This window comes from Butyrivibrio fibrisolvens, assembly GCF_037113525.1.
Lineage (GTDB): Bacteria > Bacillota > Clostridia > Lachnospirales > Lachnospiraceae > Butyrivibrio > Butyrivibrio fibrisolvens.
The window spans coordinates 3,402,618-3,460,288 of record NZ_CP146963.1 but is presented as its reverse complement, the minus strand read 5'-3'; the positions used below and the strand labels follow the sequence as shown (position 1 = coordinate 3,460,288).

The 57,671-nt window shown below is 40.5% G+C and carries 54 protein-coding genes and 2 tRNA genes (2 of these 56 cut by a window edge); all 56 read left to right on the top strand.

All coding sequences use genetic code 11. The annotated features are described in order from the left end of the window. Window positions 1–34: the 3' portion of a PolC-type DNA polymerase III gene (locus WAA20_RS14465; RefSeq protein WP_073389397.1), read on the top strand. The gene continues 4,694 nt to the left of window position 1, outside the view; only the last 34 of its 4,728 coding nucleotides appear in the window; the start codon falls outside the window, past its left edge; the stop codon is at window positions 32–34. Between the two features lie 236 nt (window positions 35–270). Then, complete coding sequence (locus WAA20_RS14460) at window positions 271–1,080, top strand: putative ABC transporter permease (protein WP_073389398.1); 810 nt, start codon at window positions 271–273, stop codon at window positions 1,078–1,080. An 8-nt stretch (window positions 1,081–1,088) separates the two neighbouring features. After that, the gene (locus WAA20_RS14455; protein ID WP_073389406.1) at window positions 1,089–1,598 is read left to right on the top strand and encodes an HD domain-containing protein; all 510 of its coding nucleotides are present in this window, start codon (window positions 1,089–1,091) and stop codon (window positions 1,596–1,598) included. Between the two features lie 96 nt (window positions 1,599–1,694). Further along, window positions 1,695–1,766 (top strand) — tRNA-Glu (locus tag WAA20_RS14450). Between the two features lie 28 nt (window positions 1,767–1,794). Next, a tRNA-Glu gene (locus WAA20_RS14445) sits at window positions 1,795–1,866 on the top strand. Window positions 1,867–2,151: 285 nt separating this feature from the next. Further along, window positions 2,152–2,616, top strand: coding sequence for a ribosome maturation factor RimP (gene rimP, locus WAA20_RS14440; RefSeq protein ID WP_073389408.1), 465 nt, complete (start codon window positions 2,152–2,154; stop codon window positions 2,614–2,616). Between the two features lie 42 nt (window positions 2,617–2,658). After that, window positions 2,659–3,852: a transcription termination factor NusA gene (gene nusA, locus WAA20_RS14435; protein ID WP_073389409.1), complete on the top strand. Its 1,194-nt coding sequence runs from the start codon at window positions 2,659–2,661 to the stop codon at window positions 3,850–3,852. A 105-nt stretch (window positions 3,853–3,957) separates the two neighbouring features. After that, window positions 3,958–4,221: a YlxR family protein gene (locus tag WAA20_RS14430; protein ID WP_073389411.1), complete on the top strand. Its 264-nt coding sequence runs from the start codon at window positions 3,958–3,960 to the stop codon at window positions 4,219–4,221. Next, window positions 4,218–4,565, top strand: a complete 348-nt coding sequence (locus WAA20_RS14425; protein WP_073389412.1) for a ribosomal L7Ae/L30e/S12e/Gadd45 family protein — start codon at window positions 4,218–4,220, stop codon at window positions 4,563–4,565. The genes WAA20_RS14430 and WAA20_RS14425 overlap by 4 nt, the downstream gene beginning before the upstream one ends. After that, on the top strand, window positions 4,552–7,584 hold the full coding sequence (infB, locus tag WAA20_RS14420; protein ID WP_073389414.1) for a translation initiation factor IF-2: 3,033 nt from the start codon (window positions 4,552–4,554) through the stop codon (window positions 7,582–7,584). The genes WAA20_RS14425 and infB overlap by 14 nt, the downstream gene beginning before the upstream one ends. 4 nt (window positions 7,585–7,588) lie before the next feature. Continuing rightward, entirely contained in the window at window positions 7,589–7,996 is a 408-nt protein-coding gene (rbfA, locus tag WAA20_RS14415; protein ID WP_073389415.1) for a 30S ribosome-binding factor RbfA, read from the top strand. Continuing rightward, window positions 7,983–8,939, top strand: a complete 957-nt coding sequence (locus WAA20_RS14410; RefSeq protein ID WP_073389417.1) for a bifunctional oligoribonuclease/PAP phosphatase NrnA — start codon at window positions 7,983–7,985, stop codon at window positions 8,937–8,939. The genes rbfA and WAA20_RS14410 overlap by 14 nt, the downstream gene beginning before the upstream one ends. A 70-nt stretch (window positions 8,940–9,009) precedes the next feature. Further along, window positions 9,010–9,978, top strand: a complete 969-nt coding sequence (gene truB / locus WAA20_RS14405) for a tRNA pseudouridine(55) synthase TruB (protein WP_073389419.1) — start codon at window positions 9,010–9,012, stop codon at window positions 9,976–9,978. A gap of 20 nt (window positions 9,979–9,998) precedes the next feature. Continuing rightward, entirely contained in the window at window positions 9,999–10,949 is a 951-nt protein-coding gene (gene ribF / locus WAA20_RS14400) for a riboflavin biosynthesis protein RibF (RefSeq protein WP_073389420.1), read from the top strand. A 269-nt stretch (window positions 10,950–11,218) separates the two neighbouring features. Next, window positions 11,219–11,485: a 30S ribosomal protein S15 gene (gene rpsO, locus WAA20_RS14395; RefSeq protein ID WP_022755061.1), complete on the top strand. Its 267-nt coding sequence runs from the start codon at window positions 11,219–11,221 to the stop codon at window positions 11,483–11,485. Between the two features lie 167 nt (window positions 11,486–11,652). Next, the gene (locus WAA20_RS14390) at window positions 11,653–13,749 is read left to right on the top strand and encodes a polyribonucleotide nucleotidyltransferase (RefSeq protein ID WP_073389422.1); all 2,097 of its coding nucleotides are present in this window, start codon (window positions 11,653–11,655) and stop codon (window positions 13,747–13,749) included. Between the two features lie 190 nt (window positions 13,750–13,939). Then, window positions 13,940–15,535, top strand: coding sequence for a peptide chain release factor 3 (locus tag WAA20_RS14385; RefSeq protein WP_027207693.1), 1,596 nt, complete (start codon window positions 13,940–13,942; stop codon window positions 15,533–15,535). A gap of 1 nt (window position 15,536) precedes the next feature. After that, on the top strand, window positions 15,537–16,967 hold the full coding sequence (locus WAA20_RS14380; protein WP_073389423.1) for a transglutaminase domain-containing protein: 1,431 nt from the start codon (window positions 15,537–15,539) through the stop codon (window positions 16,965–16,967). 73 nt (window positions 16,968–17,040) lie between these two features. Then, window positions 17,041–17,424 carry an Asp23/Gls24 family envelope stress response protein gene (locus WAA20_RS14375; RefSeq protein WP_073389425.1) on the top strand — a complete coding sequence of 128 codons (384 nt, stop codon included), beginning with the start codon at window positions 17,041–17,043 and terminating at the stop codon, window positions 17,422–17,424. A 35-nt stretch (window positions 17,425–17,459) separates the two neighbouring features. Next, a complete protein-coding gene (nusB, locus tag WAA20_RS14370; RefSeq protein WP_073389426.1) occupies window positions 17,460–17,891 on the top strand; it encodes a transcription antitermination factor NusB in 432 nt (143 codons plus the stop codon). Continuing rightward, window positions 17,884–19,107 carry an exodeoxyribonuclease VII large subunit gene (xseA, locus tag WAA20_RS14365; protein ID WP_073389428.1) on the top strand — a complete coding sequence of 408 codons (1,224 nt, stop codon included), beginning with the start codon at window positions 17,884–17,886 and terminating at the stop codon, window positions 19,105–19,107. The genes nusB and xseA overlap by 8 nt, the downstream gene beginning before the upstream one ends. A gap of 2 nt (window positions 19,108–19,109) precedes the next feature. Then, on the top strand, window positions 19,110–19,382 hold the full coding sequence (gene xseB / locus WAA20_RS14360; RefSeq protein ID WP_081373927.1) for an exodeoxyribonuclease VII small subunit: 273 nt from the start codon (window positions 19,110–19,112) through the stop codon (window positions 19,380–19,382). A 49-nt stretch (window positions 19,383–19,431) separates the two neighbouring features. Beyond that, window positions 19,432–20,376 (top strand): polyprenyl synthetase family protein, encoded by a 945-nt coding sequence (locus tag WAA20_RS14355; protein ID WP_073389429.1) that lies wholly within the window; start codon window positions 19,432–19,434, stop codon window positions 20,374–20,376. 28 nt (window positions 20,377–20,404) lie between these two features. Then, window positions 20,405–22,270, top strand: coding sequence for a 1-deoxy-D-xylulose-5-phosphate synthase (gene dxs, locus WAA20_RS14350; protein WP_073389457.1), 1,866 nt, complete (start codon window positions 20,405–20,407; stop codon window positions 22,268–22,270). Next, window positions 22,270–23,166 carry a TlyA family RNA methyltransferase gene (locus WAA20_RS14345; protein WP_073389431.1) on the top strand — a complete coding sequence of 299 codons (897 nt, stop codon included), beginning with the start codon at window positions 22,270–22,272 and terminating at the stop codon, window positions 23,164–23,166. Before dxs ends, WAA20_RS14345 begins: the two co-directional genes overlap by 1 nt. Further along, window positions 23,166–24,023, top strand: a complete 858-nt coding sequence (locus tag WAA20_RS14340) for an NAD(+)/NADH kinase (RefSeq protein ID WP_073389432.1) — start codon at window positions 23,166–23,168, stop codon at window positions 24,021–24,023. The genes WAA20_RS14345 and WAA20_RS14340 overlap by 1 nt, the downstream gene beginning before the upstream one ends. A gap of 98 nt (window positions 24,024–24,121) precedes the next feature. Beyond that, window positions 24,122–24,568 (top strand): arginine repressor, encoded by a 447-nt coding sequence (locus WAA20_RS14335; RefSeq protein ID WP_022755049.1) that lies wholly within the window; start codon window positions 24,122–24,124, stop codon window positions 24,566–24,568. Between the two features lie 19 nt (window positions 24,569–24,587). Further along, the gene (gene recN / locus WAA20_RS14330) at window positions 24,588–26,273 is read left to right on the top strand and encodes a DNA repair protein RecN (protein ID WP_073389434.1); all 1,686 of its coding nucleotides are present in this window, start codon (window positions 24,588–24,590) and stop codon (window positions 26,271–26,273) included. Window positions 26,274–26,283: 10 nt separating this feature from the next. Further along, the gene (locus WAA20_RS14325) at window positions 26,284–26,982 is read left to right on the top strand and encodes a DUF1836 domain-containing protein (RefSeq protein ID WP_073389436.1); all 699 of its coding nucleotides are present in this window, start codon (window positions 26,284–26,286) and stop codon (window positions 26,980–26,982) included. 13 nt (window positions 26,983–26,995) lie between these two features. Next, on the top strand, window positions 26,996–29,581 hold the full coding sequence (locus WAA20_RS14320; RefSeq protein WP_073389437.1) for an ATP-dependent helicase: 2,586 nt from the start codon (window positions 26,996–26,998) through the stop codon (window positions 29,579–29,581). An 87-nt stretch (window positions 29,582–29,668) separates the two neighbouring features. Beyond that, complete coding sequence (locus WAA20_RS14315; RefSeq protein WP_073389438.1) at window positions 29,669–29,956, top strand: hypothetical protein; 288 nt, start codon at window positions 29,669–29,671, stop codon at window positions 29,954–29,956. Between the two features lie 307 nt (window positions 29,957–30,263). Next, complete coding sequence (gene rlmD, locus WAA20_RS14310) at window positions 30,264–31,778, top strand: 23S rRNA (uracil(1939)-C(5))-methyltransferase RlmD (RefSeq protein WP_073389440.1); 1,515 nt, start codon at window positions 30,264–30,266, stop codon at window positions 31,776–31,778. Window positions 31,779–32,190: 412 nt separating this feature from the next. Beyond that, window positions 32,191–34,185 carry a hypothetical protein gene (locus WAA20_RS14305; protein ID WP_073389441.1) on the top strand — a complete coding sequence of 665 codons (1,995 nt, stop codon included), beginning with the start codon at window positions 32,191–32,193 and terminating at the stop codon, window positions 34,183–34,185. Continuing rightward, entirely contained in the window at window positions 34,182–35,858 is a 1,677-nt protein-coding gene (locus WAA20_RS14300; RefSeq protein ID WP_073389443.1) for a hypothetical protein, read from the top strand. Before WAA20_RS14305 ends, WAA20_RS14300 begins: the two co-directional genes overlap by 4 nt. Then, on the top strand, window positions 35,842–36,294 hold the full coding sequence (locus WAA20_RS14295; protein WP_073389445.1) for a hypothetical protein: 453 nt from the start codon (window positions 35,842–35,844) through the stop codon (window positions 36,292–36,294). The genes WAA20_RS14300 and WAA20_RS14295 overlap by 17 nt, the downstream gene beginning before the upstream one ends. Continuing rightward, window positions 36,287–37,780, top strand: coding sequence for an AAA domain-containing protein (locus tag WAA20_RS14290; protein ID WP_073389446.1), 1,494 nt, complete (start codon window positions 36,287–36,289; stop codon window positions 37,778–37,780). The genes WAA20_RS14295 and WAA20_RS14290 overlap by 8 nt, the downstream gene beginning before the upstream one ends. Before the next feature lie 187 nt (window positions 37,781–37,967). Continuing rightward, the gene (locus WAA20_RS14285; protein WP_139263826.1) at window positions 37,968–38,426 is read left to right on the top strand and encodes an RNA polymerase subunit sigma-70; all 459 of its coding nucleotides are present in this window, start codon (window positions 37,968–37,970) and stop codon (window positions 38,424–38,426) included. 167 nt (window positions 38,427–38,593) lie between these two features. Next, a complete protein-coding gene (locus tag WAA20_RS14280) occupies window positions 38,594–39,211 on the top strand; it encodes a hypothetical protein (RefSeq protein WP_073389449.1) in 618 nt (205 codons plus the stop codon). Next, window positions 39,198–40,106, top strand: coding sequence for a nucleotidyl transferase AbiEii/AbiGii toxin family protein (locus tag WAA20_RS14275; protein WP_073389451.1), 909 nt, complete (start codon window positions 39,198–39,200; stop codon window positions 40,104–40,106). Before WAA20_RS14280 ends, WAA20_RS14275 begins: the two co-directional genes overlap by 14 nt. 262 nt (window positions 40,107–40,368) lie before the next feature. Beyond that, window positions 40,369–40,797 carry an IS200/IS605 family transposase gene (tnpA, locus tag WAA20_RS14270; protein WP_338801314.1) on the top strand — a complete coding sequence of 143 codons (429 nt, stop codon included), beginning with the start codon at window positions 40,369–40,371 and terminating at the stop codon, window positions 40,795–40,797. Window positions 40,798–40,815: 18 nt separating this feature from the next. After that, window positions 40,816–42,156 carry an IS200/IS605 family accessory protein TnpB-related protein gene (locus WAA20_RS14265; protein WP_338801313.1) on the top strand — a complete coding sequence of 447 codons (1,341 nt, stop codon included), beginning with the start codon at window positions 40,816–40,818 and terminating at the stop codon, window positions 42,154–42,156. A 337-nt stretch (window positions 42,157–42,493) separates the two neighbouring features. Next, a complete protein-coding gene (locus WAA20_RS14260) occupies window positions 42,494–42,850 on the top strand; it encodes a helix-turn-helix transcriptional regulator (protein WP_073385604.1) in 357 nt (118 codons plus the stop codon). A 131-nt stretch (window positions 42,851–42,981) separates the two neighbouring features. After that, the gene (locus tag WAA20_RS14255; RefSeq protein WP_073385602.1) at window positions 42,982–43,926 is read left to right on the top strand and encodes a hypothetical protein; all 945 of its coding nucleotides are present in this window, start codon (window positions 42,982–42,984) and stop codon (window positions 43,924–43,926) included. A gap of 168 nt (window positions 43,927–44,094) precedes the next feature. Next, window positions 44,095–44,433, top strand: a complete 339-nt coding sequence (locus tag WAA20_RS14250) for a hypothetical protein (protein ID WP_242951143.1) — start codon at window positions 44,095–44,097, stop codon at window positions 44,431–44,433. 143 nt (window positions 44,434–44,576) lie between these two features. Continuing rightward, window positions 44,577–45,347 (top strand): metallophosphoesterase, encoded by a 771-nt coding sequence (locus tag WAA20_RS14245; RefSeq protein ID WP_073385601.1) that lies wholly within the window; start codon window positions 44,577–44,579, stop codon window positions 45,345–45,347. Then, window positions 45,344–46,381 carry a S66 peptidase family protein gene (locus WAA20_RS14240; protein WP_242951142.1) on the top strand — a complete coding sequence of 346 codons (1,038 nt, stop codon included), beginning with the start codon at window positions 45,344–45,346 and terminating at the stop codon, window positions 46,379–46,381. The genes WAA20_RS14245 and WAA20_RS14240 overlap by 4 nt, the downstream gene beginning before the upstream one ends. 140 nt (window positions 46,382–46,521) lie before the next feature. After that, window positions 46,522–47,361: an AraC family transcriptional regulator gene (locus WAA20_RS14235; protein ID WP_073385599.1), complete on the top strand. Its 840-nt coding sequence runs from the start codon at window positions 46,522–46,524 to the stop codon at window positions 47,359–47,361. 21 nt (window positions 47,362–47,382) lie between these two features. Continuing rightward, entirely contained in the window at window positions 47,383–48,438 is a 1,056-nt protein-coding gene (locus WAA20_RS14230) for a DUF3795 domain-containing protein (RefSeq protein ID WP_073385598.1), read from the top strand. Between the two features lie 21 nt (window positions 48,439–48,459). Beyond that, window positions 48,460–49,206, top strand: coding sequence for an aminoglycoside adenylyltransferase domain-containing protein (locus WAA20_RS14225; RefSeq protein WP_073385596.1), 747 nt, complete (start codon window positions 48,460–48,462; stop codon window positions 49,204–49,206). 133 nt (window positions 49,207–49,339) lie between these two features. Continuing rightward, window positions 49,340–50,065, top strand: a complete 726-nt coding sequence (locus WAA20_RS14220) for a class I SAM-dependent methyltransferase (RefSeq protein ID WP_073385595.1) — start codon at window positions 49,340–49,342, stop codon at window positions 50,063–50,065. Window positions 50,066–50,341: 276 nt separating this feature from the next. Beyond that, window positions 50,342–53,149 carry a glycoside hydrolase family 3 C-terminal domain-containing protein gene (locus WAA20_RS14210; protein WP_073385594.1) on the top strand — a complete coding sequence of 936 codons (2,808 nt, stop codon included), beginning with the start codon at window positions 50,342–50,344 and terminating at the stop codon, window positions 53,147–53,149. A gap of 102 nt (window positions 53,150–53,251) precedes the next feature. Next, a complete protein-coding gene (locus WAA20_RS14205; protein ID WP_073385592.1) occupies window positions 53,252–54,340 on the top strand; it encodes a GGDEF domain-containing protein in 1,089 nt (362 codons plus the stop codon). A gap of 488 nt (window positions 54,341–54,828) precedes the next feature. Beyond that, window positions 54,829–55,833: a GNAT family N-acetyltransferase gene (locus WAA20_RS14200; RefSeq protein ID WP_081373670.1), complete on the top strand. Its 1,005-nt coding sequence runs from the start codon at window positions 54,829–54,831 to the stop codon at window positions 55,831–55,833. 189 nt (window positions 55,834–56,022) lie between these two features. Beyond that, window positions 56,023–56,583, top strand: coding sequence for a hypothetical protein (locus WAA20_RS14195; RefSeq protein WP_073385591.1), 561 nt, complete (start codon window positions 56,023–56,025; stop codon window positions 56,581–56,583). 140 nt (window positions 56,584–56,723) lie between these two features. Further along, a complete protein-coding gene (locus WAA20_RS14190; protein ID WP_167562658.1) occupies window positions 56,724–57,266 on the top strand; it encodes a hypothetical protein in 543 nt (180 codons plus the stop codon). 91 nt (window positions 57,267–57,357) lie between these two features. After that, window positions 57,358–57,671, top strand: partial view of an alpha/beta hydrolase-fold protein gene (locus WAA20_RS14185; protein ID WP_073385587.1) — the 5' end (the start) only. The gene runs 769 nt beyond the window's last position; only the first 314 of its 1,083 coding nucleotides appear in the window; its start codon is at window positions 57,358–57,360; its stop codon lies off the right edge, out of view.

Below are 57,671 nucleotides of genomic sequence, written 5' to 3'. Positions count from 1 at the left end.
TAATCAGATATCATTGTTTGATTTTATGAAATGATCACAGGGTAATCGGCTATTAAAAATATGTCGATATATAAGTTTGAAAATAAAATTTTCAAACTCTGCGAAGTGGTGGAGAGGGCTCCACCACTTCAACCATTAGCCGCTCATTTCATTCGCGGCATGAGGTTATGAGTTTGAAAATAAAAATTTTCAAACTCTGCGAAGTGGCGGAGAAAGCTCCACCACTTCAACCATTAGCCGCTCATTTCATTCGCGGCATGAGGTTTGGGTATGATAATTGCAAAATATTTTGTTGAATTTGTAGTCTATAGCTTTTTTGGCTGGATATACGAATGCACATACTGCAGCATAAAGTCAAAGCACTGGAGTAACAGAGGCTTTTTGTATGGTCCGGTATGCCCTATTTACGGTGTTGGAGCTGTCAGCTGTTCCATTGTATTTGGAAATTTCAGTCTGACAGTAGACGGCGTGACTCCTGTGTGGGAGATATTTGTAATATGTGCCTTTGGAAGCGCTATACTTGAATATGTGACAAGCTATATGCTTGAAAAAAGGTTTAATGCAAGATGGTGGGATTATTCAAATGCCCCTTTTAACATCCATGGAAGGATATGCCTTCCCGCGACCATTGCTTTTGGACTTGCTGGAACAGCTATAGTAAAATTCGTACTCCCTGTTTCGGAAACTGTAAAGGGACAGATGCAACCGCTTTTTGCAGAGATAATGGCACTGTTTCTGATGGGGCTTATTGCAGCAGATACGGCTCTTACAGCCCAGTCTCTTATAGACCTGACACAGAAACTTGACAATTTTGAAGCAGGTTTTAATAATAAGATAGAAGAAAATATAAGAGTATTATCTGAAAAACCCGGCGAATTACGTGAAAAGTATGCAGCCTTTACTTCGAAGCTGACAGAACGTCAGAAATATGCACTGTTTTCAATACAGAAATATACTTCTCAGACAAGATCTTTTTCAGCGTCAAGCGTTAAGCAGTATTTGGAGAGTATAGGTTCTAAGATTAAGAAAAGTCTCCCTGAACGCACAGACAGGCAATCAGAAGACTCGGATAAGGAATAAGCACTTTTATGACAAGAGTTGAAAGAGAAAAACATTTCAGATTGCTTGTGGACGAAATCGCAGAAGATGTAAGAACGCAGCAAATGAAGAACTATATACAGCATGGAAAGATCACGACCTTTGATCATTGTATGAGAGTAGCAAAGCTGTCTTATGCACTGAACAATGCGCTTAAGGTTAAGTCTAATGAGAAAGAGCTTATAAGAGGAGCTTTTCTTCATGACTATTTCCTTTATGACTGGCATACAGATTTTGAGATTAAGAAAGCGCCGGAGAACTGGTTTTTGCCCTTTAAGCTTGTTCATAAGTTCTTCCACCTGCACGGATTTACACATCCCCAGTCTGCTATGGAGAATGCAAAGCGCGATTTCAACCTTACAGATAAGGAGGCACAGATCATTCGTAGTCACATGTGGCCACTGACACTTCTTCATCCTCCAAAATCAAGAGAAGCAGTACTTGTATGCTGTGCAGATAAGCTTGCATCTCTTCAGGAAACAGTAACAATGCGCCGCTGAAAAAATATTTTTTTAAAAAATTCAAAATAATGCTTGCATTATTAAAAATATCATGGTATCTTATTCAAGTCGGTCAGGTGCACCGACACAAGATATGGCTCGTTGGTCAAGAGGCTAAGACGCTGCCCTCTCACGGCAGAATCACCGGTTCGATTCCGATACGAGCTACTGATAGTTTTTAAAACTATTTAAATATGGCTCGTTGGTCAAGAGGCTAAGACGCTGCCCTCTCACGGCAGAATCACCGGTTCGATTCCGATACGAGCTACTGACTGTTTGAAGCCGCTGAAGCGGTACATGAACAGCCCAACCCGAAAGTTACCGCAGATTGAAATTTGCGGTATATTTTTTTCCTCAAAGATCATTTCTTGATCTAATCTTTAAAGAGGTACGGGTCTGCCCCATGGAAACTTGACGTTTTCGCTTAATGGTGGTATGGTTTTAATGTAATTATGTGGTTTGTTGAAGTGGACTTTCGCGAGTCCACTTTTTTGTGTAATTCTATTAGTACTTATAAACATGATTGCAATACGTAATACGTGAAAGGTGGCATATGTCGAGAAAAGAAGATATTGAACGCAGGGCGGAAGAACTTCTGACGCCGATAGCCGAAAAGCATGGCACGACAGTTTATGATGTTGAGTATGTCAAGGAAGCAGGTGACTGGTATCTTAGAGCCTACATTGACAAGGAAGGCGGAGTAAACATTGGCGACTGCGTTGATGTAAGCCATGATCTGTCAGATGCACTTGATGCGGATGACTTCATTGAAGATGCTTATACACTTGAGGTTTCAAGTCCAGGACTTGGAAGACAGCTCAAAAAGGACAGACATTTTGAGAACAGTCTCGGCCTTGAAGTGGATATCAAGACCTACAAGCCTATCGATGGCTGCAAGGAATTTACAGGTATCCTTAAAGCATTTGATGCTGAAACAGTAACTATAACCATTCAGGATACAGATAAGATTTTTACTAGAAAAGATATTTCAGTCATTAGACTGTCACTTGATTTTTAATGGTGATGCGTGAAAACGCAGAAAGGAAGAAGAGGAAAAGACATGAGCAAAGAACTTATGGAAGCACTTGATGCATTGGAGAAAGAGAAGAATATCAGTAAGGAAAGCCTTTTTGATGCAATTGAGAATTCTCTCATGACCGCATGCAAGAACAACTTTGGCAAGGCGGACAATGTAAAAGTCGAGGTCGACAGAAAGACCTGTGAATTCCATTTATATGCCGAGAAGACAGTAGTGGAGACAGCAGATGATGTAATGGATCCATCAGAGGATATCTCCCCTGAAGATGCTGCCAAGATCGATAAGAAAGCAAAGGTCGGCGATATAGTAAGAGTTCCGCTCGACTCCAAGAACTTCGGTCGTATTGCGACACAGAATGCCAAGAACGTCATTCTTCAGAAGATTCGCGAAGAAGAACGCGGCGCTATCTATAATGAGTACTTTGAGAAAGAACACGATATTGTAACAGGTGTTGTACAGCGTTTCATCGGTCGCAACATCTCTATCAACCTTGGACATGCTGATGCAATTCTCACAGAGAATGAGCAGGTTAAGGGTGAGAGCTATCGTCCTACAGACAGAATCAAAGTTTATATCCTTGAGGTTAGAAATGGTAACAAGGGACCTCGTATCCTTGTTTCCCGTACACATCCTGATCTTGTTAAGCGCCTGTTCGAGCAGGAAGTTACTGAGATCAAGGACGGTACAGTAGAAGTTAAGGCTATCGCAAGAGAAGCTGGAAGCCGTACTAAGATCGCTGTATATTCCAAGAATCCTAACGTTGATCCTGTAGGAGCTTGCGTAGGTGTTAACGGAAGCAGAGTAAATCTTATCGTTGAAGAGCTTCGCGGCGAGAAGATCGACGTTATTGGATGGGATGAGAACCCTGGTAACCTTATCCAGAACGCTCTTTCACCTGCTAAGATCGTTGCAGTATTTGCTGATCCTGATGAGAAGACAGCTAAGGTTGTTGTTCCTGATTATCAGCTCTCACTTGCAATTGGTAAGGAAGGACAGAATGCCCGCCTTGCTGCAAGACTTACAGGCTATAAGATCGATATCAAGTCTGAGACTCAGGCTAAGGATGCTCCTGGATTCCGTTATGAAGACTATCTTGATGACGAAGAAGAGTACGAAGATGAAGAGTATTCTGAAGAGTACGATGAAGAAGTACTTGAGGCAGATGAGGAGATTTCCGAAGAAGCTGCTGATGAAGAGTCATCTGACGAAGAATAATAATTATAATAAGTTATTTTTACTCAGTTTTTTAGAATTAAATCATAGATTTTGATCCGGCCTGATTTATAGGCCTGGATCATATATCCATACAAAGGAGTCTGAATGGCAAAAAAGATACCGATGCGCCAATGCATCGGATGCGGCGAGATGAAAAGTAAAAAAGAACTTATAAGGATCATAAGGACACCGGAAGGTGAGATCGTTCTTGATAAGACGGGCAGACAGAACGGCAGAGGAGCATATATATGTGATGATGCCGAGTGCTTCAAGAAAGCCCGCAAGAACAAAGGCCTTGAGCGTTCTTTTAAACAAAGTATCAACGCTGAAATTTATGATGCGCTGGAGAAGGAGTTCACACAGACATGACAAAACAAGAACAAGGGATTTATTCTTTCCTTGGTCTGTGCATGAAGGCCGGCAAGGTGACTTCGGGTGAAACCGGAACACTTCAGAATATCCAGTCGGGCAAGGCGAAACTTGTAATAGTAAGCCTTGACGCTTCAGACAATACAAGGAAAGAGATGCTTAATAAATGTAAGTCCTATAATGTAAAGGTCAAAGTCTTCGGACAGAAAGATCTTTTAGGACTTTCGATTGGCAAATCTGAGCGAAGCAGTCTTGCGATCACAGATCAGGGACTTGCCAAAGCTCTAATAGAGAAACTGCAGACCATAGAACAGAACGGAGGGGAAACGAATGTCAAAGATTAAAATATCCGAACTTGCTAAGGAGCTTGGAGTAGAAGGTAAGGAAGTTGTAAGCTTCTTGCAGGAAAAAGGCGTTGAATCGGCAAAACGTTCCACAAGTTCTGTTGAAGATGAAGACGCAGAATTAGCCAGAAAACATTTTGGCAAAAAAGGCGGCGCAGCTGTCAAAGAAGATAAGCCTGTAAAGGCTGAAAAGGAATCAAAGGCAGAAGTTAAGGCTTCTGAAGATAAGAAAAGCGAAACTGAAGCAAAGGAAGATAAGAACACGATAACAGCAGAAAAAACACCAAAGGCTGGTCAGGCAAGTGCTGACAATCAGCCAAAGAAGAAAAAGAAAATCATTATTGTAAGTAATCAGGGTAATGCCAGAGGAAATTCTTTTGGATCATCCCACTCATCAGCAGGACAGAATCAGACTCAGAAGAGTCAGCGTCCTGACAATCAGAGAAACGGACAGGGCAAGAATGGTCAGAATGGAAGAAACGGATCATTCGCTTCAAGTCAGAATGTATATCATCCTATCAAGCCAAAGACAGCACCTTCTCAGCTTGAATATGAATCAAACATTCGTAAGACAGAAGATAAGCCTGTTGTAGAAACAGTTAAGCCACAGGCACCTAAGGCTGCTCAGCCTGCTAAGCCTGTAGCAGAGACAGCTCCTAAGGCACAGGAAGCTCCTGCTCCAAAGGCAGAAGAAGTTAAGAAGCCTGTAAACGTTGAAGCTAAAGCTTCTGACAATAACCAGGCTCGTGATAATAAGAACGGTGCTAACCAGAATAGAAATTTCGATGATCGTAGACAGGGTCAGAATAGAAATGACAGAAATTCCGGTGCTCCAAGAAACGGTCAGGGCAGAAATGATAGAAACGACCGTGGCGACAGAAATGGCCAGGGTGGTGCAAGAAACTTTGACAGAAACGGCCAGGGCGGCGGAAGAAGCTTTGACAGAAATGGTCAGGGCGGAAGGAACGGCCAGGGCGGCATGAATGGAAGACCATCATTTGACAGAAACGGTCAGGGCGGCGGAAGAAGCTTTGACAGAAACGGTCAGGGTGGAAGACCAGGTCAGGGAAGAGGAAATCAGGGAGCAGCATTTAGCGCAGCTTCTGATGCTCCTACAGAGAAGACTAATCGTCATAATGATCGTAGATTCGACAAGGATAAGAAGACTAAGAAGGACTATGAAGAAGAGGAAATGCCACGCAGCAAGCGCGTAGGCCGCTTCATCAAGCCTGAGGTTAAGAAGGAAGAAGAGCCTGTTGAGCAGATCAAGACAATAACAATTCCTGAAAGTCTTACAATCAAGGAACTTGCTGAGAAGATGAAGATGCAGCCATCTGTTATCATCAAGAAGCTCTTCCTTGCAGGACAGATTGTTACAGTTAATACAGCTCTTTCATATGAAGAAGCTGAGAATATTGCAATTGAGTATGAGATCATCTGCGAGAAGGAAGTTCAGGTCGATGTTATCGAAGAACTCCTTAAAGAGGATGAAGAAGATGAGAAGGATCTTGTTTCAAGAGCACCTGTTGTCTGCGTAATGGGTCACGTTGACCATGGTAAGACATCACTTCTTGATAAGATCCGTGATAGCGCAGTTACTGAAAAAGAGGCTGGTGGTATCACACAGAAGATCGGTGCTTATATGGTATCTGTTAAGGACAGAAAGGTTACATTCCTTGATACTCCTGGTCACGAAGCATTCACAGCAATGCGTATGCGTGGTGCTAACTCAACAGATATCGCTGTACTTGTTGTAGCAGCTGACGACGGTGTAATGCCTCAGACTGTAGAAGCTATCAACCATGCTAAGGCAGCTAACATCGAGATCATCGTTGCAGTTAACAAGATCGATAAGCCAAGTGCTAATATCGACCGCGTTAAGCAGGAGCTTACAGAATATGGTCTTATCGCTACAGATTGGGGCGGATCAACAGAATTCGTACCTGTATCTGCTAAGACCGGCGAAGGAATCGATACTCTCCTTGAGACTATCATCCTTACAGCTGATATCCTTGAGCTCAAGGCTAATCCTAACCGTACAGCAAGAGGTCTCGTTCTTGAGGCTAAGCTTGATAAGGGTAGAGGTCCTGTTGCTAACGTACTCGTACAGAAGGGTACACTCCACGTTGGAGATTTCATCTCTGCTGGTGCAAGCTCAGGTCGTGTACGTGCTATGGCTGATGATAAGGGCAGACGTGTTAAGGAAGCAACTCCTTCACAGCCTGTAGAGATCCTTGGTCTTTCAGACGTACCTAACGCTGGTGAAGTATTTATCGCTCACAACTCCGATAAGGAAGCTAAGCAGTATGCTAACATCTACATGCAGCAGCACAAGAAAGACCTTATCGAAGAGACTAAGGCTAAGATGTCACTTGATGATCTGTACTCCAAGATTGAAGAAGGTAAGCTCAAAGAGCTTGATATCATCATCAAGGCTGACGTACAGGGTTCAGTTGAAGCTCTTAAGGCAAGTCTTATGAAGCTATCCAACGAAGAAGTTATGGTTAAGGTTATCCATGGCGGCGTTGGTGCTATCACAGAGTCTGATGTATCACTTGCATCTGCATCTAACGCTATCATCATCGGCTTCGATGTAAGACCTGATGCAACTGCTAAGTCAATGGCTGAGCACGAAGGCGTAGAGATCAAGCTTTACAAGGTTATCTACCAGGCTATCGATGATGTAGAAGCTGCTCTTAAGGGTATGCTTGCTCCTGTATATGAAGAGAAGATCACCGGACATGCTGAGGTTCGTCAGATATTCAAGGCATCTTCTATCGGTAATATCGCAGGTTCATTCGTACTTGACGGTAACATCCAGAAGGGCTGCAAGGTTCGCGTAAGAAGAGGCGATGAGATGATCTTCGAAGGTGACCTTAAGTCACTCAAGCGTTTCAAGGACGATGTCAAGGAAGTTAAGGAAGGCTATGAATGTGGTCTTGTATTTGACGGATTTGACGGCATGAATGTTGGCGATAACATTGAAGCTTATATCATGGTAGAAGTTCCGAGGGACTAAGCTTATGAGAAAAAACAGTATAAAGAACAGCCGAATTAACGGCGAAGTTATGAAGGTCGTAGCTGAAGCTATCAGATTTTCCAAGGATCCCCGTATCAGCCCTATGACATCCGTTATGGATGTCGAGGTTGCTCCGGATCTTAAGACCTGTAAGATATGGGTCAGCGTTCTTGGTAACGATGAAGATCGTCAGCAGACCATGGAAGGACTTCAGAGTGCTTCCGGATATATTCGTTCTACACTTGCACGTACTATCAACCTTCGTAATACACCTCAGCTGAGATTCATCATGGACGATTCAATAGAGTATGCTATTGATATGACCAAGAAGATCGATGAAGTTAAGGCAAGAGATGATGAAGCAAGAGCAGCTCGTGGAGAAGAGGAAGAACAGGATTATGATGAGAATTGAAAAAGAAATCGGAAGCGCTGAGACTATAGGTATCGCAGGCCACGTAAGACCTGACGGAGACTGTGTAGGCTCATGTATGGGAATGTATCTGTACCTCAAAAAGGTATACCCGTCTGCAAGAATAGATGTGTTCCTTCAGGAGATACCGGAAGTGTATTCTTTCATTCCGGGCACTGAAGATGTCAACACACAGTATCAGACTGATGTTGAACATTATGATGCATTTATTATTCTGGACACTGGCAAGGGCCGTACAGATGGTGCTGAAGTCTTTTTCGATAATGCTAAGATCAGAATCAATATAGATCATCATATTTCCAACAAAGAAGGTACCGGAGATATAAATTATATATATCCTGAAGCAAGCAGCGTATGCGAGCTTTGCTACGGCGTGATGGATCCTGAGATAGTTGATAAGAATATCGCTATGGCACTTTATACAGGAATGGTCACTGACACAGGAGTATTCAAATACTCAAGCACTTCCAAAAAAACAATGGAAGTTGCTGGTAAGCTTATTACTTACGGATTTGAGTTTGACAAGCTTATAGATCACGTCTTTTATGAAAAGACCTATAAGCAGATGCAGCTTCTTGCAAGAGCAATACTTGACAGTAAACTCATCCTTGATGGCAAGGTTATAGTATCTGTTACAGATTCTAAAACAATGGAAGAGTATGATGCCAAGGGAAGCGATCTTGAAGGAATTGTAAGCCAGCTTAAACTTACATCGGGAGTTGGATGTGCACTTTATGCTCATCAGCTTTCTGATAATGAGTATAAATTATCACTTCGAAGCGATGGATCAGTTAACGTGGCAAAAGTAGCTGAGACATTCGGAGGTGGCGGCCATGACAGAGCTGCCGGAATTACAATGCAGGGTGATATCGATGATATCCTTGCCAAAGTAATTGCCAAGATCGAAGAGTCAATTAGTAAATAACGTCAGAAGAAGCGACAGGGGAACGATGAATAGTCGTTCCCCTGTCTTAATATGACGAACAGGTTTGATCATGAAAAATAATTACAATGGACTTATAAACATATACAAAGAGCCGGGCTTTACATCTAATGATGTTGTTGCCAAAATGCGAGGCATCCTCAAGATGAAGAAGATTGGCCATACAGGAACACTTGATCCTGAAGCTGTGGGCGTACTTGTGTGCTGTGTAGGAACAGGTACAAGACTTGTCGAAGAGCTCACAGACCATACCAAGGAATATATTGCTGTATGCAGACTGGGCGTAGAAACAGACACTCAGGACATGACAGGAACTATACTTACAGAGCATGGCGATGACACTATTCCTGATGTTACAGAATTAAATGATGCGGTTCAGGCATTTGTAGGTGACTACGACCAGATCCCACCTATGTATTCTGCTATTAAAGTTGGTGGCAAGAAGCTTTATGAGCTTGCCAGAGAAGGCAAAGAGATAGAGAGAAAGCCAAGAAAAATCCATATTGATTCAATATCTATCCTTGATACAAGTCATCTGTCAGACAGACATGAATTTACAATGGAAGTCAGATGCAGTAAAGGTACTTACATCCGCACCCTTTGTAATGATATAGGTCAAAGACTTGGCTGCGGCGGAGCAATGGCACATCTTACAAGGACAGCTGTTGGAAGCTTCCACCTTGACACTGCCATAACACTGGGACAGCTTGAAAAGCTCAGGGATGAAGACAGAGTTGACGATGTTGTAGTACCTGTAGAAGACTTCTTCAAAGACCTCGACAGCGTCCATATCCTTAAGAATAGCCGCAAGCTCATAGAGAACGGTAATCCTTTTACACTTAAGGATATTGCAGATACAGAGCCTACAAAAGCACAGGATTCTCAGAAAAAAGAAGCTATGTACTCTGACGGAACAAGAATAAGAGTATATGACGAAGACGGAGTATTCTTCGGTGTATATAAATACAACGATAAATTAAGAAACTTCAGAGTAGATAAGAATTTCTACACACCACAATAACGATTTTGCTAAGGACAAAGATGGAACTGATCAAAGACACAACAGATTTTCATATAGAAGGACCTACAGCCGTTGCCATAGGTAAGTTTGATGGAATTCACAAAGGCCACAGAAAACTTATTTCTGACCTTATAGAAGAGAAGAATAACGGAAGAAAGGTAGTCATATTCACATTTGACCCTTCACCTGCATCTTTTTTTGCAGGTCACATTGTTCCGGGACTTTCTACAAGGCAGGAAAAGAGGGCCTGGTTTTCAGAAAACGGAATAGATGTTCTGATAGAATTCCCAATGAATGCAGAAACTGCAGCAACTCCCCCGGAAGAATTTGTAAAGCGCTTTCTTGTAGAACAGATGGGAGCTGCTTACGTAGCAGCAGGCCTCGATGTATCTTTTGGCGATAAAGGAAAAGGCGACTGGAAGCTTCTTTCACAGATGGGACAGGAACTTGGATTCGAGACTCACCTTATAGATAAGGTTGAGATTGAAGATCAGGAAGTCAGCTCAACTCTTATAAGAAAAGAAGTTGCTAAAGGTAACATGGAAAGAGTATCAAGACTTCTAGGAAGTCCTTACACCCTCCACGGAACTGTAAGCCATGGACGCGCACTTGGAAGGACAATAGGAATTCCTACTGTTAATGTTATTCCTTCTGAAGAAAAACTCCTTCCTCCTAACGGAGTATATTATTCTATCGTTCGTGTTGGAGATAAGATTCTTCGCGGAATGACCAATATTGGCACGAAGCCCACTATTACAGAAGAGAAGATCATAGTATCGGAAACTTATCTGTATGACTTTTCAGGAGACCTTTATGACAAGGATATCTCAGTATCACTGCTTTCGTTCAAAAGACCTGAAATGAAATTCAGCGGCGTAGACGAACTTAAAGCCCAGATGAGTGCTGATGTTGAAAACGGAAGACTATATCACCACAGCCTTGAGACTTCAAAGTATAACTGGAATGAGTGATAGATTGTATCTTTACAGCATTGAAACATCAAAGTACAACTGGAATGACTGATGGATCAAATCTTCTAAAACTAAAACATTTTTATATGACTGTTACAGGCTGGAATAGTAGTAAAATTAGAAAGTACTTTACTTTTTTTCCTACATGTGATAAGTTTAAATAGCTGTCCTTAAATTTTTTATGGACAAAATTAGAAATGACCTTTACCTGGTTTATGGATCTCCGACCCGGACCCGGTAACAGGCGACTTGAAAAAAGGAGAAAAGAAATGATTTCAAAGGAAAAGAAAACAGAGATTATCAACAAGTACGCTGTAAAGCCTGGTGATACAGGTTCACCAGAAGTACAGGTAGCAGTTCTCACAGAGAGAATCGCTGAGCTCAATGCTCACCTTGACAAGAACCCTAAGGATCACCACTCAAGACGTGGTCTTCTTAAGATGGTTGGTCAGAGACGTAATCTTCTTGGATACCTCAAGGCAAAGGATATTGAGAGATATCGTAAGCTGATCCAGGAACTTGGTCTTAGAAAGTAATTCTGTTCACAAGGGCGGGGAGACTGTATCTTCAGTTGTCCCTGCCTTTTTGCTTATAAGAAAAACTTATAAGCCGTAAATAATAGTAGAAGAAAGAGAAGAAGAGTACTGCACACGCGCCTCTGAAAAACGGGGATTGCGGATGAGCAGCACAAAAAGGAGAAAAAATGGTAAAAACTTACACAATGGATCTTGCCGGACGTACACTCAAGGTTGAGATAGGCAAGGTTGGTAAACAGGCAAACGGATGCGCTTTCGTTCAGTATGGCGATACAACACTTCTTTGCACAGCTACAGAAGCTAAGGCACCACGTGATGGTGTTGATTTCTTCCCGCTCAATATTGAGTACAGCGAGAAGTTCTATTCAATCGGTAAATTCCCGGGTGGATTTAATAAGAGAGAGGCTAAGCCATCAGAGAACGCGATCCTTACAGACCGTATGATCGACCGTCCTATGAGACCTCTTTTCCCAAAGGATATGAGAAATGACGTAACTGTTGAGAACATGGTTATGGCAGTAGATCCCGCTTGCAGACCTGAGCTGGTTGCAATGATCGGATCATCCATTGCTGTAGCTATATCAGATATTCCGTGGGATGGCCCTTGCGCATCTACACAGATCGGTCTTGTTGATGGACAGATGATCATCAACCCTTCACAGGAGCAGTGGGACAACGGTGATATGAAGCTCACAGTTGCTTCTACAGCTGAGAAGGTTATCATGATCGAGGCTGGTGCTAAGGAAATCCCTGAGCAGGATATGATCAGATACATCTATGAAGCAGATGCTATCAACAAGCAGGTTGTTAACTTCATCAACTCTATCGTAGCTGAGATTGGTAAAGAGAAGCAGCCTTATGTTTCTGCAGCTGTTCCTCAGGAGATCTTTGATGCTATCAAGACAATCGTAACTCCTGAAGAGATGGAGAACCTTGTATTTACTGATGATAAGATGGTCAGAGACAAGAACATGGATGATGTTACTGAGAAGATCCTTGCTGATCCTCGTTTTGCAGAGAACGAAGAGTGGGCTGCATTCGTAGGCGATGCTGTATATCAGTATGAGAAGAAGACTGTTCGTAAGATGATCCTCAAAGATCACAAGAGACCTGATGGACGTGAGATCACACAGATCAGACCTCTTTCTGCTGAGATTGATCTTATTCCTAGAGTACACGGCAGCGCTATGTTCACTCGTGGACAGACACAGATCTGCGATATCGTAACTCTTGCTCCTCTTTCAGAAGCACAGAGAGTAGAAGGTCTTGATCAGTTCGTAACTGAGAAGAGATATATCCACCAGTACAATTTCCCTGCTTATTCAGTAGGTGAGACTAAGGTTTCAAGAGGACCTGGACGTCGTGAGATTGGTCACGGTGCTCTTGCTGAGCGTGCACTTCTTGCAGTACTTCCTTCAGTTGAGGAGTTCCCATATGCAATCCGTGCCGTATCAGAGACATTTGAGTCCAATGGATCTACATCCATGGCTTCAACATGTGCAAGCTGTATGGCTCTTATGGCTGCAGGTGTTCCTCTTAAGGCTCCTGTTGCTGGTATCAGCTGCGGTCTTGTTACAGGCGATACAGATGATGATTTCGTACTTCTTACAGATATCCAGGGTCTCGAAGATTTCTTCGGCGATATGGACTTCAAGGTAACAGGTACACACAAGGGTATCACAGCTATCCAGATGGATATCAAGATCCATGGTCTTACACGTGCCATCGTTGAGGGCGCTATCGGAAGATGTAAGGATGCTCGTGAGTTCATAATGAACGGCGTAATGCACGATGCTATCGCTGAGCCTCGTAAGGAAGTATCCAAGTACGCTCCTAAGATCATCTCTATGGAAGTACCTGTTGATAAGATCGGTGATGTAGTTGGTCAGCGCGGTAAGACTATCAACGAGATCATCGCTCGTACAGGCGTTAAGATCGATATCACAGATGATGGTAAGGTTTCAATCTGCGGCGAAGATCAGGCTAAGCTTGACGAAGCTAAAGAGATGATCAGAATCATCATCACAGATTTCGAAAAAGGCCAGATCTTCAAGGGTAAAGTTGTAAGCATCAAAGAATTCGGTGCATTCATCGAGTTCGCACCTGGTAAGGAAGGAATGGTTCACATTTCAAAGATCTCTAAGGAGAGACTTGATCATGTAGAAGATATCCTTACACTTGGCGATGAAGTTACAGTAGTATGCCTTGGTAAGGACCGTATGGGCAGAATCAGCTTCTCTATGAAGGATGTTGCTCAGAACTGACATTAAAAATAAGAGATTGCCTGATAAGCTTGCTGCTTTGAAGACAGTCTCTTTATGTTGTGTAAATTGGCCGGTGTGAAAAAACATACCGGCTTTTATTAGGCCTTGTGCCTATATGCTAGATTTCATCTGATATTAAAGATGAAGGATGTATTTATCGACTTAGATTTAATTAGAGGTTTATTTAACAATGAGTGATAAGAAAACAGCAGCAGAGATTGCAAAGCGCAGAACCTTTGCTATCATATCCCACCCTGATGCAGGTAAGACAACTCTTACTGAGAAGTTCCTCCTCTACGGTGGCGTTATCAATCAGGCAGGTTCTGTAAAAGGTAAGGCAACAGCCAAGCACGCAGTTTCTGACTGGATGGAAATAGAAAAACAAAGAGGTATTTCAGTTACCTCATCAGCACTGCAGTTTAACTTTGAAGACCACTGCATCAATATCCTTGATACACCTGGACACCAGGATTTCTCTGAGGATACATATCGTACACTTATGGCTGCAGACTCTGCTGTCATGGTTATAGATGCAAGTAAGGGTGTTGAGGCACAGACCAAGAAGCTCTTTAAGGTTTGTACCATGAGACACATTCCGATATTCACATTCATCAACAAGCTTGACCGTGATGCCAAGGACACATTTGATCTGATGCAGGATATCGAAGATAACCTTGGAATAGAGACTTGCCCAGTTAACTGGCCTATCGGTTCAGGTAAGAACTTTAAGGGTATCTATGAAAGAAAAGAAAACAGGATAGTTACTTTCTCAGGTACAGAGAAGGGAACTAAAGAAGGCGAAGAGAACTTCATAGATTTTGATAATGAATCTGCTGTTCTTGATCAGATTGGTGAAGATGCTTATGAGAAGCTTCAGGAAGAAATGGAACTTCTCGATGGCGCAGGAGCTCAGTTTGACCTTGATGCAGTTCGTGCAGGACAGCTTACACCTGTATTTTTTGGTTCAGCTCTTCAGAACTTTGGTGTGGAGATATTCCTTCACAACTTCCTGCAGATGGCTACACTTCCTACAGGCCGTGTGTCAGGTGATGAAGTTATCGATCCTGTAGAGCATGAATTTTCTGCATTTGTATTCAAGATTCAGGCCAACATGGATGCAAGACACCGTGACCGTATCGCATTCATGAGAATCTGTTCAGGAAGATATGATGCTGATAAGGAAATTAAGCATATTCAGTCAGGACGTACCTTCCGTCTGTCTCAGCCACAGCAGCTTATGGCAGATGAAAGAAAGATCCTTTCAGAAGCATATGCAGGAGATATCATCGGTGTATTCGACCCGGGTATCTTCTCTATAGGTGATACAGTATGTATGCCTAAGGATAACGTAAAGTACGAAGGAATTCCTACTTTCGCACCTGAGCACTTCGCAAGAGTTCGCCAGGTTGATACCATGAAGCGTAAGCAGTTCGTTAAGGGTATCCAGCAGATCGCTCAGGAAGGTGCTATTCAGATCTTCCAGGAGTTTAATACAGGTCTTGAAGAGATCATCGTAGGCGTAGTTGGTATCCTCCAGTTCGACGTACTTAAATTCCGTCTCAAGAATGAGTATAATGTTGATATCATTCTTGAGAACCTGCCTTACGAATACATCAGATGGGTAGACTCAGATACAGATATGTCTTCTCTTGTTGGAACATCTGACATGAAGAAGATCAAGGATATGAACGATCGTCCGCTCCTTCTTTTCATTAACGAGTGGAGCGTTGACATGACAGTTAAACGTAACGAAGGACTTGTACTCTCTGAATTCAGAAAGAACTGATTTGAGAAAAGTTAATTCAAACAAAAACAATAATACTAATTCAATAAGAAGTATATCCGGAATAATATCCGGGAGGATCAAAGCCATTGCACTTACAGCTGCATGCCTTGTCATGACAAGTACTGTTTTGACAGCATGCAGTATGGAAGATGTGAATGAGTTTGCCAAAGACGTATATGAAGGCGCTGATGAACTCAAAAAGGAAGCTGAAGAGATCATCAGCGATGTGGCAGGAGATGGGCAGACTGGTCAGGATACTACTACGCATACGGGTAGTGATGATACATCGGATTATTCTGAATTAGAAGAGCAGATCTTTGAGACTATAGCTCACGGTGATTATCCAACGCAGGAAATGCAGGATGCCTGGGATGAGATAGGGCTCTCAGATACTATGATAGCGGCTATTCAAAAGGATCAGACCGGATTATATTACTATGATCAGCTGACTGCTGATGAGCAAAGTCTCTACGCCCAGATTTACCATATTTTATCCAATCAGGGTGAAGAAATATATGTAACGACTACTGATATGGATGAGATAGAGAAGGTTCAGCAATGTGTTCAGAATGACCACCCGGAGATATTCTATGTTGAAGGATATCTTATGAACAGGTATATGACTTCTGATAGCGATGAGATCAAGGCAATTACTTACGGAGGCAAGTATTCTCTTTCAAAAGAGAAGATCGCTGACAGAAGAGTAAAGCTTTCAGAAGCCGCAGATGCAATTATAGCGGGAATGCCGGATACGACAGATGAATACGAGATAGTTAAGTACTTTTATGATTATATAGTGCTTAATACACAGTATCAGATTGATTGTGAAGACAATCAGAATATCTGCTCCGTTCTTCTTAATAAAGTCAGTGTATGTCAGGGCTATGCCAAGACACTTCAATACCTGCTTCAAAAGGTCGGTATGACCTGTGAGATGGTATCAGGCACTGCAGATACCGGAAACGGAAGTACAGCCCATGCCTGGGACTTTGTAAAAGTCAACGGCAACTGGTATTATGTTGATCCAACATGGGGAGATGCTTCATTTACAGGTTCGGTTCCGGGAGATACAGAGGTTGTAAATTATGCATATTTATGCGTTACAACGGCTGATCTTTCTGCAACCCATACAACCAATGAAGTGGTTAAGCTTCCGGAGTGCACTGCTACTTCTGACAACTACTTTGTCAGAGAGAATGCGCTTTTTGACTCAGTTGATGATACAAAGCTCAGAAACGTTTTTGATAGAGCCATTAGCGAAGGAAAATCCTGCGTCACATTTAAGTGTACGGACAGTGCGGTATTTAATGAGATGAAGACCTATCTTTTTTCTGATGAGAGCGGTGCTATCTTTGAATATCTGCCTATAAGTGCAACAAAGGCTGCCTATCTTAGTCATGAAACCACACTCACGTTCATGATATGGCTCTGATGCGCCTTCTTTGCAAAATGCATAAAAACAGTTATAATCATTATAAATTATTCTTTATGAAAGGGAGATTGTTATGGAAAATAAAGCTGATAACAGCTCTTTTAACTTAAGAGACAATTCAGACATCGGTAGTGTAAAGATCGCAAATGACGTTATTGGAATGATAGCAGCACTTGCTGCCATGGAAATAGAAGGAGTTTCCGGAATGCCGGGTAATGTTACATCTGAGACTCTTCAGAAGAGTGGAAATCGTAAGATCTCCAAGGGAGTAAGAGTTCAGCTTAGTGGCAAGAACGTTGCTGTAGATCTGGCCCTTCTTATGGGATATGGATTCAACATCCCTGCTACAAGTCAGAAGGTTCAGACTCGTGTTAAGAGCACTGTTGAAAACATGACAGGCCTTAACGTAACAGATGTAAACGTGCACATTTCAGGTATTACAGTAGCTGAAGCATAATTTTTTGTATTTGAACATTGAAAAGGAAATAGTTTATGAAAAGAAGTGAAGAAAGAGAGCAAGTATTTAAGCTCCTGTTTCGTGTAGAATTTAATCCTATAGAGGAAATGGCAGAGCAGGAAGAGCTCTTCTCATATGACCTCCCTGAATCAGAAGACCTTTTTATGAGTTCTGATGAAAAGAAACTGTCAGACAAAGATGCTGATAAGATCATCAAGCGTTATAAGAAAATAGCTGATAAGCTTCCTGAGATCGATGCGATGATCAATGAGAAGACACTTGGCTGGGATACAGATCGTATGGCCAAGGTTGATCTTACTATTATTCGTCTTGCAATTTTTGAGATTAAATTCGACGATGATATACCTACAGGAGTAGCTATTAACGAGGCAGTTGAACTTGCCAAGAAGTTTGGTCAGGACGGATCTGCTTCATTCGTTAACGGAGTATTGGCAAAATTTGCTTAAGAATAATGTTTATACCGTTGCACAGGTAAATTCATATATCAAAGACATGTTTAACCAGGACTTCCTGCTCAGGAAGCTCACGGTTAAGGGCGAAGTCAGCAATTGCAAGTATCATTCTTCGGGTCATATCTATTTCACTTTAAAGGATCCGTCAGGAACTCTTAATTGTGTAATGTTTCGTGGAAACCGAAGCGGCCTTAAGTTTCAGATGACTGAAGGCCAGCAGGTGCAGGTAACCGGAAGCTGCGACGTATACGTCAAAGGCGGAAGTTACCAGCTCTACGCAACTAAAATAGAACCTGATGGGACCGGACAGCTGTATGAGAAATATGAACAGCTGAAGAAGAAGCTGGAAGAGCTTGGTATGTTCTCTCCTGAGTACAAACAGGCAATTCCTAAATATATACGTACGCTTGGAGTTGTGACTGCTCCCAAAGGAGCCGCAGTGCATGATATCATCAGCATTACTAAAAGGCGCAACCCCTTCGTGCAGATTATTCTCTATCCTGCGATCGTGCAGGGAGATGAGGCTCCTGCCAGTATAGTCAGAGGACTAAAGACGCTTGAAAACGCTGATGTTGATGTGATCATAGTCGGACGTGGCGGAGGCTCGATCGAAGATCTGTGGGCTTTTAATGATGAGTCTGTTGCGCAGGCTATATTCGATTGCCCGATCCCCATCATATCAGCAGTTGGACATGAAACTGATACGACTATAGCAGACTTTGTGGCGGATCTGCGTGCGCCTACACCATCTGCGGCAGCAGAACTTGCGGTGTATGAATATCAAAGATTTGCAAATGATATAGAAGATTACAGGAACATATTGTATGGACAGCTTGACGCCGTCATAAAAGGCGCAAGGCATGAACTTAATGTAAGACAAAACATGCTTAAAGCTTACTCACCCTGGTCCAGAATAAGAGACCGCAGGATGAGACAGGCAGAGTACGTAGATACCCTTAATCTTCTGTGGAAGCAACAGCTATTGAAAAGCAAAAGCAGACTTGACGTTCGTATAGAACAGATGAAAGGCCTGTCACCGCTTGATAAGCTAAAAAGCGGCTTTTCCTATGTTGAAGATAAGGATGGCAAGAACATACGAAGCATAGACCAGGTAGCTGTCGGACAGGATATATCAGTTAATGTTACAGACGGCATTATCTATGCAAAGACAGTTTCGGTAGAATCCGGAGCAAAGTTAGATGAGGTATAAAGATGCCTGCAGCAAAGAGAACTAAGAAGAATACAGAAGAGAAGCCTAATATGGAAGAATTTGAAGGCTTAAGCGTAGAAGAGGCTTTTAAGAGAGTTGACGACGTTATTTCTGCAATGCAGGAAGATGACATCTCTTTAGAAGATTCTTTTCGCAGATATAAAGAGGGTATGGACCTTTTGAAGGTAGCAGGAGCTATGATCGATAAGGTTGAAAAAGAAGCCCTTAAGATATCTGAAGATGGAGAACTTGAGATATTTGAAGATGAGGAGTAACTTCCAGGATGTAGTTGGAAGGCGTGTATAAGTACAAATGGAGGAAATTATGTCAGATCCCGATGAAAATTTTGAAATTAAGCGTCAGGAGAGAATTGAGGCAGCAGAGCATATCATAACAAGCTATCTGCCAAGAGAAGAGGGTCGCCAGAAGACTGTTATAGAAGCAATGAATTACAGCGTTCTTGCCGGCGGTAAGAGACTTAGACCCGTTCTTATGCGTGAAGCATACATGATGTTCGGAGGCAGAAATGAGATGGTAATAGGACCATTCATGGCTGCACTTGAAATGATACATACATATTCACTTGTGCATGATGACCTGCCGGCACTTGATAATGATGAGTACAGACGTGGCAAGAAGACTACTCATGCGGTATATGGTCCCGGTATGGCAACAATAGCAGGTGACGGACTTTTAAACTTTGCATTTGAAACAGCTCTTACAGCAGCTCATGAGTGCCAGGAGCTTCCTGAGTATGACGGAAGTGTTTCAAGCCGTATGCTGGCAGCTCTTACTATCCTTGCTGAGAAGGCCGGAATATTCGGCATGATTGGCGGACAGTGTGCTGATATAGAGGCTGAGAAGCGTACGGACGTAACACCTGATGACCTTCTTTTTATACATGAGAATAAGACAGGAGCACTTATCGAGAGTGCACTTATGATAGGCGCGATCCTTGCAGGAGCAAGCGCAAGCGATGTTCACAAGATGGAACAGATAGGCCAGAATGTCGGAGTTGCTTTCCAGATCCAGGACGATATCCTTGATGTTATCGGAGATCAGGACAAGCTTGGCAAGCCTGTTGGTTCTGATGAGAAGAATGAAAAAACAACCTACGTAACTTTTTATGGACTTGAAAAATCAAAAGAGGAAGTAGCAAGACTCTCTGATGAAGCACTTGAACTTTTAAGAGAACTTGAAAGTCAGGAAGGTCATGAGGATATTTTCCTTGAAGAACTTATTACATGGCTTATTCACAGAGATAATTGATATTAGTGCGTGAAAGAAAATGGATAAAATTATACTTGATAAAATAAACAATACAGGAGATGTCAAAAAGATACCGGAAAATGAACTTCCGCTTCTTTCTCAGGAAATACGTGATTTCCTTGTAGAAAAGCTTAGTGTTACCGGAGGACATCTTGCATCAAATCTTGGAACTGTGGAGCTGACACTTGCACTTCACAGAAGCCTTGATCTGCCCAAGGACAAGATCGTATGGGACGTAGGACATCAGTGCTACACACATAAGATCCTTACAGGCAGAAAAAATGATTTTGATAATCTTCGTAAGTTTGGCGGAATAAGCGGATTCCCTAAAAAGTCTGAGTCTGATACTGACTGTTTTGATACAGGTCACAGTTCAAACTCTATCTCTGCAGGCCTTGGAATGGTCAAAGCCAGAGACTTAAAGGGCGAGGATTATACAGTAGTTTCTGTTATAGGCGATGGCGCTCTTACAGGCGGTATGGCTTATGAAGCGCTCAACAATGCTGCTAAGCTAGAGACTAACTTTATAATCATCTTAAATGATAACAACATGTCCATATCAGAAAGTATCGGAGGTATGTCCAAATATCTCGGTCATATCCGTACAATGGATGGATATCTGAATCTTAAGGCTGATGTTTACAAGCAGCTTTCAGGTCAGACACGTGTTATCGAGAAGATCCGCCACGTTAAGAATAATTTTAAACAGTTCTTTGTACCGGGTATGCTTTTTGAAAACCTCGGTATCACATATCTTGGACCTATTGACGGTCACAATGAGGCTCTTCTTGAGCACGAGATCCAGGAAGCCAAGAAGGTCAAGAAGGCTGTTATCATCCATGTTCTTACCAAGAAGGGAAGAGGCTATGAGCCTGCTGAGAAGCACCCTTCAAGATTCCATGGTGCAGAGCCTTTCAATATCGAAAACGGTATACCTGCTCACCACAGAAAGGTTGCAGCATATCAGGATATCTTTTCAACAGTTATGTGGAAACTTGGTGAAAGAGATCCAAGAGTCTGTGCGATCACAGCTGCCATGGCTGACGGAACAGGACTTAAGAGATTCAGGAACAAGTTCCCTGACAGGTTCTTTGACGTAGGTATCTCAGAAGAGCATGCTGTTACCTTTGCTGCAGGACTTGCGGAAGGCGGAATGAGACCTGTATTTGCAGTATATTCCACATTCCTTCAAAGAGCATATGACCAGATCATAGAAGATGTATGTCTTCAGAATCTCCCTGTTATCCTTGCCATAGACAGAGCAGGACTTGTTGGTTCTGACGGCGAGACACATCAGGGTATATTCGATCTTTCATATCTTTCAAGTATGCCTAACATGCATATCCTGGCGCCCAAGAATAAGTGGGAGCTTTCAGATATGCTCAAGTTTGCTGTGAATTTCGACGGACCGATAGCTATAAGATATCCAAGAGGAGAAGCTTATGCAGGTCTTGTTGACTGGAGAGCACCTATTGAGATGGGCAAGGCTGAACCTATTTTTGAAGAAGGCGGAGTACTCCTTCTTGCAGTAGGAAGCATGGTCAAGACAGCAGTTATGGTAAGAGAGATCCTTACAGCTGAGGGCATTCCATGCTCACTTACCAATGCCCGTTTCGTTAAGCCTATCGATGAAGAATATATTCTTTCTGTTGCAGATAAGCATCCGCTCATAGTAACCATGGAAGAGAATGTTCTTTCTGGCGGCTTTGGTGAAAAGGTTAGAAGCCTTCTTGGCAATAATAGAATTAATACAAGGATCATGAATGTAGGTATTCCTGATCAGTTCGTAACACACGGAAGCCCTGAGACTCTTATGTCAATGCTTGGCATTGATGAAAAGTCTATCGCTCAGAAGATCAAGGCAGAGCTTAATGCTATGGAGGGTAACAGATAATGCCTAAGACCAGATTAGATGTACTTTTGGTTGAAAGAGGTTTTGTAACTTCCAGAGAAAAGGCCAAAGCTTTGATCATGGCCGGAGATGTTTTTATTAACGGTCAGAGAGAAGATAAACCTGGAACATCCTTTCAGGAAGATAAGATCAAAAATATAGAAGTCAGAGGAGCTGCAATTCCATTTGTAAGCCGTGGCGGTCTTAAGCTTGATAAGGCAGTTAAGACCTTCGGGCTTGACTTTACAGGCTTTACCTGTATGGATATTGGAGCTTCTACAGGCGGCTTTACAGACTGTATGCTTCAAAACGGAGCATCCAAGGTCTATTCCGTAGACGTAGGTCACGGTCAGCTCGACTGGAAGCTTAGAAGTGATGACCGTGTTGTTTGTATGGAGAAGACTAACTTCAGACATCTTACAAGAGATCAGATAGATGATGATATAGACTTTGCTTCCTGCGATGTGTCTTTTATCTCACTTGACAAGATCCTTGTACCGGCCAGAAAACTCCTTAAGGACGGCGCCCAGATGGTTGTGCTTATAAAGCCCCAGTTCGAGGCAGGACGCGATAAGGTTGGCAAAAAAGGCGTAGTCAGAGATAAGAAAGTGCACGAAGAAGTTATAAGCAGGATCATGGATTTTGCTGACTTTGTTGGATTTGAAATCCTTCATCTTGACTATTCTCCAATAAGAGGACCGGAAGGTAATATCGAATACCTTCTTCATCTTAGCAAGGATGCATCAAGAAACGACGAAGTATCAGGATATGATGAAGAAACTGCTTTAAAGAAGTTTAGAGAACTGGAAGAATCCGGAAGTGGTATTTCTGAGACTATAGACAACAAGGCACTGATCAAGAAAGCTGTAGAAGCAGCACATGGGGAGCTGGAAGGGTAATGGACCATTTTCTTATCTTTACTAATAAAAGCAAAGATACAAATCTTGAATTTACTCATAAGGTGACGAATTTCCTTGAGTCACATGGTAAGACCTGCTATATTGCTCACTTTGAAGAACCGGGTAATGATACCATAAGACCTGATGCGGTAATGTTCCGCACAGAGATTCCGGACAAGGCCCAGTGCTGCATAGTTCTTGGCGGCGACGGAACCATGCTCCAGGCAGCAGTTAATGTCAGAGAAAAGGATATTCCGCTCCTTGGTATTAACCTTGGAACCATGGGATATCTTACAGAAATAGACAAAAACCATATCGACGCAGCGCTTCAAAGGCTCATTGATGACGACTACATAGTCGAAGAGCGTATGCTCCTTAGCGGCACAAAAGTTACCGGTGAGTCTAAAGAGTTCACAGCGCTTAACGATATTGTTATTGCAAGAAAAGCAGCAGTGCAGGTCATAAAACTTGTAGTATATGTCAATGACAGACATCTTACTACATATCTTGCGGATGGTGTTATTATCTCAACACCGACAGGCTCTACCGGTTACAACATGTCGGCCGGAGGCCCTCTTGTTGCACCGCAGTCCAATACTCTTTTGATCACACCAATCTGTCCACATACACTTACTAACAGAAGTATAGTACTTCCTGCTACTGAGAAGATAACTATTGAAATAGGTGCCGGTAAAGCAGACAGGATACAGGAAGCTGAAGCCAGCATAGACGGACATTTTGGCGCTTCACTTGTAACAGGTGACCGCATAGAGATAAAGAAAGCAGAAAAGACTTCAAAGATACTCAGGATGAATCAGGTAAGTTTCGTAGAAATCTTAAGTCAGAAGCTTCTATAATCGTACATAGAAATACATCCATGTATTTCTAAACATGTACTGGTTACAGGATGTAACCATATTATGTAAAAAGATAAAATCTAATATAAGGGGGGACCATGAAGAAAAACAGACACAGTAAGATCATAGAACTTATTGAAAATAATGAAGTAGAAACTCAGGAGCAGCTTGCTGATCTCCTTAAAAAAGACGGATACGATGTAACTCAGGCTACCGTATCGAGAGATATCAGAGAGCTCCGTCTTACTAAGGTACAGACAGGAGATGGACGCCAGAAATACCGCGTTATGGACCATAACGATGAAGAACTTCAGGACAAGTATATAAAGGTCCTTCAGAGCGGCTTTGTATCTATGGATAAGGCCGGCAACATGCTGGTTTTAAGAACCGTATCCGGTATGGCTATGGCAGTTGCAGCAGCACTTGATGCTCTGCACCTTTCACAGATAATTGGATGTATCGCAGGTGATGATACTATCTTTGCTGCGATCAGAACAGAAGAAGATGTACAGGAAGTAATGGACAGGATCAGAGAGATGCTCTGATATGCCAATGGGGGAGTAAATGTTATATTCATTGCATGTAAAAAACCTTGCACTTATTAAAGAGCAGGAAATTGAATTCACGGATGGACTCAATGTTCTTACAGGTGAAACGGGAGCCGGTAAATCAGTGCTTATAGGATCAGTAAACCTTGCATTAGGGAGTAAGGCTGACAAGGATCTTATAAGAACAGGTGCTGATTATGCTCTTGTTGAGCTGACCTTTTTTGTAGATAACGAAAAGACCAAAAAGAAGATACAGGAAATGGACCTTCCCGTTGAAGAGGATGGCACAGTCATCCTTAGCCGTAAGATAATGGACGGCCGCAGTATCTGCAAGGTTGGAGGAGAGAACGTCACAGTAAGACAGCTTCGCGAGCTTGGTGAACTCCTCATCAACATACATGGTCAAAATGATAATCAGACACTTCTCCAGCGCAAAAAACATCTTGATATCCTGGATAGCTTTGCAGGAAAAAGCGTTCAGGAAGAAAAGAAGAAATTAAAAGAAGTCTGGAGTCTTCATGAAGAGATAAAAGAAAAGCTTGAAGAAACCGACATGGACGAAGCCACAAGAAAGCGTGAGCAGGACCTTGCCGCATTCGAGCTTGAAGAGATAGAAAACGCAGAACTAAAAGAAGGCGAAGACGAAGAACTTGAAACCAAATATCGCCGAATGGCCAACAGCCTTAAGATTACAGAGGCTGCAGGAGAAGCAAGAGAGCTTTTATTTGGAGATGAGGGAGGCAGCGCATCAGACGCGATTTCAAGTGCCCTTCAAAGACTTATACAGGTAAGCTCTTATGATGAGAGCGTTAAAGAGGTTTCAGATCAGCTTGGAGATATCGATAATCTCATGACTGACCTTGGACACAGCCTCTCAGCTTATCTTTCAGATCTTGAATTTGATGATGAAGATTATAACGCAACTGAGGAAAGACTTGACCTTATAAACCATCTGAAAGATAAATATGGAAAAAGTATAGAAGCCATACTTGAGTACGCAGATGAAAAGCAAAAACAGCTTGATATTCTTTCTAATCTCGAAGAAGAAAGAGAAAAGCTTAGAAAAAAACTTGATGAAACTAAAGAAGAAGCCAAAAAGCTTTGTGCTAAGATATCAGATATAAGAAAAAAGAATGCAAAAACTCTTGCTATGCAGATGAAGCAGGCTCTGATAGACCTTAACTTTCTTGATGTACAATTCAGGATAGATGTAATACCTAATGAAGATCACATCACAGCAGGCGGATATGATGAAGTTATATTCATGATATCTACAAACCCAGGGGAGGACCTTAGACCTCTTTCAGAGATAGCAAGTGGTGGTGAGCTTTCAAGGATCATGCTTGCACTTAAGACTGTTTTTGCAGATCAGGATGATATTGCATCACTTATCTTTGATGAAATTGATACTGGTATAAGCGGTGTTACAGCATGGAAGGTTTCTGAAAAACTTGGACAATTGTCAAGCAGTCACCAGATCATATGCATCACGCACCTTCCACAGATAGCTGCCATGTATGATCGCCATTTCCTTATAAAGAAAGGCTTATCAGACAGCCGCACCATTACAAGTATCTCCAGTCTGTCAGATGAAGAAAGCATAGATGAACTTGGCCGTATGCTTGGTGCCGGAGAAGTTACTGATGCTGTAAGGCAGAATGCAAGAGAGATGAGAACTAAGGCGCTAGAAACCAAGGCATGAAAGGAACACCATGACTATTAACACAGATGATCTGATCAACAGTATAATTGAAAGTCTTGATCGTATTGATAATATAAAACTTCAGGATATGCCTAACATAGATCTGTATATGGATCAGCTTACAACCTTTATGGATGACAGGCTTAAGCATACTACGAGATATCCTGGCGAAGACAAGATCCTCACCAAGACTATGATCAATAATTATGCCAAGAATGATCTGCTTCCTCCCCCTATCAGGAAGAAGTATTCTAAGGATCATCTTATTCTTTTGATATTTATATACTATTTCAAAACAGTTCTTTCAATTAGTGATGTTCAGACCCTTCTTGATCCTCTGAAAAAGAAGTTCCATGTAAGCGATACTGATGGACTTACACTTTCTGAGATATATCAGACTATATCTGCGATTCAGGATAAGGAAGTTGGACCACTTAAAGAGGATATCCTCAAAAAGGCAGAACTTGCAAATACATTTTTTGATGATGCGGATGACGAAGACAAGGATCAGATGAAGCTCTTTACCTTCCTGAGTTTCCTTGCCTATGATGTTTATGTCAAAAAACTTATCATAGAAAAAGTAATAGACGGAATTGATGAAAAGTCCGGAAAATACAAGACTAAAGAAGAATTAAAAGAAGAAAAGCGTGCCGCAAAGGAAGCGGCTAAAGCAAAGAAAGCAGCAGAAAAGGCTGCTTCTAAGAAATGAAAGGATAACATACTTGAGTATTTACGATACACTTAACGTTGAACAAAAAAAGGCAGTCCTTCAGACAGAAGGACCGGTACTGATACTTGCAGGTGCAGGTTCAGGTAAGACAAGAGTACTGACACACAGGGTAGCATACCTTATTGATGAGTGCGGAGTTAACCCTTGGAATATCATGGCGATAACTTTCACCAACAAGGCAGCAGGCGAGATGCGTGAAAGAGTTGATAAGATCGTAGGATTTGGCTCAGAAAGTATCTGGGTTACAACTTTCCACTCAACCTGCGTAAGGATCCTTAGAAGATATGCAGACAGACTTGGATATTCCAATAACTTTACTATTTACGATAGTGACGATTCCAAGTCAGTTCTTAAAAATATAGTAAAACAATATAATCTTGAAACAAGAGATCTTAAATTAAGACAGATCCAGAATACAATATCCAAGTGCAAGGATAACCTTGTATCTGCTAATTCTTATACACTTTCAAGCGGTAATGATTTCCAGAAGCAGAAGATAGCCAAGGCATATCAGGAATATCAGATATCTCTGAAAAAGAACAATGCCATGGATTTCGATGATCTTATCATGAACACTGTAACTCTTTTCCGTGAGAACAGTGACGTACTTGAAAGCTATCAGGAGCGTTTTAAGTACATCATGGTTGATGAGTATCAGGATACCAATAATGCTCAGTTTGAACTTATAAGGCTCCTTGCAGACAGATATAAGAACCTCTGCGTAGTAGGTGATGACGACCAGTCGATCTACCGTTTCAGAGGCGCTAATATCAGGAATATCCTTGATTTTGAAAAGAACTATCCGAATGCAACAGTTATAAAGCTTGAGCAGAACTACCGCTCAACCCAGAATATCCTTGATGCAGCCAACACAGTCATAAGACATAATAAAGGCCGTAAAGACAAGGCTCTCTGGACTGATGAAGGAGAAGGTTCAAAGGTAAGGTTCTGCGAGTTTGAGCAGGCACCGGAAGAAGCCAACTTTATAGCAGATGACATCTCAACAAAGAAAAGACAGGGCAAGCTCTCATATGCGGAAACAGCCGTTCTGTACAGAACTAATGCCCAGTCCCGACTTATAGAAGAGCGTTTCGTCATGTACGGCATTCCTTACAATGTAGTAGGCGGCACAAACTTCTATGCAAGACGAGAGATCAAGGACCTTTTGGCATATCTTAAGACGATCGATAACGGAAGCGACGAGCTTGCCGTTCGCCGTATTATAAACATTCCCAAACGTGGAATCGGTGCTACGACTCTTAATAAGATCGCGGACTATGCAGGCACTCACAACATGAACTTCTATGATGCAATAGCCCATGCGAATGAGTATATTACAGGTAAGACAGTAGAAAAGCTCCACGACTTCGATCTTATGATCAAGGCATTCAGAGCTAAGCAGAAGATGATGAGCCTTGAAGAACTCATTCATGATGTAATAGACGTAACTGAGTTCGAGGAATATCTTAAGAGCCTTGAAGAAGACGATGAGAACAACGGCAGTCAGGATAATGACAGAAGGCAGAACGTTCAGGAACTTATAGGTAAGGTCATCTCCTATGAGGAAAAAGCGGACGAGCCGACTTTCTCAGGATTCCTTGAAGATGTAGCCCTTGTTGCTGATATTGATAACGTGGCAGAAGGCGATGAAAGAGTCCTTCTTATGACCCTTCACAGTGCAAAGGGACTTGAGTTTGAGCACGTATACCTTGCGGGTCTTGAAGAAGGTACTTTTCCAAGTTATATGACTATAAATGCCGAGGATTCAGATCCAATGGCAATGGAAGAAGAAAGAAGACTTGCTTACGTTGGAATAACAAGAGCCAAGAAGGAGCTTACAATATCCTGCGCGCACAGACGCATGGTAAGAGGCGCTTTTGAGTCTCTTCCAGTCAGCAGATTTGTAGACGAGATCCCTGAAAAGCTTCTCGACAGGTCAGGTTCATCCGTTATGCCTTCATTCCTCTTTGAAGGCGGAGACACAATTGAAGATGATGACAACTACGATTACGACGCTGATTCATACATGCCTAGTCAGAGAGGATCAGGAAGTCGCAGAACCTTCGGTAATTCCAGCGGATATTCAGGATCATCTTATACAAGAGCAGACTACTCAGACGGCTCTTACGGACACAAGAACTATAGCTCAGGAAGCTCTTATCATAGCGCGGCTAATACAAGCGCAAGACTTGGCGGCTTTAAGAGTAACGCCAATGACAGATCTTCTGAAAAAATAGATCACGTACCAGGAAGCAGCATCTATGGCCCTGTTGGTAAGCCTAAGGCTACCATTGGCAAAAAGCCTGTAAGAACACCTGTTTCCAAGCCCTTTATAGCAGGAGCAGCTTCATCTCATAAGAGTGCCGGCAAGGGCGGCCTCTCAGGCCTCTCTAAAGGCCTTCAGAAGCCCGCGTCACTTGACTATAAAGAAGGTGACAGAGTAAGTCATGTTAAGTACGGAGAAGGCGTAGTAAAGACCATAGAAGATGGTCCACGTGATTACAAGGTTACAGTGGATTTTGATGACGCAGGACAAAAGATCATGTTCGCAGCTTTTGCCAAATTAAAAAAGCTTTGAAAGTTATGAATCCAGGCAACTTTGTGGTACAATACATAGGTAGGGTCCAATAGCATAAAAAAGACGTCATTAAGAAAGGGGTCGCATATGGATAAACTTGATGAAGTACTGGAACTGAAAAAACTTAATGAAATTCTTGGACATAAGGAAGTGAAGGAAGACAAGTTTCCAAAGACTATTCTCTGGATACTTGCACTTATAGGGGTAGTGGCAGCAGTAGCTGCAATAGCATATTGCGTATATCGTTATCTTACACCGGTTTACGATGATGATTTCGATGATGATTGGGATGATGATTATGATTTCGAGGATGACCTCGATCCTATAGCTATGAAGGCGGCTGCTAAGGCTGCTAACGAAGCTTCAAATGTATAAGGCGATGCGTAGCATCGCTGGACGGCAATTGCTAAAGCAATTGACGTCCCTGGCAGCGCCATCAAAGATGGCGACGTCCGAGGCTGTTCAAAGCCTTCGGCTATGAACAGCTAGACGGCAACCTCTGCGAGGTTGACGTCCGGGGCGAAAACCGTAGAGGTTGGCGTCCAAGGCAGTTCCAAGCCTTCGGCTCAGAACTGCAAGACGGCAACATCTTCGATGTTGACGTCATAAAAATATTGAAATATTGGCGGGAGCAGTGGGCCCTGTTGGGGCGGCTGCTCCCGTTTTTGGAGATGAGAAGATTATGAGAAAGAAAAGGCAGATAATTGAAGGAACAGTAATAAGACGTGATTTTCCTAATAAGGGAATCGTGGGAGATTTGGTTAAGGTTGCAGCTGACAGCGCTGGAAAAGATGGCTCTGAAAACAATACTGGCAGTGCCTGCGAAGATGTTAATACTTCGGATAATTGCGTAAAGATAGAAGGCACCTGTGTTGTAAAGAATGCGCTTCCCGGACAGCGCATCAGAGCAGTGCTTACAAGAAGCGGAAAAAGCCGCATGGAAGGCAGACTCTTAGAAGTAATAGAAGAAGCTCCTGACGCAATCGAAAGCTCATGCCCTCATTTTGGAATATGCGGAAGCTGTCATTATCTGTCCATGACATATGAACAGGAACTGGCCCTCAAAGAAGAGCAGGTCAAAAAGCTTCTTTCAGACGCCTTTAAAAGACAGGATACAGAGCCTGTATGGGACGGTATCAAAAAGAGTCCTATACGTTTTGAATACAGAAACAAGATGGAGTTTTCTTTTGGTGATGAAGTTAAGGACGGCCCGCTTTCTCTTGGCATGCACAAAAGAGGGAGCATGCATGATATCGTAACCGTTAAAGGATGCCAGATCATTGATTCTGATTATAGAAAAGTTCTGACATGCGTTCTTGACTACTTTGCAGATATGTATGCGCCGAACTCAAAAGAAACCGTATCTTTCTATCATACAATGCAGAAAACAGGATATCTGCGTCACCTCCTTGTACGTAAGGCAAGAAAAACTGGCCAGATCCTTATAGACCTTATTACAACAACTCAGGAAGAGCATGACCTTACCCCGCTTAAAGATGCCCTTCTTAATCTTGACCTTGATGGTGAGATAGTAGGCTTCCTCCATACCAAAAATGACAGCCTTTCAGATGCTGTAGTAGACCAGGGAACAGATATCATTTATGGTCAGGATCACTTCACAGAAGAACTTCTTGGACTTAAATTTGATATATCACCATTTTCTTTCTTCCAGACCAATTCTCTTTCTGCAGAGGTGCTCTATGATACAGTAAGAGACTATGTCAAAGAAGGAATGAAAGAGCAGGGACGAGACAAGGCTCACATCCTGTACGACCTTTACTGCGGAACAGGAACCATATCACAGCTCATGTCCCCTGTTGCAGACAAGGTAATAGGTGTAGAGATCGTAGAAGAGGCCGTAGAGGCTGCCAGAGAGAGCGTAAAGCGCAACAATGTTAATAACTGTGAATTTATAGCAGGCGATGTCTTAAAGGTTCTTGATGACATTGAAGAGCGTCCTGACTACATAATCCTTGATCCGCCACGTGACGGAATCCACCCCAAGGCACTTAAGAAGATCATCGATTATGGCGTAGACCATATGGTATACGTATCCTGCAAGCCTACAAGCCTTCAAAGAGACCTTGTAGAACTTCAGGCAGCAGGCTATGTAATAGAACGTGCCTGCGCTGTAAATCAGTTCCCGTGTACTGTGCATGTAGAAACCATCGTACTACTCTCTAGGCTACCCACTTAACCAAGCGGGAGTGTGTAAGGAAACAAGTTGACTTAATTTGAAGCAAAAAACATTTAAGCTAAATGGATATGGAAAAATACGTATCTCCGTATATTTTTGTTGTAAGCTGATAAGATAGAAATTGAATATGTACGCTAATATAGTGGAGTTCAGCTCGCAGTGAGGAATGGATGAAAATTTCTTTTGTGATCTATTCTGAGTGACTGAATATGATGTTGATTCTTTTATCTGAAATGAGTGCGTAACAAATAAATAAGATGGGTAAAATGCTTGAAAAAGAAGCAGTAGGTTTAAAGGCAATCGTTAGGATAAATTTGGAGAAAGAAAATAATACTGCAAGAAACAATTCGAGAAGTATATAGCTATAGTTTTTTCAAACTTTCACTGATGGTTGGTTTTAGAGGGATATAGTATGGATGATGAAATGAACACGTCTAAGAGAATAGGGGAAGATATCAGTTTTGATGATCTCGTCGAATTTTCGTCCGAGGATGAAGTTGTTTCCTCGATTATTCGTGATGCTTCATCTGAGGGAACCTCAACACAGGCTGGATTACAAACAAGAAGTCTTCAATCGGCTATGGACAACTATGCCGCAGCAATGAATCAGTCTGCTATAGCTAAGTCTACAGGGCTTCCGGTAAAAACACCAACGCAACAATATAAGGGATTTGCAGCAGAAGAATACTTCAAAAATACTATGAAAATAAATGCTCTTGCAAAGGGGGTATCCGATTCTAAAATCGGTATTTACACAAAAGGACAGATGCCGGATGGTACTGTCCTTTCTGGTATAGATATGGAAACGGATATTTCTATTTGGACAAGAGAGCATCCGTGGGATAAGCCAATGAGATCGGCTGATTACCAATCTAAAATTCATAATAAAGCTTCTGCATATGCTAAGGATATGAAAAATCCGCAGTATCAGGATGTACAGTTTGTCGGCGGAGCAGGGCAGGGTGTAAATGATACTGTGAAAGTTGATATTGGAAGAAAAACTATCACTTCTGATTCAATAACGCCAGAAGAGGCTGCTGAACTGGCTGAACAGATGAAAGCTCAGTCGACACCAGAGTACTCGGAAAGACAAGAAAAACTTGATGAGTTGAATAAGGTAAATTTGGGCAGAGCTGTTAAAGCTGGTGCGGCTACAGGACTTATTCTTACCACGGTTCAAGAAATTGTTGGCGTAATAAAGAACGCAAAGGATCTGCCGGAAGATCAGTTTGTTCAAAGTATAGAACATATTTTGTGTGGAACAGTCGAAGGTGGAGTGCGTGGAGGTGCAATTGCTGGATCTGTTCAATTATTTGGCAAGATGCTTGGAAAAGAAGTGGCAGCAAATTCACTGGAAGCTATCCCTGTTATGGCAACTGCGAATGTGGCTGTAGATTTTGCCAAAGATCTCTATAAGTGTTTTGTGACACAGACGATAGATACAGATGACCTTTTATGTAATTCCGTCAATAATGTTTTTTCATCTACAGCTGGATTTACTGGTGCATGGGCGGCAGGACAAATCGGCGGTCAGATTGCGGGACAGTTTAGTGGTCAGGCTTTTATACAGGGGGTAGGGCTTCTTACATCAGCAAAAACGGCAGCAGCTACAGGTGCTTCAATTGGTTCAAGTTTAGGCCCAATCGGTACTGTGGTAGGCTCAGTAGTTGGCGGAATAGTGTTCGGAATTGGAGCTAACGCTATTATTGGAACGGCTAACAAGGATGCTCAAAAAGCCTTTAACGAATGTATTGCGGATATCAATTCAAAGTTAGAATTAAGTGGCTGTGAGAAACTGTATTATTTTGCTGATTCTATGGAAAACATATCTGAATTTAGGTTGTCGTTCAAAGATTTACTGCCTTGCTATAACCTGATTTCGGATCTTCGTGAGTATAACATCCATAAAAAGGCAATAAAAGCTATTGCCGGTCAGTTGGAAGTTAATCTGTCAGGTATAGATTCTGAAAAGCAAAAAGCTTTGCGAGAAATTGAAAAGCATCATCAAAAGCGAATTGCAGAACTTAGAACCATATTTGCAGAGCAAAGGCTGGTTATGCAGAATGATTTCAGAGAATCAGTAAATACATATGTTGCCAATTCATACATGCAATATATCAGCGTGTATGAGGTACTTGAAGGTAATGCAAATGCTCTAGTAGAAGAACTGAAAAACAGAAAGACGGAGCATTCTTATGTCCTTGACTATATGCGCCATAGAAATGAAGTAAATGAGCAAATAAACAATTCTCTTCGTGAGCTGATCGAAGGTGGCGATGCTGATTTACTTATGCCATTTATCGAAAAAATTACATGGTTTATCCAACAGGATGAATTGATGGTTGGCCGTCAATACATTTCGTTTGATGAAGCTTTATGTCTTGTGGATGGGGGTGAAGTGTTATGAGCGTATGGGATTATGTAATGCCTCATAGACTCTTGATAAACAAGTCTCTCCGGAAGGAAGCTGAAGGTCTTCGGGTTCGTGTGGATGCTTATCAAATTGAATATGACAGACGCGTAGAGGAATGCCAAGAGGAATTAAATAGAGTTGAGGCAGAACGTCAGGAGAAACTTCTTCATTTCAGAGATTCTTTAGAAGAAGAATTACAGGGAGAGAGAAGCTTTCTTGAGTCTGTGGCACAAGATATTACATCATATGCAGATGCGTATTTGCACCGGAACTATCTGTTCCAAATGCGTGACATAAAAAGGAAGCAGATAGAAATACTACAAGAAGACAATGATTTTCTTAGCAACCAGATGATTCTTATCGGCGAAGAAATAGATAATCTGCGAGAAAGACAGAGAGAGTTGACATCTTTCACCGATGTGAAAGATATTATCCGGCTAATCTCATTATCCGGCTATAAGATTAGCTTTGAGGAAGAGGATGATGCAAAAAAATTGTTGGATAAAGTGTCTGAGGCGATTTCAAGTTGTGAGTTGGGTCAGGATTCTGAACGTTTTGCTTTAGTTCGTCTGAAAGGAATTATACAGGAAAGGTCTGAATATCTTCCTACGATAAGCTATATAGCGTGGGTTATTCAACAAAAAATCCAGTTTAGCAAGCAGCTTTCTGACAAAAGAAGTGGCGTAAGGGATACGCAGACAGCAGTTCGGCAAGAAATCAAACAGATTGAAGATAACATCAAATCAACATCCGAAAAGTTGGAATCTATAGCTAAGAGAATACGTTTTTATTGGGCTCATCCGATCACATACTTGAGTGCAGATATTTCTTATGCATATAAAGAGAAAAGTGAGACGGGGAACCAGCTTCGTGATGTGGGTGAAGAATTGCATAATATGGCAAGTTTGCATTCTGATGATCAGGATAAGTGGGAACGGCTACAGTGTGAGCGCCGATATCTTTCATCGGAAATGGATGCTTTAAGGGACAGCATTTCATCTAAAAAAAAAGAGCGAAGTCAATGGTTTGAAAAACGAGATTATATTTTTAAGATCTGTAAGAAATATGGAGTGTTGCTTATACCTGATAAAAAAAATCAAACTGATGAAGACTGCATAATAGCTGACAGGCTTGTTGAGTTAAATGAGATACGGACAGAAGGTGTAGCTGAAGCTAAAAAGAAGTGTGAGCAGGAGAAATTAGAAATAATTTCTCGTTACAACGAGGCTCGCACTGAATTAGAAGAGGAGGTATCTTCTGTTGAAAATAAAATAATACAGTTAGCAGCAGAATACGATGGAACGGCGACCAAGGTATCTTCCGCAGAAAAGAAAGTTAAACAGATTAAGGATGGGGACGATAGGTTTTTCTTGGTCAAGATATTTTCTGAAACACCGGGATTAGATTCTGCAAGAAAGGCAGTGTCATTATTAAAAAAGGAACTCGCAATTATTGGTAAAAATAAGGCTGATGCGGAGAAAAAAGCAAATGAAATAAAAGATAAGATTGCAGAATTAGATAAAAAGCATGAACGTGATCTTAGAAGCTGTATTCCGAGAGCTTTAAGACCAACGGCTGCAGAAGCAAGAGAAGAAAAGAAACTGGTTTATAGGAAAGAAGAAATAGAAAAACGGCGTAAGGAGGGCGGCTATGAGAATAAGAATTGATTTTCAGTTAAACCGTCAATTTGGCGTTGTTGAGAATATTATATTCAGACTTGTTTTGAACGGATTCACGGATTCAAGGGAAATTGCAAAAGCGCTTTCGCTGTTCTCTGATTCTATAATAGCAAATGGAATAAAGCTTTTGGTAAACCACCAGATAATGGCTGCTGATATCGAAGCCGGTAAGCTATATTTGTCTGAGCCTCTGATTGCAATTATTGATATGTGCTTAGAAAACACATATGAGATAGATGTCCCTTCTGAATTGGAAGGTTACATTAAAGGAGATGGTTTGATGATTTCTGGTATCGCAGATGAAGAAAGCTATTCTCTAAAAAGTGCAGTTCTATTTGAATTACTACCGGGAATACGGCTTGATATGTATATGGATTCTATAGACTTTGTACTTTGCGAAGAGCGAGGTGTTCAACATGAATAGACAAGTATGGATAGATCACCTGACAAGCTGGAAGACATTTTTGAATGAACGTATTTCTTTGGTAGAAGACGAAGGAGAAAGAATAAAATGCGAGCGTCAAATCAAGACTATTGAGAGAGTGAGATGCGGTGCGGTACTTAATCCGAGTCTTTTATGCGAGTTTATTTCTCCATCAACTGAAGAATCTGAAGAAGCTATATGTGAGAAGTTTTATTTTGACATGAACGATTCACAGAAGAAGGCAGTTAGACTAGCTCTTGGAGAAAACACTTTATCACTGATACAAGGACCTCCGGGAACAGGAAAAACGCAGGTTATTGCTGAAATATGTCTTCAGCTTTTGTCAACGAATCCCAGCCTTCGCATCTTGGTCTGTTCTGAAACACACGTTGCTGTTAATAACCTTCTTTCGAGAATTGCACAGTATAGTAAGGGAATCAGAATTGTGCGCATTCGTGACAAAGAGAACGATGATGCTGTAGATGAGTTTTCTCCGGAATCAATAATCAATTTATATTTGAAATGGGCATCAGAGAGCATTCAGAACAAGGATGCTTATAATATTATCGAAGGAGAAGTAAGAGACTTTATTTCAAACGATCAAAGAAAGAAAAATCAAATTGAGAAGGCATTGGCTCTTTCTGCTAATATTGTGGGGATGACTTGTAATAGGGCCGCTGCATATGATTTTAGAGATAGGACTGAAATGTTCGATGTTGCAATCATTGATGAAGTTTGCAAGGCAACGCTACCGGAAATCCTATCACCACTTGTTATTTCTAGAAAAGCAGTACTGCTTGGCGATCCTAAGCAGTTGCCGCCCGTTTTTTGTTCTGAAGAACAAGAGATCATAAGAAGCATTCAAAACTGTAATTTGAACCGTTTCATGTACATAGATACTCTTTTTAACGAAGGCAAAAAGGTTTCTGTGCTGGATACACAGTATCGTATGTCAAATCAGATTGGTTGTATGATTTCTGATTTGTTTTATAATGGCTCTTTGAAAAATGGCAGGAATGAGGATGTTGAAGATGGATTAACTTGGATCACATATGAACCGTCAAATGACTGGCCTATTCCAACAGAAGAATTATCGGATAGACCAAAGATCTATAATGAGGATGAATGTCAGATAGTTGCTGACTTGGTGAAGCAGATTATTAGCGAGGGTAATCCAAATACAACAGTTGCTGTAATTGCACCATATCGTGCCCAGATATCATCTCTGCGAAAGGCGTGTATTAATTCGGATCGTGTAAAAATAGACACAGTGGATGGCTTTCAGGGAAAGGAAAGCGATGTTGTGATTTTTTCGGTTACCAGAACTAAGGGGTCATATAGATTCCTTGCTGATGATAGGCGGATCAATGTTGCGCTATCTAGAGCCAGAGATAGGATATTCATTGTTGGCAATCAAGAGTATTCTGAGAGGGACCCGCTATTGAAAACAATTATGGGAAAATGCAAAATCATAGAATGGCAATAAATAAACGGTTAGCAGCGTAAAAAGTAATTTCAAACATATGGAAGTGTGCGAAAATTGATAATAGTTGACTAATACCTCCTTAAGAGTGACGTATAGTATGCCCGCTACGTGGGACAAACACTATTTGTTCTGATAAGGAGGTATCACAATGACAGAAGCAATGGCGCGCTAGATAACGCATCTAAGAATGAAAGGTCTTGGCTACAAATCAATAGGTATTGTAGTAGGAACTTCTCGTGAGAATGTCAGGTATTTTTGTAAGACACATGGCCTTGCAGGAGATATTGAGCAGATTAAGGCAACCGTCAAAGATGAGAATGCACCTAGCAGATGCAAATTCTGTGGTAAAAGGATCGAGAGAAATCCTAAATCCGGAAAGAAGCTCTTTTGTTCAGATGAGTGCCGAAGAGCATGGTGGAAGCAACACCCGGATAAAAGTGTTCATTCCCAAGAAGCAACTTACATTTTTGAGTGCGCCTACTGCAAGCGGTACTTTTCAGCATATGGGAATAAGTTTAGAAAATACTGCAGCCATGATTGCTATGTCATGAACCGTTTTTGGAAGAATGGCAATTTAAATCATGTGGTGCCCAAGTCAAAGATCAGGGCAGGAATAAAGGATATTGTTTTGGAAGCGTCACGATAATTGTATAATAAACGTGACACTTTTTGTCAGATAAACTATATAACTTATCTGACGAAACTGCTTAAAGCCTACATCAATATGATGCGGGCTTTTTTTCTTGAAATATAAAGTGAATTACGTTATTATAAATATGAAAACTAATGTTTCATATTTGTGAGGCGGCGGAAATGGTAATTGATTATATTATAGACAATTTCACAGATGGCGAGCCGATTTTCTTAGATGAACTACCAGGGAATTCTAAGGATTATCTTAGGCAGGAAATGAAAAAGCTCGTGGATGCAGGTAAGCTTGAACGCTTGTACAATGGCGTTTACTATTTACCTTATATGACAATACTTGGGACCAATGGACGTATATCAGTGGATAAATACATTGATAAAAAGTATTTAAATGCTGATGGAACAGTCTCCGGTTATGTCACTGGTTTACAATTAGCAAATCAGTATGGCTTTACTACACAGAATCCTTCATGCTATGAAATCTGCAGTAATGAGGCAACTACCAAACAGAGAAAACAGGATTTTGATGGAAACACCATTATTGTTTATAAACCGGTTGATACTGTGACTGAGAGAAATAAATATCCACTTCAATTTTTAGATTTAATGACTAACATCGATAAGTACAGTGAGGTTGGTGGCGCCGAGCTTTTGAAAAAGCTGAGGAAATACGTAAAGTCAACGGGATTAGATTTTTCTGTTGTTAAAGAGTATCTGCCTCTTTATCCGGACAAAGTATACAGAAACATATATGAAGGAGGCTTGATGGGTGAGTTGGTATAAAGATTATAAACGAGAATGGAAGGAAATAATTGAAACCATATCTCGTGAAGTAAATAGAACGCCTCAGATGATAGAGAAGGATACAATTCAATCAATGTTTTTGCTAGAACTATCAAAATCAGAATTACCTTTTGTATTTAAAGGCGGTACATCACTTTCAAAGGGGTATGGTTTGATAGACAGATTTTCAGAAGACCTTGATTTGTCTATGAATGTGAAACCTACAGAATCTGACAGGAGAAATTCTAAATCCACAATTACAGAAATAGCTAATGGACTCGGTCTGCAACTGGAGAATCCGGAGGATATCCATTCTAGGCACAGTTATAATAAGTATGTGTATGAGTATGAGTCATTGTTTAGTGAGATTCCATTAGAACTGATAGTTGAAACCAGTTTTTATCAGTCAGTGTATCCTGTAGAAAAGCATGAGATAAAAAGCTTTGTAGGGGATTTTTGTAAGAAAAATGGAATTACGTTACCTATACCTTTTGAGGCGGCAAGCGTTGAAATGAATCTACAATCCTTGGAAAGGACCTTTATAGATAAGGTATTTGCTATCTGTGATTATAGAATACAAGATATGCAGGATAGAGATTCAAGGCATCTATATGATATAGCGAAGATACTTCCACGGATTGAAATCAATAAAGAACTGGATGATCTTATTGATGAAGTAAGAAATGACAGGATGTTATCCAAGAATAATCCATCAGCACAGCTAGAGTACAATATTCCTAAGATGCTTCATGAGATAATTGATAGCAGATTTTATGAGTCGGATTATAACAATATTACTAGAAGGCTTCTCTATGAAAATGTTTCGTATGATGAGGCTATAAATAAGGGCATTGCGGTTATTGCAGACATGGATGTTTTTGAATATAAGAAGTAATGGGAAAGATTTACTGTCCGCTATTTCTTAACCCCTTCACCCAAAACTATGTAAAAAGGGGTAAACATATCATAGCCCAGTAGCTACGCAGTATGTTTAAATTTTATGCGGTAGTACCGCATGTAGAAACTATCGTGCTGCTCTCAAAGAAAAAAGTTTAATTATGCGGATTTGAAAATTGCGGCGGCGCATTCTCGTGACTTTAGTCGTGAGTTAGCCGCCGCGCCTTTTATTTAATCAGATCATATGGTATAATGTATTCATGGACAAAATAATATATACTACTAATATATCTAATCTTACATATGGTAGAGGATATGTTTATTCTTTGCAGTATCACATAGTATGGTGTACCAAGTTTAGAAAAAAGGTTCTTTTGGACGGGATAGATAACGAGATCAAAGATTATCTTAACGATCTTGCAAAGGAATATTCTTTTTCAATCATGGCCATGGAAGTTATGCCAGATCATATTCATATTCTTGTCGACTGCAAACCGCAGTTTTTCCCATCAGATATGATCAAGATATTAAAAGGGAATACCGCACGATGGTTGTTTATGAAACATCCTGAGTTAAAGAAACAGTTATGGGGCGGACATCTTTGGAATCCGTCCTATTGTATTGTTACGGCCAGTGACAGAAGCTATGATCAGGTGAAGCAGTACATAGATTCACAGAAAACGAGTTAAAAGAGAAGGTTCTGCGATATGAAGATCATGTCAACTTATTCAGTAAAGATAAAAGAATACAATCATATATTTAAAGACACGATCAGACTCTATCGCAGAGCTGTAGACTTTTATATTGATGTCATCCTTAATGAATGGGACAGCTTTTTGTTATGCCCCAATCAGAATAAGGTTGTGAGTCTTGCTGAAAGCTATAGCGTAACATCAAAGAAAAGACCTGTCGTAAAGTATGATTTTGGTATGGATTTTTATAAATTTCCATCATACTTAAGAAGGGCAGCCATTGCGGAAGGCTATGGGAAAGTCTGTTCATATAAGTCAAATCTAAAAAACTGGGAGATCCTTGATCCTCGTCAAAGAGGAGAGGCACCATCATTACCAAAGTCAGGATACATATATCCAGCCATGTATAAAGGGAATACATTTAACAGACTTGATGATCTTCATGCAAAGCTTAAGGTCTTTTATAACAATACCTGGGACTGGATTACGGTAGCACTCCGTAAGACAGATGTAGACTATATCAGGAAACACTGCTTTTTGAGAAAAGAATGTGTGCCGACATTGCAAAAGCGTGGCAAGCAGTGGTTTCTTGATTTTGCATTTGAGGAAAAAGTAAAACTTAGTGATACAGACATCTTTGATCAGACAATACTATCTGTAGACCTTGGAATAAATAATGCCTGTACATGCTCAGTAATGCGTGCGGATGGCACGGTCCTTGGAAGACGGTTCCTTCGTCTTCCAAGAGAATACGACTCTCTAAAGTGCAAGACTGATCGCATCAAAATGGCACAGCGTCATGGTTCACAAAAAGTCTCCAAACTCTGGAGGCTTGCTTGTGGTGTCAATGATGACATAGCAGTCAAGACAGCAAAGTTCATTGTTGATACAGCAGTAGAATATAAGTCAGATACAATAGTTTTTGAGCATCTGGATCTTAATGGACGTAAACGGGGATCAAAGAAGATGAGACTTCATATGTGGAAAGCCCGTTATGTACAGTCGATGGTAACTGACAAGGCACACAGACTTGGCATGCGAATATCAAGGGTGAACGCATGGGGAACATCAAGACTTGCATTCGATGGCTCAGGAAAAGTATTACGAGGAAAAGAATCATCTAAAACAAAAGGTAATTACAGTTTGTGTGAGTTCAGCACAGGAAAGATATATAACTGTGATCTGAATGCAACCTACAATATAGGAGCAAGATATTTTATACGTGAGATAATAAAGACCTTTTCGGCGACGAAAAGGCAGCGGCTTTTGGCTAAAGTTCCAGAGGCCGTGTATAGGAGCACATGCACGTTGTCTACGTTGATTAGTCTGGATGCAGAACTTCACGCTGAGGCGTGATGTTTCGGTGCCAGACCGTATATGTAGTCAATGAGTTCATACCTCAGAAAAACGGGTATGGAAGCACGCGACTTTGGTCGTGTGAGGCTTCACGGTAATTGATGTGGAAACAAATCGATTAGAATGGAAGTCCCCAATTTGAGTTTTTGCTAACGAATAATGAGATAGAAAACTGTAGGTTATTGTGATCAATGCCTGCAGTTTTTTTATTTTGCTTTATCCGGGGGAATAATATAAAAACTGCTATTTTTTAGAAAATGAAGCATATTTGTTGCGGAAAGTATCCTAAAATGATATAGTGCGTATATGCGCGATTGATGTGTGAAGGAGGCTATTAATGACGATCAGTGAACGACTTTTTAAGATAATGGAACAAAAAGGAATAACCGCATATAGGTTGTCGAAAATGACCGGAATTCCAAGCCGAACGGTTTTTGACTGGAGAAAGAAGAATACTAATCCTGGGGCGGATAAGATCATGGTCATATGCGAGGCTCTTGAGATAACACCGGAGGAATTGCTTATAGGCAAAACTGCGGATGAAGCACCAATGCATGATAAGGCTGTTTCTTCAGATGGTTTAAATGTGCAGATTATGAGAGAATGTCAAGATTTATCAGAGGCAAACAAGAAGCGTCTATTAGCATATGCAAGTATGCTCCAGAATATGAAAGATAAGAATGGTAATAAGTAAGCTTAGGGTATTGCCTGCACTTTTTAAGAGTTGTTCTTCAATATCGTCAAACAAATTTGAAGTATTCTGTATATGGTGCTATATTTAAATTGTAAACTAAAATAATTTACAATTTAAAAAGTGGGGTAGTTATGAAAGATTATCTCGAAAATGCACTTCATATGAACGTATCTTTGGAAGAAGATGAGTCATTATACAAAGGATTACCACTGTTTTATAAGGGTATGTATCGTCTTTATCGAGTAAATACAAATGGTGCTGAATGGATTGCATTGAAACCCAAGAACAGTATAGGCTTAGCACAGATACGTAAGCATAGGGCTCTGCTTGAAAAAACAGTGCAACTTAATTGCGTAGTTTTTTTGGAACAAACCACATATTATTCAAAAGAAAAAATGGTTGAAGAGGGGATTCCTTTTGTCTTAGATAATAAGGATGTGTATTTACCTTTTCTAGGGGTGCTCCTTTCAGGAAATAATAGACAACTGAAACCTGTACACGATATTTCTTTTCTGACTCAGAAGATGTTGATTTCAGGAATTATAGAAGGATATGAAAAGGCTTCTGTTACGTATATTGCATCTAGTCTAGGTGTTTCCAAGATGGCAATAAGTAAATGCTTTGATGAAATTGAGTATCTTGGTATAGATGTTTTAGATAGAAAGGGCAGATACCGTGCTATTACGATGAATCCTAATAAGAAAGATGCATGGAGAATAATAGAACCTTTTTGTAGAAATCCGGTTATTCGAAAGTTTAATTTGGTTGAAAACGTTAAGATGAGCAAAATAGCAGGGATTTCAGCCCTTAGCGAATATTCAATGTTATCAGATAATGCATATCCAACATACGCTATTACCAAAGAGGATATTAGTAAAAGTGGCATAAGGACAATGAAACAGGCGGGAAGAAATGATGAAATTGGAAGCGTTGTCTTAGAAGTAGGGTATTTTATAGATTTGGTTAAAAAGAATATTCAAGACCCTTTGAGCGTTTGCTTGTCATTAGATGATGAGAAAAATGATGAAAGGGTCGAAATGTCGATAGAAGAAATGTTAGAGGAGTATGTATGGTAGCAGGTTTAGAAAAATTTAAGCAGTATTTTGAAGGAGATGAGGATAAATACGTCCTTATAGGAGGCGCTGCTTGCGATATAAACTTTTGTTTTAACACCAATACACGTAGATGATGAAGTATCCAGCCTGTCAGGTATTCTTTTAAACGAAGATTATTATAAGATTCTTTTGGAAGGAAGAACTGTAATCAATCATTTGTCTGTGCTTAGGCCAGAATATCTTATTTTATTTAAAGTTAAGGCATATTTAGATTTGAGAGCTAAGCGTGATGCAGGTGAAAATGTTCATTCATCAGAATACAAAAAGCATAAAAAGGATGTTCTAAGGATAATTACTGAATTGGTTGTTCAAAGACCACATTCTTTACCTGAGACTGTGTATGACGATATTAGTAGATTCATAGAATTGTTGAATACGGATCCATTTGATGTTAATACTTTGATTAATTATGGGGTTACAACTGAGGAAGTTGCGCAGAGACTTAGGGAAACATTTCTTCTTAAGTAAATGGATTATAATGAGCAGAATCGAAAAGAGGGAGTACTTAGATATGATGTTGGGATAGATGCCAACAATTATTATCCGGTTTCTGTAAAGCAAATATTAGAGTTCTTTAATGAAGAATAAATGTTGGAAGGGAGTTTTGAATAATGAGAGTACTTGTAATTCCGGATATACATTTAAAACCTTGGATATTCGACCGGGCAGAAAAAATCCTTAATGAGGGCAAGGCTGAAAAAGCTGTGTGCCTTATGGATATACCAGACGATTGGGATATGGAATTCCGAGTGGAATTATATCGAGACACCTTTGACAGGGCAATAGCTTTTGCAAAAACATATCCAGAGACTTTGTGGTGCTATGGAAATCATGATGTTAGTTATCCTTGGGGCAAACTTGAGACAGGCTATTCCCCATATGCTGAAAGAACTGCCATTTCAAAACTGGATGAACTCAAGGATTCTTTGAAGAATAAATCACAGATTACATTCATACACAGAATAGATAATGTTCTATTTATGCACGGAGGACTGACGGCCGAGTTTATTAGCAGATTAAATCCCGAATTACTTGATGCAGATATAGATGAGGTTTTAAATGCAGTGAATAGCGCATCAGATGAATATTTATGGAATGATGAATCACCACTTTGGTACAGACCGCAGTATAAAGAGGCAGATGCCTTTAGGAAAGAAACGTATACACAGGTAGTAGGGCATACTCCAGTTGATAATATATATGAGAAAAATGGCTTTATTTCTACAGATGTGTTCTCAACTTATAGTGATGGAAGGCAGATTGGAGAATCAGCCATGATAATCATTGATACTGAAACTAGGAAATACGACAAGATCCCAGTTATTGGGGAATTTGGGTATAAGGTTTGTACTGTTACAGTGGATGAAGAGGAGACAACATGATGATAAAACCAACCAGACTAAAAACCGGAGACAAGGTCGCAATCGTCAGCTTATCATGGGGCGGCTTAGGCGATGAAAAGCTGATACATAAATATCACATTGCCAAGGAGCGCCTTGAGAAGATCTTTGGCCTGGAAGTAGTTACTATGCCTCATGCTCTCAAAGGCAGTGACTTTGTATATAATAACCCCGAGCTGCGAGCCAAAGATTTAATGGATGCCTTTAAAGATCCTTCGATCAAGGGCATCATCACTGCGATTGGCGGCGATGATTCAGTACGAATCCTGCCTTATATTGACTATGATGTTATTCATTACAATCCCAAGATTTTCATGGGATATTCAGATACCACAGTTAATCATTTTGTTATGAACAAAGCTGGTGTTGTATCGTATTACGGTCCTTGCATCATGAAAGAGTTCGCAGAATATGGCCAGATGTTTGATTATACCAGGGAGGCTGTAGAACGCATTCTTTTTTCTGATACAAAAGGATATGAAGTTCCATCTTGCGATTACTGGTCTGATGATCATATTGAGTGGGATGAAAAAAACATTAATGCTCAGTACAAGACACAGCCGGAAACACATCATTACGAGGTATTATCGGGATCTGGTAAGATTACGGGGCAGCTACTTGGTGGATGTCTGGATGTATTTCCAATGATCGTTGGAACTGATATCTGGCCTAAAGTAGGTGACTGGAAGGGAAAGATTCTACTTCTTGAAACCAGCGAGGAAAAACCAAGCCCTGATTATGTGACATATTATCTGCGAAATCTGGGTGCACAGGGAATACTTAATGCGATCAATGGAATCATAGTTGGAAAGCCTCAGGATGAGCAGTTTTATGAAGAATACAAGACGGTCTATCTGTCTGTTTTAAAAGAATTCAATTGTGAGAACCTGCCAATTATATATAACGTAAATATTGGACACGCAATGCCTATTGGGATTCTTCCACTTGGAATAGAATACGAAATAGACCTTGATAAAAAAATAATAAGATTTGCGGAATCTGCAGTACAGGAGTAGGATCATAGCTTTTTTCTCATAGTGTTGCCCCAGTTGTACATAAGCAAAATCTATTTAAAAATAAGACAAAACAAAGCAATCAAAAACAGGACAATTTCCAGATACAACCTTAAACTCATAAGTGAAGGCAGGAATACCGCATGGATTGGGTAAGAACAATTAACGATGCAATTAAATACATGGAAGATAACCTGACAGAAGATATAACCCTTGCGGATATATCTAAAGCAGTGAATCTTTCAGCATTTCATTTCCAGCGCGCATTTACACTACTGACCGGAATGTCTCCTGCAGAATACCTTCGAAAAAGGCGTTTATCTCAGGCGGGATCGGAACTGGCCAAAGGAGATGGGAAAGTCATAGATATTGCACTCAAATATTGTTACGATTCGCCTGAAAGCTTTACCAAAGCTTTTACAAGGTTTCATGGCTTGTCGCCGGCACAGGCCAAAAAAGGAGAGCCCATCCAGTTCATGAGCAGGTATACCGTTCGGATCACGATCGAAGGAGGTAGTATCATGGAGTATAAGATTGAAAGATGGGAAGAGATGGATCTGCTTGTGCATTCCAAGCTTTTTCATGCTGAAACGAGCGATACAGAAATTCCTAAGTTCTGGGATGAATACTATGCCAATGAAGAGTACAGGAAGATTCCAGGTTACCTTGGAGTTTGTGCTCAGGAGAAAAGCGGAGGCGATGAGTTTAAATACGGTATCGGTTGCAAGGCAGCAGACATCGATGGAATACCTGAAGGATTCGAGATTATTCATATCCCTGAATACGACTGGGCAGTTTTCAAATGCATAGGGCCATCTCCTAAGGCAATACAGGATATGTGGGAGCGGATATATAAAGAATGGCTTCCAGTGTCTGATTATGAGCTGATCCCCGATGTAGATATAGAGAATTATCTTCCCGGAGATCCCTCGTCAAGCAACTATGTGAGCGAAATCTGCATCCCTGTTCGTAAAAAGCAGTAAGCTGGAAAGGATATTTGCGCTATGGACAAAGAATGGTCTGAAAAGAATAAAGAAGTACAGAGTCTTTTATCAAAAGAAAAAACTTATACTGAGGCCATAGAAAAACTGATTGCTTTCAGAGAAGAAATGTTTCAGCAGATCACATGGATCGTTGAAGGATATCCTGAAGAAGCTTTTTATCAGATGCCGTTTGCAAATGCAAAAGGATATCACAGTAAGACGCTGGCATATTCCATATGGCACATATTCAGAATTGAGGATATCGTAGCACATGAGATGATTGCTGAAGATGAGCAGATACTATTCAAAGATGGCTATACTAAAAAAATAGGTTCGCCTATCATCACAACCGGTAATGAACTTGTAGGAGAAGAGATTGCTGAGTTTTCAAAGAAACTGAATATACAAGAACTATACCTGTATGCAAAGGCAGTAAAAGACGTGGGTGATCAGATCCTTAAGAATTTGCAGTATAAAGATTTAAAGAAAAAATTCACTGACGAAACAAAGGCAAAGCTTATAAAGAGTGGTTGCGTCAGCGAAGACGAAAATGCATTCTGGCTGATAGATTACTGGTGTGGTAAGGACATAAAAGGCCTAATCCAGATGCCATTTTCCCGCCATTGGATCATGCACATAGAAGCCATGAGACGCATAAAAGACAAACTCTGCCTAATAGCCAGAAAAGGTGTTGATCCAACTGCTATCTGTGGACTATCATGTAATCACTGTTTTCTTTCTGAGTGGTGCGGAGGCTGCAGAACCAATTACAACGTATGTTCTTTTGCAACTTGCTCGGAAGGCAGGATTTGCCCGAATGTAAAATGCTGCAATGAAAAAAATATAGATGGTTGTTATGAATGCAGTGAACTTGAAAACTGCCAAAAAGGCTTTTATGTTCCTACAAACGATGGTGCGAATGCAGCCAAGGCGCAGGCTTTGTACATACGAAAGTATGGCAAGAAAGAGTTCCTGAAAGTACAAGACAGACTACATGAAAAATTCGAATTTCAAAAGACACAGGAAATTCTCGGACAGAATTATAAAAAGGGATTGAAAATACTTGAAGATACTTGATATATTTTAGCGAGGAAAAGTATGGAAAAAGTAATAAACGAATTTGTCAAAAAGTCTCAAGAGATATTGGAAGATAATCTAACAGGTATATATTTACATGGTTCAGCGGTGATGGGATGCTATAACCCCAAAAAGAGTGATCTAGACCTGATCGTCGTAGTGGACGAGCCTATGCAGGATGATGTTAAGCGCAGATTCATGGATATGGTTGTAGAAGTTAATAAGGCTGGTCCTGCAAAGGGAATTGAGATGAGCATTGTAACTAAAAATATGTGCAAGCCTTTTGTTTATCCTACACCTTTTGAACTTCACTTTTCAGTAGCGCATACAGGATGGTATAAGGATAATCCAGAAGATTATATTGATAAGATGAAGGGAACTGACAAGGATCTGGCAGCTCACTTTACAATTATTAGTAAAAGAGGAAAGTGCCTGTGTGGTCTTCCTATAGAAGAAGTTTTTGCCCCTGTTCCTAAAGTTGATTATATGGATTCAATTTGGGAAGATATTGCTGAGGCGAAGGAAGACATTGTTGATAATACAATGTATATAATTTTGAACCTTGCAAGAGTCCTTGCTTACAAGAAAGAAGAATTAGTCCTCTCTAAAAAAGAAGGCGGTGAATGGGCTTTAAATAATATCCCGGAAGAGTATCAAGATTTGATCAAAGAAGCTATGGCTGAATATGCTGATGCCAGAGAAGTTTCTTATGACTATGAAATTGCTAAACAATACGCTGAATATATGTTACAGGCAATACAGAAATGAAAAATTAGTCTGATATTGCGATAAACGCTGCACATAGCAGTCATTCACTATGTTATGATAGAGACATGTGTTTTTCTAAGAAGGAAGCACATGTCTTTAATTAATTATATAAAAAATATAGGAATAATAAATAATGAAAAATGTATATGAACAAGTAGAAGAAAATATAGATAATCTGGTAGTCAATCAGGCAGATTGGACAGCCTGCGCAACTGATGAAGAACTTGAATCAGCTAGAAATGGCAGACCAATTCTGCGTTTTTATGACAAGGAAGTTCCGGATAGCTGGTTGAAGGGCATAAAAGGTAAAAGTGTTCTTTGTCTTGCCGGCGCAGGCGGCCTGCAAGCACCAATCTTAGCTTGTGCAGGAGCTAAAGTTACGGTTATTGATATCTCTAATAAGATGCTTGATAAAGACAGAGAGATTGCTGATAGAGAAAATCTAGATATCGAAATAGTAAAAGGCAATATGTGTGATCTGTCCATGTTTGCGGACGAATCATTTGACCTTATAATCAATCCGCCATCACTTATGTACATACCCGATCTATTATTGGTATACAAAGAGTGCTACAGAGTTCTTAAGAATGGCGGACAGTTCATTATTATGGCACCCAGCCCAGTTAACTATCTTTGCGACTTCGTTGAAGATGAAAATGGCGGTTACTATAAGGCTGTTCATAAGATGCCATGGTGTTCAAAAGATTTTGACGATTCAGGATGGATCGAATACGGCCATTCCATGGAGGAATATCTCGGAGGCTTGATACAATGCGGATTTGTGCTTGATGGATATATGGAATGCCAGAGAGAAGATATCACTGAACTTATGTTTATGGTGAGAGCTAAAAAAATTTGATTCTTGCAATTCTGAATATATAATTCAAAAAAGCTAGTAAGAAGAAGTTAATAAAAAATCAAAACCACTTGAAGAGTCAGCAAGACTTGACGGTGCAGGAGACCTTACCGTTATAATAGTGTCTAGTGCGCCAATGATCGTGGTATATCCTTTTATCATGAAATACTTCGAATCAGGCGTAATGATCGGTGCAGTAAAAGGTTGAAAACGCTTTGTTTTCGCCTTTGAATTGACATTGCATACTCCGTCAAATCCGGAGTTGAAGGAGAGAGAGAAATGGGAAAGACCTGGGATATTGAAAAATTTAAGCAGACGGCCAGAAAGGCTGCTGCAGAGGGTATCGTACTTCTTAAAAATGATGGAAACGTACTTCCTCTTGAAAAAGGCACCAAGGTGTCAGTATTTGGCAGAAGCCAGATGAATTATTATAAGAGCGGAACCGGTTCAGGAGGAATGGTTAACGTTGACTATGTAATTGGTATATATGAAGCGCTTGAAGCTTCTAAAGACGTAGTTGTAAACAAAAAAGTCAGAGAAGCATATGAGTCTTTTGTCAAAGAAAATCCCTTTGATATTGGAACGGGATGGGCAGTAGAACCCTGGTTCCAGAAGGAAATGCCACTTGATGATGCTCTGGTAAAAGAAGCTTCAGAAGAGTCTGACGTAGCTGTATTCATAATCGGAAGAACAGCAGGCGAAGACAAGGATAATAAGAACGAACAGGGAAGCTTTTTATTAACAGATGAAGAAGTTGCGGCACTGAAGAAAGTTCGTAAGTCATTTGACCGCACGATAGTCCTTCTTAACGTTGGCAATATCATAGATATGAAGTGGGTTAAAGAGATTGACCCGTCTGCAGTTCTGTACGTATGGCAGGGCGGTCAGGAAGGTGGTAATGCTGTTCTTGACGTTCTTACAGGCGTTGTTAATCCGTCCGGTAAGCTTGCAGATACAATTGCCAAAGATATAGAAGACTATTCATCAACTGAAAATTTTGGTTCAGAGAAGAAAAATATACAGTCAGAAGATATCTACATTGGCTACCGCTATTTTGAAACCTTTGATAAGGATAGCGTTCTGTATCCATTTGGATATGGCCTTTCATATACAAGCTTCGACGTAGAGACTCTTTCTTTTAACTATGACCAAAATAGCGTTTTTGTAGAAGTTAAAGTTACAAATACAGGCGCTAGATCCGGTAAAGAGGTTGTTCAGGTTTATGTTAAGGCACCTCAGGGTAAGCTTGGAAAACCTGAAAGAGTCCTCTGCAGCTTCGATAAGACAGATCTTCTTGATCCTGGAATGTGCCAGGAACTCAAATTCGAGATTCCAAAGTACTGGCTCGCGTCTTACGATGACAGCGGCGTTACAGGCCATAAGTCAGCTTACGTACTTGAAAAGGGTGAGTATGAGTTCTTTGCAGGAATTGATGTAAGAAGCGCAGAATCTGTTGGAAGATTCACTCTTGATGAGCTTGAAGTTGTAATGCAGTGCGAAGAAGCATATGCTCCTGTTCAGGACTTTAAGCGCCTTCGCCCTGCGTTAGAAAGCGGAAAACTTGTAAAGATCTATGAAGATGTACCTACAAGAATTCTTGATCCTAATAAAAAGAGAGAAGAAAGACTTCCTAAGGCTCTTCCTTATACAGGTGATAAGGGATTTAAGTTAAAAGATGTTGAGGATAAAAAGGTATCTCTTGATGAGTTTATAGCCCAGCTTTCAGATAAGGATCTATGTACCATCGCAAGAGGCGAAGGAATGTGCTCACCTAAGGTTACTGCCGGAATAGCAGGAGCATATGGCGGACTTTCAGAATCTCTTAAAAACTTTGGCATCCCTGCAGGAGGCTGTTCTGACGGCCCTTCAGGAATCCGTATGGACTGCGGAACACACGCATTCTCACTTCCAAACGGCACCTGCCTTGCATGTACCTTTGATGAAGAGATCAACAAAGAGCTCTTTAAATGGGAAGGTCTTGATCTTAGAAGACATAGAATAGACGCTCTTTTAGGACCTGGAATGAACATTCACAGAAGTCCTCTTAACGGAAGAAACTTTGAGTATTTCTCAGAAGATCCATTCCTTACTGGTAAGCTTGTTAAAGCTCAGCTTCAGGGTCTTCACACCTATGATGTTACCGGTGTTATCAAACATTTTGCAGGCAACACACAGGAGTTTAAGAGACATACTGTTAATAACATAGTATCAGAAAGAGCTCTTCGTGAGATCTACCTTAAAGGATTTGAGATTGCTGTTAGAGAAGGCGGCGCAAGAGCTATCATGAGTACTTATGGCCCTGTAAACGGAATCTGGACAGCTAGTAGCTATGATCTTCTTACAACTATTCTTAGAAAAGAATGGGGATTTGACGGAATCGTAATGACTGACTGGTGGGCAATGGGTAATGACGAAGCAGGTGCTCCCGGCGATTATGCTAACGTAGCATCTCAGGTACGTGCCCAGAACGATCTTAACATGGTCAACGCAGATGCAGAGAAAAACTCAGGCCACGATAACCTTGACAGCGCCCTTCTTGAAGGAAAGTTAACAAGAGCTGAGCTTGCAAGAGGAGCTGCCAATATCCTTAGATTCCTTTTAAAGACACCTGCATATAAGCATATGCTTGGTATTGAGTCTGAACTTGATAAAGAGCTTAAAGATGCAGTATCAGAAGAAGACGCTAATCTTCAGGATATGATCAAGGTTAAGATGAATGAAGATGTTACACAGCTTGATCCTTCAGACTTTAAGGTTGAAAAGGGCAGCACAACAACCTTTGTTTTAACTGCTCCCAAGAAGTGCCTTATGGAGCTGGAGCTTGTGCTTAAAGCTGACAATCAGCCTGATGTAGCCCAGCTTCCTGTATCTGTATTCCAGGACAAGCAGCTTGTTAAGTCCTTTACTCTTACAGGAATGGACAAAGAGTATAAGACTGTTAAGATAGACCTTATTCCTGCCTTTATGAGCAACTTCTACCTTAAGTTCTATTTCGCTCAGGGAGGACTTAAGATAAAGTCTGCCAAGGTTACTGTGACTAAAGATATCGAAGCTGAGTTCAAGAGAGAAATTACTGAACTGGCCTGAAAATCTATAGTATTTAACTTAAGAATATAATAATTGCAGCTATCGAATTGATGTTCACTAATTAACGTATATTTGATACAATTATAGTTAGAGGTATTGAATATGAGGATAATTAGTGGCATTAAAACGATAGCTGCTTTGTTAAAAGAACTTAGATCAATGGGTCCTAAGGAAAATGCGGAGTTTTATCGGGCTAAGTGCGAGTATTATCAGGGCATTGTTGAGCTTGGCCTTCTTGTTGCATGCCTTACTACCATATTCTTTATCTATTCGGATTACATGATCAATGGATCCGTTCTTCCTACGCTTATTCCAAGACTTTCTATTCTTGTATTTATAGCTGTCTTTTTTATTGTTACGAATATAAGTAGTAGTTCACGTGTGGTAATCTTCATGGACTTCTTCCTTGGACATGGAATGATCATAGCGGCCAGCTGGACAGCTTATAATCTCAAAGATAACAGCAACTCTATTACAGGAATAATCATAGTTAATATCTTATGGCTTGTTATTGGATATGTATCAACACCCAAAGATACGATCATCAATGGAATCATATATGTATTAGAAATTGTTATTACTAACACTTTTATTCACTACATTAATTATGAACAGATCGTTTCACTGGAGATTCCAATTATAATGGGTATTATATTTGTTCAGTACATTATGACAGCTTTTTTCCTGGACCGTTACAGAATCTCCCAAAAGCTTGAACAGGCAATGATAACAGATCCTCTGACGCAGGTTTATAACAGACATCTTTTGGAAAAAATAGTATCAGATAACACTTTAAAGGATGTGTCTGAAGATGAGACTGTATCTATAGCCATGTTGGATATAGACGATTTCAAGAAGATCAACGATGATAACGGTCACTATACTGGTGATATAACGCTTTTTTATATAGGACAGATGCTGTCCAAGGAAGCTGAAAAAGAGGATTATGTAATCCGTTATGGAGGCGAAGAATTCGTAATAATCCTTAGAAACTGCGGTATAGATGATGCTCGTAAACGTATGGAGAAGGTGAGATCTGAAATTGAGAAAGCCAAAGATACGCCTGTACCATTCACGATTTCGGTTGGCGTATCAGGCTATACAGGGGATTATACCAATACACTACGGACCGTTGACGCAGCACTCTACGAAGCCAAGAATACAGGCAAAAATAAAGTTGTAGTAATGTGAGGGGACGTGGCTCAATGCCATAGTAGTCCTGAGGCTGGCAGCTGATAAATGATTTTGGGGTCGTGAAAATTATATAAAATTCAAGGCATGATATCTGGAATAATATATTCTGGGATTCAAACTCGCTTCGCTCAAACAGGTGAATCCCAAGCAGAATATCTTATTCCATCTATCACGCTCTTGAATTTAATATAATTTTCAGAGACCCCAAAATCATTTATCAGCTGCCAGCCTCAGGACTGCTATGGCATTGAGCCACTTTGCGTGTGCGGAGATAGTGGTTGACAGGTGTTCTTATATATGTACAATGAATTTGTTGCTATAAATATAGGTTTAAGCTCACGTTGAGCAGAAAGGAGGATAATTATGAAATTTACAATGACTAAAACTAATGAAACTACACAAGAAAGAGGTATGATTGTCCTCTATATATTTAGCTGATTATTATATTAGCATTTCTCATATATTGGACAATCCATGAGACATATATGACAGCAGAACAGTTATGGGAAGAATTTTGCACTAAAAAAGGAATAGATATAAATACCCCTTATGAAGCATGGGGATTTGGCGAAGATGAGGATGGAGACAAGCTCCTGCAGCTTGTACTTGAAGGTAAGAAGTTTGGAACAGCAAGTCTCTACGATGCATATGAAGCTGAAGGAGAGCTTGACGAGATTCCGGAAGCTGGTGAATACAGCGTTTTATTAAACAGCAAAGATGAAGCAATGTGCGTTATAAGAGATTATGACGTATACATTAGAAAGTTTAATGAAGTGCCTCCATATCATGCATATTCTGAAGGAGAGGGTGACCGCTCTCTTAAATACTGGAGAGAAGTTCATAAGGAGTTCTTTGAAGAGGAAGCCGAGGAATACGGAATAGAATTTACAGAAGAGTCCAGAGTTATCTGTGAGAAGTTCTCACTTGAATATGTGGCAGGTCAGGCTGATGAAGACGAAGATGAGCTTTTATTTTTAGAGCCGTCTATGGATTTTGCTGATGAGATCGCTGCTTACAGGCAGGAGATGCTTGATGCTGATTCAAGCTTTGATGGATGCTTTTCTATGAAAAGAATGTCTGATATGAAGGAGTATGTCGATCACTGTATAGGCTGGGCGAATCCAAGCAGAGAAGCAGATGAGCACGGCGCCTGGGGCAATGTCCTTATGGCCTTTAGAAAATCAGATATGAAAATGGTAGGCTGCATGCAGGTTCACAACGTTCTCACTGAGAGAATGGAGAAATATACCGGACATGTAGGATATTCAGTAAGACCTTCAGAAAGAAGAAAAGGTTACGCTAAGAGGATACTTGCTAAAGCCCTGGATTTTCTTAAGAGCTTTGGATTTGATGAAATAGGTGTAAGCTGTATTCCTACAAATGAAGCAAGTAAAAAGACAATTCTTGCAAATGGCGGAGAGTATATCGAAACAGTATTTTTAGAATGTGATCAGGTAGATCTTGAAAGATACAGGATCCGTCTGAACTGAATGATTTAGTAAAAGAATAACAGCAGTATTAAAAAGACGTATAGCCTGTGAGTACAGGAATTATACGTCTTTTTTTGCTGCGATTATTATTTATTTATAAAGATACTATATGGTAAGCTATGTATCGTTATGATATATGCAGGCCTCATATATCAATTGTATTTTTGTTTTGAATATAGAAAGGTTTTTATGAGAACAAGTTCAGGTTATTTAGGAATAGTTTTATTGCCAATTTTTATTTCTTTAGGAATTGTATATTTGGTCTCTGGAATCAGATATAAGAAGTCCAAAAAGTTTAGAGGAAGAGTTATTGATAGTAAAGAAGTAGAGATTGTTCACTTTGGTCGTGATGGTGAGATATATGAGACATATTATGTCAGCTATGCTTTTAGAGGTAAGATACTAAAAGGAGAAGTCCGTACGACTGAAACAGGGCTAAGACCCGGAGCCAAAATAGATGTTTATGTATATGATCCGGAAGGAGTTCATGAAATACAATCAGATATCGACTGGAAACATTTTAAACATTATGCTATGGCTGGTTCGGTGATGGTTATAATGTTTTTAATATTTGGGCTTATAGCATGGGGAATGGAACATATCGATAACGATAGTAATTATAAGAATACAGTAACTTTTGGAAATCAAAACCATACATATGAGCTTTCTGAAGAGTTTATTGAGAACAATGAAGAGTCACTTGAGTATTTACATGACAAATATGGTATTGAATATAAAACAGCGGAATAATAGTTACTGAGAATGAGCTTAAAGCAAGTGAATAATGAGCGCCATTAGATGGTAAGTTATTTATAGTTGTGCTACTATGTAGACCATATAGATTGATCGCTTTTTAGGTAGAAAGGTTTTGGATTACAGTGGAAGTGGATGTGGAAGCAGTTTGTTTTGCAACTGGTTGTATTATACCGATATGTTGGTTTTTGACAATTATATATTGGATTAAAGGAATAAGATATAAGAAATCCAAATATTTTAGAGGAAAGGTCATTTATAGTAGAGGGACAAAGATTGTTGTAGTAAATAGTAGGCGTGGTGAGATATATGAGACATATAATGTTAGCTATGATTATAAAGGCAAGACGCTGGAAGGAGAAGTATGCACCAGTGAAAAAGGTCTAGAACCTGGAGATGATATCTTTATTTATATATATGATCCGGAAGGAGTTCATGAAATACAATCAGATATTGCCTGGAGAAAATTTAAATTTTCTGCTGGGTTTAGTTTACTAATGACGGTAGTGTTTTTGATAAGTTGGTCTTTACGATCAAGTATTGAAACTACTGCTCACCGAAAACAGCCCTTTACGCATGTTTTGGGTGAAGATTATGAAGAGATCCAAAAACAAGTTGATGAATATTTGAAAGAACAAATCAGTTGGAAATCAATAACACAGATTAATGAATGCAAATAGCATGATTATAGCAATATATAGCTTGTGAGCGGCTTTTTACATGATTATGATGATATTAGAATATGAAAAATGCAGTTCAAAGGGGCCGGTTATGAGAAAGAAAAGCATTTCGATTTTATTGGCAGCAGTTATGACCGCATTATGTGCATGTGGAGCAAATTCTCAGGAGGACAAAGGTATGGGAGCAGAAAACAGTAACGAAGAGATTAGCATGGAAGTAGCAAATAGCACTGGGGAGAGTAGCGCTGCTACAGATAACAGTAGTGAAGACTTAAGCTCTTTTGCTTCAGGAATAAAGACAGAGGATGACTCAGAAGGTGCTGACACAGAGTTCGTTCTTAATGATGAGATAGATGAAAGATGTCCATTAATGATCGAGTCAAAGCGCGGTGATGTAGAATACGG

What these genes read in the sequence shown, in the direction of transcription:
- WAA20_RS14345 (WP_073389431.1), top strand. Translation starts at nt 22,270, where the DNA reads ATGCCTAAGACCAGATTAGATGTACTTTTGGTTGAAAGAGGTTTTGTA.
- rbfA (WP_073389415.1), top strand. Translation starts at nt 7,589, where the DNA reads ATGAGAAAAAACAGTATAAAGAACAGCCGAATTAACGGCGAAGTTATG.
- WAA20_RS14230 (WP_073385598.1), top strand. Translation starts at nt 47,383, where the DNA reads ATGGACAAAGAATGGTCTGAAAAGAATAAAGAAGTACAGAGTCTTTTA.
- rimP (WP_073389408.1), top strand. Translation starts at nt 2,152, where the DNA reads ATGTCGAGAAAAGAAGATATTGAACGCAGGGCGGAAGAACTTCTGACG.
- WAA20_RS14210 (WP_073385594.1), top strand. Translation starts at nt 50,342, where the DNA reads ATGGGAAAGACCTGGGATATTGAAAAATTTAAGCAGACGGCCAGAAAG.
- WAA20_RS14410 (WP_073389417.1), top strand. Translation starts at nt 7,983, where the DNA reads ATGATGAGAATTGAAAAAGAAATCGGAAGCGCTGAGACTATAGGTATC.
- WAA20_RS14375 (WP_073389425.1), top strand. Translation starts at nt 17,041, where the DNA reads ATGGAAAATAAAGCTGATAACAGCTCTTTTAACTTAAGAGACAATTCA.
- tnpA (WP_338801314.1), top strand. Translation starts at nt 40,369, where the DNA reads ATGGACAAAATAATATATACTACTAATATATCTAATCTTACATATGGT.
- nusB (WP_073389426.1), top strand. Translation starts at nt 17,460, where the DNA reads ATGAAAAGAAGTGAAGAAAGAGAGCAAGTATTTAAGCTCCTGTTTCGT.
- WAA20_RS14200 (WP_081373670.1), top strand. Translation starts at nt 54,829, where the DNA reads ATGACAGCAGAACAGTTATGGGAAGAATTTTGCACTAAAAAAGGAATA.
- WAA20_RS14385 (WP_027207693.1), top strand. Translation starts at nt 13,940, where the DNA reads ATGAGTGATAAGAAAACAGCAGCAGAGATTGCAAAGCGCAGAACCTTT.
- WAA20_RS14300 (WP_073389443.1), top strand. Translation starts at nt 34,182, where the DNA reads ATGAGCGTATGGGATTATGTAATGCCTCATAGACTCTTGATAAACAAG.
- WAA20_RS14280 (WP_073389449.1), top strand. Translation starts at nt 38,594, where the DNA reads ATGGTAATTGATTATATTATAGACAATTTCACAGATGGCGAGCCGATT.
- WAA20_RS14255 (WP_073385602.1), top strand. Translation starts at nt 42,982, where the DNA reads ATGAAAGATTATCTCGAAAATGCACTTCATATGAACGTATCTTTGGAA.
- WAA20_RS14225 (WP_073385596.1), top strand. Translation starts at nt 48,460, where the DNA reads ATGGAAAAAGTAATAAACGAATTTGTCAAAAAGTCTCAAGAGATATTG.
- WAA20_RS14425 (WP_073389412.1), top strand. Translation starts at nt 4,218, where the DNA reads ATGACAAAACAAGAACAAGGGATTTATTCTTTCCTTGGTCTGTGCATG.
- WAA20_RS14295 (WP_073389445.1), top strand. Translation starts at nt 35,842, where the DNA reads ATGAGAATAAGAATTGATTTTCAGTTAAACCGTCAATTTGGCGTTGTT.
- WAA20_RS14260 (WP_073385604.1), top strand. Translation starts at nt 42,494, where the DNA reads ATGACGATCAGTGAACGACTTTTTAAGATAATGGAACAAAAAGGAATA.
- ribF (WP_073389420.1), top strand. Translation starts at nt 9,999, where the DNA reads ATGGAACTGATCAAAGACACAACAGATTTTCATATAGAAGGACCTACA.
- WAA20_RS14240 (WP_242951142.1), top strand. Translation starts at nt 45,344, where the DNA reads ATGATGATAAAACCAACCAGACTAAAAACCGGAGACAAGGTCGCAATC.
- WAA20_RS14305 (WP_073389441.1), top strand. Translation starts at nt 32,191, where the DNA reads ATGGATGATGAAATGAACACGTCTAAGAGAATAGGGGAAGATATCAGT.
- infB (WP_073389414.1), top strand. Translation starts at nt 4,552, where the DNA reads ATGTCAAAGATTAAAATATCCGAACTTGCTAAGGAGCTTGGAGTAGAA.
- WAA20_RS14455 (WP_073389406.1), top strand. Translation starts at nt 1,089, where the DNA reads ATGACAAGAGTTGAAAGAGAAAAACATTTCAGATTGCTTGTGGACGAA.
- WAA20_RS14315 (WP_073389438.1), top strand. Translation starts at nt 29,669, where the DNA reads ATGGATAAACTTGATGAAGTACTGGAACTGAAAAAACTTAATGAAATT.
- WAA20_RS14340 (WP_073389432.1), top strand. Translation starts at nt 23,166, where the DNA reads ATGGACCATTTTCTTATCTTTACTAATAAAAGCAAAGATACAAATCTT.
- truB (WP_073389419.1), top strand. Translation starts at nt 9,010, where the DNA reads ATGAAAAATAATTACAATGGACTTATAAACATATACAAAGAGCCGGGC.
- WAA20_RS14390 (WP_073389422.1), top strand. Translation starts at nt 11,653, where the DNA reads ATGGTAAAAACTTACACAATGGATCTTGCCGGACGTACACTCAAGGTT.
- WAA20_RS14220 (WP_073385595.1), top strand. Translation starts at nt 49,340, where the DNA reads ATGAAAAATGTATATGAACAAGTAGAAGAAAATATAGATAATCTGGTA.
- rpsO (WP_022755061.1), top strand. Translation starts at nt 11,219, where the DNA reads ATGATTTCAAAGGAAAAGAAAACAGAGATTATCAACAAGTACGCTGTA.
- WAA20_RS14355 (WP_073389429.1), top strand. Translation starts at nt 19,432, where the DNA reads ATGTCAGATCCCGATGAAAATTTTGAAATTAAGCGTCAGGAGAGAATT.
- WAA20_RS14325 (WP_073389436.1), top strand. Translation starts at nt 26,284, where the DNA reads ATGACTATTAACACAGATGATCTGATCAACAGTATAATTGAAAGTCTT.
- WAA20_RS14205 (WP_073385592.1), top strand. Translation starts at nt 53,252, where the DNA reads ATGAGGATAATTAGTGGCATTAAAACGATAGCTGCTTTGTTAAAAGAA.
- nusA (WP_073389409.1), top strand. Translation starts at nt 2,659, where the DNA reads ATGAGCAAAGAACTTATGGAAGCACTTGATGCATTGGAGAAAGAGAAG.
- WAA20_RS14290 (WP_073389446.1), top strand. Translation starts at nt 36,287, where the DNA reads ATGAATAGACAAGTATGGATAGATCACCTGACAAGCTGGAAGACATTT.
- rlmD (WP_073389440.1), top strand. Translation starts at nt 30,264, where the DNA reads ATGAGAAAGAAAAGGCAGATAATTGAAGGAACAGTAATAAGACGTGAT.
- WAA20_RS14235 (WP_073385599.1), top strand. Translation starts at nt 46,522, where the DNA reads ATGGATTGGGTAAGAACAATTAACGATGCAATTAAATACATGGAAGAT.
- WAA20_RS14460 (WP_073389398.1), top strand. Translation starts at nt 271, where the DNA reads ATGATAATTGCAAAATATTTTGTTGAATTTGTAGTCTATAGCTTTTTT.
- WAA20_RS14430 (WP_073389411.1), top strand. Translation starts at nt 3,958, where the DNA reads ATGGCAAAAAAGATACCGATGCGCCAATGCATCGGATGCGGCGAGATG.
- WAA20_RS14195 (WP_073385591.1), top strand. Translation starts at nt 56,023, where the DNA reads ATGAGAACAAGTTCAGGTTATTTAGGAATAGTTTTATTGCCAATTTTT.
- WAA20_RS14335 (WP_022755049.1), top strand. Translation starts at nt 24,122, where the DNA reads ATGAAGAAAAACAGACACAGTAAGATCATAGAACTTATTGAAAATAAT.
- recN (WP_073389434.1), top strand. Translation starts at nt 24,588, where the DNA reads ATGTTATATTCATTGCATGTAAAAAACCTTGCACTTATTAAAGAGCAG.
- WAA20_RS14285 (WP_139263826.1), top strand. Translation starts at nt 37,968, where the DNA reads ATGAAAGGTCTTGGCTACAAATCAATAGGTATTGTAGTAGGAACTTCT.
- WAA20_RS14245 (WP_073385601.1), top strand. Translation starts at nt 44,577, where the DNA reads ATGAGAGTACTTGTAATTCCGGATATACATTTAAAACCTTGGATATTC.
- xseB (WP_081373927.1), top strand. Translation starts at nt 19,110, where the DNA reads ATGCCTGCAGCAAAGAGAACTAAGAAGAATACAGAAGAGAAGCCTAAT.
- WAA20_RS14265 (WP_338801313.1), top strand. Translation starts at nt 40,816, where the DNA reads ATGAAGATCATGTCAACTTATTCAGTAAAGATAAAAGAATACAATCAT.